The following is a 54,510-nucleotide window of genomic DNA, read 5'->3' as shown; positions in this document are numbered from 1 at the left end:
CCAGCAGCTCTACGTCATCGACCATCGGGTTCAGACTGTGTGGCGTCAGACGTCAAGGCGTAGCTGTCCGCTATGGGTCGGTAGCCGCCGCCCAGCCTGACGACTTATACACCTCGAACTCATGCTGCGGCAGGTTGGTCGGCCTCCCTCCTCGGCTGCCCACGCATGCTGGTTGCATCGCGGAGCGTCTGCTCGGCCGGCTGAGACTTGATGACCAAACTCGCTGCGATGGTGGCTCTGTCAGTCGCCAGGCTCTTCGTATCGACTCCGGCCACCTGAAGGCCCAGAGAAACGGGCCCCAGGGAGAGGAAAGGACGTTCTGGCGGCTTACGCGCACCAGAAAGACAGACTGTCAGCGTGAGAACGCTGCCCCCAGAAATCCGAGAAAGAACGTCATTCCAAACACGTAGATCGCCCCGAGGATAATGAGCGCAGGTATCGAAGCAATACCCCACTTGATCATGAATAAAACCATTGAGCCAAAGCTCATGTTCACATCCATGACAACTACAGGCTGTGCCCCTGGATACTTGCTGACGACGGCTTGCACATTGCGTTGCTGCTGTGTAGCTGTCGGTGCGGTAACTCGGACAGGGGTACTTGCCGCTTGGAGCTTTTCTTCCTCCAGCTGCTGGACTCTCGCCTGAAGAGCCTTGTGGTAGTAGATCCCGCACTCGGGGCAACGAGTAGGATCAACTGGATCGCTTGCAGTTGGTGTATGTCCGCATTCAGGGCATTGCATAGAGGGTTCCCTCCCGTTGAAGAATGGATGGGAATGTACCCAGATTGACATTTCGCGTCACGCTACAGCGGGTTCCTTCTGGATGCGGAAGTACTTCGAAATACCGCTAGCAACCTCAGTGTTGTCTTCCAGCACCCTGGTGGTGACCCGGAAGGCGCCGAAGACCTCTCTGTTGATCCCGTCCATCTGGGCGGCCGGATTTCTCAAGACGTCTCGCTGCGGACGCGGCACATCACGCCGGCTTGAGACCACTGTGCATTCCGGCAGAAAAGCGATTTGCTGGGGCAGCAATCCACGGCCAGACGCAGACATTCAAAGGTCGCTACGAAAAGGCCTCTAAGCAGAACGGCCCTCCGCGACATCGCTCGTCAGCCCTTACGCACTCATACGCATGCGCGTCATAGGGGCAACACCCGTCGTTGTCGTTTTTACCACTGCACACGCACGCCGAGCTTGCCGTCGACGGCGTGGCGCTCGTCGTCGAACGCACGTTCATACCCCACGCTCGCGTAGACAAACACGTTGCGTCTTACCTCGCCTGTTAGACCCAGCTTCGCCTCCCACCAACCGCCGCCAAGATCGCCCTGGAAAGGCACGTAACCATCGGCCGAAGAGAATTTCGTTTCCGGCTCGCCCTGGCTTTCGTGCCAGGCGCTGAGCCGGCCCCACGCGGTGTATTTATGCGGCTCCGGTGCGGCGCTCTCATCCCAGGTCTTGGCTACGCGCACGCCGAGCCGGCTCGCCAGCGAGTCGACCTCGTCAAACTTCACCGTCGCCGCCGCGTCGTGGGTATCGTCGAGACCGACGCGCTGGTACACCACTTGTGCCTGCGGCTCGACTACCCACTGCTCGGGCAGCTGAAACGGATAGCCGCCTTCGAGCGATGCTGCCCAGCCCCAGCCGCTGACGTCCAGCTTGGCCAGATTGTCGGGCTCGGCGCTGATGTCGTAGTAGGTGGCTTGCAGGATGCCGTCGAGATACCAGTCGGTGGGACCGAAGTGTGTCCAGTAGCCGCCAACACTGTAGCCGTCGAGATTGTCCTGACCGACGCCGTGACCGTTGACGTGCGGAGTAGCTTCGGCCCTACCGAATGCGAGGTAGGTGCCGGCCACATCTCTGTGGCCGTCGTCGCGCTGGCGCCGAATCAAATCGGTGCCGACCTGTAGGCCGAGAAACTCATAGTCGTAACTCGGGCTGGTGCCGTAGACGCCGCGCCGACTGTCGCGCTTGCCGTCCATCGTCAGCACGCGGCTCCAGACCGCGCTCGGACCGTCTGCATCCGGCAGATCCTGACGCCCGCGCATGTGCGTCTCCTCGCCGACGCGCTCGTGCAGGGTGTCGAGCAAACTGCGGTTGTAAAGCAGCGCCAGCGGCGCGATGGCGGTATAGAGCGTGACTTGCGGCCGGTAGTTCGGAACCAGCTCGCCGGGCACAAATTCCCGGGAGACTCACCGTGTTCAATCGACAAAACATGATGCTTGCCGTGCATTCCGCTTCATTCAATGACGAGGCTGCCTCTGAACTCATTCGAGAGCTAAGTCGATACGCCCCAAACTCCCAGATCGCCTACCGAGCGTTGGATATCATCCAGCACATGGAGCACGACGCTAAGGCGCTTGAGGATGTTTACCAGGCGCTCGAACAAGGCAACTGCCTCATTCCTGAGGTGAAGGCTAACCGCGACTAGCTGAACTACCGTGCTTGCGTCGATACCGATCGCCAAGCGGTATCGGCGCCTTTAGCCGCCTCTCTATCGGTAGGGAGGCGGCTGTTTTCTGGACGCACTTTGCCAGCCACCGTCCTCATCGCGCTAACCGTACGAGACAGCTATCCAATCCTTGCCCTGGCTTGCGCCAGTGGGGTGCCTCAGCACGATGTATCCACACTCCGTCGGGCCGTGGACGTCTGTGCCAGATGGCGGGCCTGAGATGTCTATACTTCCTCCAGCACGAGCCGGATGAGTTGTGGGCGCGTTCATTTCCATGGAGGAAGTCAGATGAGTGCGCTCCCCCTGGCCTCGAGGCCGACCGTCCTGATCGTCGACGATACCCCTGACAACCTGACGCTCCTGACCGAGCTGCTGAAGCTGCTCTATCGCGTCAAGGCCGCCAGGACCGGCGAGAAAGCGCTGCAGATCGCAAGCTCCGACGAGCCGCCGGATATCATCCTGCTGGATGTAATGATGCCCGGGATGAACGGCTTCGAGGTTTGCCGCCGGCTCCGGGAGCAATCCTGGACACGCCACATCCCGGTGATCTTCATCACCACCCAGGGCGCCGCCGACGATGAGTTCCGCGGCCTGGAACTGGGGGCGGTGGATTACATCACCAAGCCGATCAATCCGCCGACGGTCCTCATGAGGGTGGATAACCAGCTGCGCCTCAAGGCCGCCGCGGATTTCCTGCGAGACCAGAACGAATACCTGGAGCAAGAGGTACAGCGACGTACCCAGGAGGTCATGGCCATCCAGGACGTCACCATCCTGGCCATGGCATCGCTGGCCGAGACCCGCGACAACGAGACGGGCAATCACATCCGGCGAACCCAGCACTACGTGCGCGCGCTGGCGGATCATCTGCGGCATCTCCCACGCTTTGCCGCGGAGCTGGATGACGAGACGCGGCATCTGCTCTTCAAGTCCGCTCCGCTGCATGACATCGGCAAGGTCGGCATTCCTGATCACATTCTTCTCAAGCCGGGGCGGCTCACCCATGAAGAGTTCGAGATCATGAAGATGCACACCACGCTTGGGCTCGATGCCTTGCGCGAAGCCGAGAATCGATTGGGCATGAGTGTTCCGTTCCTGCGCCTGGCCAAGCAGATCGCCTACAGCCATCACGAGAAATGGGATGGTTCGGGCTATCCCGAGGGCCTCGCTGGCGAGGCGATTCCGCTCTCGGCCCGCTTGATGGCCGTTGCCGATGTCTACGATGCGCTGATCAGCCGGCGCATCTACAAGGCGAGCCTGCCCCATGAAGATGCTGTGCAGTACATCCAGTCCCAGCGCGGGCTGCATTTCGACCCGGATGTGGTCGATGCCTTCGTGGTGCTGCAGGACGAATTCCGGGCAATCGCGGACAACTATCACGATGGCGATGCGCCTGCGGCCCAGTAGCCCTCGCCAGACTGCGCGCCTTAAGGGTTTCAGCGCAGGCCGACCCGGCCGGGAGGCGTCGAGATGGTGACTCCGCTCGACTTTCTTCAACGACTCCGAATGCGCAGCCGGTTGCTCGTCGGCTTTGGCGGCATTCTGCTGCTCGCTCTGTTCCTGGGCCTGTACAGCCTGAATGTGCAGCGCCAGCAGAATGAGCAGATAAACCAGATATTCGAGAAGGAGATGCTGGGCCTGTCGCACATCCAGGCCGCGCAGGTTGCCCTGGCCAGCATGGGGCGCAGCGTCAGGCAGACCGTGCTGGCCTCCGACGAGGCCGGACGGTCGCAGGCGCTCAAGCAACTGACCGATGCCAAGGCTTCGTTGCGCGAAGAGATAGAGCTGGCGCGGCCGCTGATCTACCGCGCCGAGGCGCAGCAGGGACTGATCCGTTTCGAAGCGGCGTACGAGGACTACCAGCAACAAGTCGAGCGGGTGCTGGAGCTGAACGACACGCCTTCTCGCTCGGGCGTCTCCAGCGACCAGGCCGCGGTGGCGCTGCTGTCGTCCACGGCGCTGCAACGCCCAGGCGAAGTCGCCAACCTGGCTCTCGCGGAAGTGGCCCAGATCAAGCGGGCGGCGGCGGACCTGGAAGTCCAACGTGCCTCCGCGCGTTTTCACCGTAGCGTCGAACTGACCATCTGGTTGCTCGCTCTGGGCGTTGGCGGCGGCGTGCTCTTCGGCATGCTGATCAGCCTGTCGATCCGTCGCCCGGCCGATCGGCTACGCCAGGCAGTCTCCGCCCTGAGCAGGGGCGAGCTCGAGGTGAGGGTGCCATACCAGGATTACCCGAACGAAGTCGGCGAAATGGCGCGGGCGATCACCGAGCTCCAATCCGAAGCGCAACAGATGGCCAACCAGCGCTGGGTGAAGACACAGGTGGCGGCGCTGAGCGGTGAAATGCAGCAGGTCAACGGCCTGAATGCGCTGGGCGACCGGATCCTCACTGTACTGGCTCCTTCACTGGCCTTGCTGCGCGCCTCCGTGCATCTCTATGACGAGGTCAGCTCGGAGCTGGTATTGCTTGGCAGCTATGCGGCTTGCAACCAACCACAGCGCTTGCAGCTCGGCGAGGGACTCATCGGACAGTGTGCGAAACAGCGCCTGCCTATCCAGCTGATCGCGCCGGAACCCGCACCGGAGTCGGGCCCGGCGGCCGCGGTCATCGAGGTCATCCCGCTCATTCACGGCGAAAGGCTGGTGGGTGTGCTGGCCATGGAATGCCTGCATGGGCTGGGCGTCAGCCAGAGGACGCTGCTCGACGAGTTCGCCCCGCTGCTGGCCATCAATCTGGAAATTCTCGAACGCACTTCGCGCACCGAACAGCTGCTGGCTGAATCGCTGACCCAGGCCGAGCTCATGGAGCGTCAGGCGGCCGACCTGCAGACGCAAACACGGGAGCTGGAGTCGCGGCAGCATGAAGTCCAGGCGACCAAGGCGTGGTACCAGGGCATCCTGGAATCCGCACCCGATGGCATGCTGGTCGTCGACCTGCGTGGGACGATCATCCTCGCCAATCCCAAGCTGGAGACACTGTTCGGCTACTCCCATGGCGAACTGCTCGGCCTGTCCGTCGAGGCGCTGGTGCCCGAGCTCGAGCGCCAGCATCACGTTCTACAGCGCAAGGGTTTCATGGCTGAGCATGGCAGCCGGCAGATGGGGCGCACCATCGCCGACCTGCACGGCCTGCGCAAGGATGGCAGCCACTTCAGTGCCGAAGTGGCGCTGGCGCCACTCCCCGACCTGCTCGGCCATGGCGTTTGCGTGTGCGCCTCCGTGCGTGACATCAGTGAACGCCGCGCCATGGAAAATGCCGTGCAGGAAAGCGAGAGCCGCCTGCAGTACATCCTTGATCGGAGTCCGGTCAGCGTCGCTATCTCCACCCGCGAGCACATCCACCTGGCCAATCCGAAATTCGTCGAGTCCTTCGGGCTGGGTGTCGGGGACGAGACCTCCAGGCTTTACGTCGAACTCTCGGACCGCGAAAAGGTGTGGAATCAGATGCGCACCGGCGAGCCGATTCTGCGGCGCGAGATCCGCATGCTCGATCGCAACGGTTGTGCGCGGGACATCCTGGCGACCTATCTACCCATACAGCACCATGGGGAGTTCGGCGTCCTGGGTTGGCTTTACGACATCACCGAGCGCAATCAGGCGGAGCAGCAGACCCGCCTGGCCAAGGAGTTGGCGGAGGAAGCCACCAGGGCCAAGAGTGAATTCCTGGCCAATATGAGCCACGAAATCCGCACGCCGATGAATGTGATCATCGGCATGAGCAGCCTGGCCCTGAAGACCGAGCTGACTGCCCGCCAGCGCAACTATATCCACAAGGTTCACCGCTCCGCCGAGGGGCTGCTGGGGATCATCAACGACATCCTCGACTTCTCGAAGATCGAGGCCGGGATGATGACCGTGGAGCATGTCGCGTTCCGTCTTGAGGACGTGCTCGATCAGTTTTCCGCCATGGTGGGTTTCCGCGCGGAGGAAAAATCGCTGGAGTTGTTGTTCCAGCTCGACCCTGGCCTGCCGACCGCACTGGTCGGCGATCCGCTGCGCCTGGGGCAGGTGCTGCTCAATCTGGGCAACAACGCCGTGAAGTTCACCGAGCGCGGGGAGATCGTGCTGGGCATGGAAACCCTCTCCGTCAGTGACACCGAGGCAGAGCTGCATTTCCAGGTCCGCGACAGTGGCATCGGCATGACGGCCGAGCAATGTGGGCGGATGTTCCAGTCTTTCATTCAGGCTGACTCTTCGACTTCTCGCCGTTACGGCGGCACAGGGTTGGGGCTGTCGATCTCGAAGAGCCTGGTCGAGTTGATGGGAGGCCGCATCTGGATCGACAGCGAGCCCGGGCGAGGCTCCACGTTTCATTTCACGGCATGCTTTGCGCTCCAGGCCGCGCCTGCCTCCCGACGCATATTGCGCGCGGAATCGCTGTCGGGAATACGCGTGCTGGTGGTCGATGACAACGCGGCGGCCCGGGAAATCCTGTCCAGCATGGCCGCAGGTTTTGGCCTCGAAGTGGAAGTCGCCCGCGGCGGCGCGGAGGCCCTGGAGTACATGGCTGATGCCGCGCGGCGGCAGTTGCCGTATCACGTCGTGCTGGTGGACTGGCAGATGCCTGGCCTGGATGGCATCGACGTCGTGGCACGGGTCAAGTCCGACGATCAGGACTGCACGCCAGCCGTCATCATGGTGACGGCATTTGGCCGCGAGGAAGCACTCGATGCCGCGCAGGAGCGTGGCGTCCAGCTGGACACGGTCCTGGCCAAACCGGTGACTCCGTCCGCGTTGCTCGAGGCGGTGAACATCGCCCTCGGCAACCAGCGCAGTGACGAGCCCTGCCTGCGGGAGCGCGATATCGCGAAGACCGAGGCCTTGTCGGTCGTTGCCGGCAGCCGGGTGCTGCTGGTGGAGGACAACGAGCTGAACCAGGAGCTGGCCGTGGAGCTTCTGGTCGATGCGGGTATCGATGTCGTGCTGGCCTGCAACGGTCAGGAGGCGATCGAACGCCTGGCGGCGGACCATGACTTCGACTGCGTGCTCATGGACTGTCAGATGCCCGTGATGGATGGTTATGCGGCGACGCGTGCGATCCGCCAGCGCCCCGAGCTTGCCCGGCTCCCCGTGATCGCGATGACCGCCAACACCATGGCCGGCGATCGGGATGAGGCACTGCGGGCCGGCATGAACGACCACATTGCAAAACCCATCGAACCGTCCTCGATGTTCCTGACGATGTCCCACTGGATATCACCCTGTCGCCCTTCCAGAAATGACGTGTCTGCCAGCGGCGAGGCCCAGGTCGAAGGCAGCGGACTTCCGGGAATCGACACAGTGGCGGGCCTGGCGACCTGCGCGGGAAAACAGGCGCTTTACGAGCGTTTGCTGAGCCGATTCCGCGGCAGCTACGCCGACTTCGTCGAAAGCTTCATGGCGCTGGACGTGAAGAGCGATCCGGCCGCCGAGCGCAGGGCCGCTCACTCGCTGCGAGGCGCGGCTGCGAACATCGGAGCCCGGAGCCTGGCACGGGCGGCACAGGCGCTGGAGGAAGCGTGCCGCCAGGGAGAGCCGGGCCCGCATATCTCCAGGTTTCTTGCAGATGTCGAGACGGAGTTGAACGTCGTCCAGGCGGGGCTTGCCGCCCATCTCGTTATCCAGGAAGCGCCCCCTCCCACGGATGGACCATCCGGGGATGCGCAAGGCCTGCTGCTACAGCTGGAGCAACTGCTCAAGCGCAGCGACACGAGGTCCGAGGAGATCATTGGCCGGCTACGCCAGTTTGGCTGGGCGAAGGATCAATCCGCCTGTCTGGTGCAGGTCGCTGCCTGCATCGAAAACTTCGAGTACGAGCTGGCCCTCGATCATCTCCTGCAACTTCGGACTGTGCTGTCCTGAATGCAGGCTCGACCATCGGTCATTTACGCCGTGGTGCACCGATGGCGGGCGCAATCAAGGCAGACGGATAACTCAAGGTGAAGTTGCATAGCCGTCCGCTGCTGCCTCCGGTGTCAGGTACACACGGAGTGGCTCCTGGTTTTTACCGGGCCAATGATTGGTCGTTGGGAACCAGTGGCTTTTGGAGCCTCATGGAAGATGAGGCCAAGCTCCCGTTGAAGCGACTCGCCGAGATACCTGAGTTCATCTTCGCTCTCCAGGCACTTTTCACTGATGCCTACGAAGGTAATGGTTTTCTCCGGTACCCGGCCCTGGAACTGGAGTGTGATGCTGCCCGGAGAAGGCCGCATGACGGTGCAGGTGTAATCGAGGAAATAGCTGTCGAAAATCCTCTCGGCGACCACCGGTGAAAGTCGGTTCATGGCACGTGCTCGCTAAGGTTGGTTGATGGCAGGGGCCGTGGACGACTTCTCGTGCACCTGGACTGGATGGCAGTCTCAAGCGGCCTTGCGCTGGAGGCTGGCTTTGAGCTCCTTCTGCCGTGTTTGCATTTGCACGCCCAACTCCTCCAGATGGCGCTTGCCCAGGATGTTGAGGGCATCAGGGAACATTTCCGTTTCCTCTTCCTCGATGTGGTGCTCGATGAGCTCCTTCAGCACCTTCACCCTGCCGGAGAACTCGACTGAGTCGGGCTTGGTCTTCTTCAGGTCGGGTAGCACCATGGAGTCGACCGTGCGGTGTTCCTCCTTCGCCTCGAAGTACATCTTCTCTTCCTGCTTCTTGCCGGCCTGCTTGAACGCCGGATAGAGGATCTCTTCTTCGAGGGCGGTATGGACCGTCAGCTCCATCTCGATCTTGTCGAGCAGCTCGGTGCGTTTCTTCGCGGAGGTGTCGTTCGTGGCACTGATCTGCGCAAGCAGGTGCTTCACGGTTTCGTGGTCTTTCTTGAGCAGGTCGATCGCATTCATTTTTGGGTTACCTATGGAGAAAAGGCGCAGGCGACATCCGGGCGCATCGAGGCCCGGTTGCGGAAGGCGGGACAGCGCGGATGCGCCCTGCGGTACGCAAGGATGGCGCACGCAGGGACGCAACTGGCCGTCAGGATTCCTTGGACTCGGCCTTCTTCACGCCAGGCTTGGTTTCATGTGAGCGTTCCGCCTGGGTCTTGGAGGGAGACTTCTCGTGACTTCCATCATTGGCCTTGGAGGAGCCATTTCCGGAGCTGTGCTTGTTCGTCTTGTTCATGATGACCTCGGTTGAAAGACGGGGATTCGCGAAACTGCGGGGAACCCGAAGTGCGACAATCGCAGGATCGACATACCGCGTCGGTGCGACGTCGCACTTAGTCCCCGATAAAGAACCGGCAAGCGCCGGTTGAATGAGTTCAGGCGGCGCCCGCGCGCGACGGCAATGGCCCTGTGACCGGGCGCCGGCAGGGCCTTCCGCGCAGTGACTCGACCCGCCGCCTGAAAGGTTGAACGACTGTCCGTTCTGTCTCCTCGAACGAGTGAGGCCAATTCCTGGCCTCGTGTGAGGTGATGTATGAACCAGACGCAGAACCAGTACCCGGGGCAGAACCCCGGCCAGGACGAGGACCTTCCAGGCAGCCCCGATCCCGGCGATCCGCAACGGCAGCAGCAACAGCCTGAACATCCGGCAAACGAAGATCGGCCCGATGACTGGAAGGATCCAGGCGACCCGGACTCCGAGCGTCACGAGAGTCCTCGCGAGGATGAGCCTCGCGGCATGCCGGAATAAGTTTCCGTGTTCCACCCTCCGGGACCCGGCTACGTGCCGGGTTTCTGATCCGTCGCCTGATAAGCGCGCTTGCGCACCGACGCCCGGTGCCACGCCTGTCATCGTCTTGTACTGGTCTCCTGGCGCCTTTGTCGGGGGGGCATGTTGTAGAGGTCACCATGAACGGATCACCCGAGCGCGACGCTATCCACAGCGCCGAGACAGAGGATCGGCCAGCCTCACCGGCCAGCCACGACAACGACGCGCGTGACGGCGACCCCAGGCCGGCCGGAGGCAGCTCCCAGGTCAGCCCGCGTCCGCGCAAGGTGTTCGTCAACCCGCCGATGCGGGCCGGCGAGGATCACGCCGATGCCGCCGCCGAGGACGGGAGAAAGCCGTGAAGCTCCCTCGCACAGGCCAGCTGAAAGGCAGATGGATGCAGCGCATCGGGGCCGCCAAATTGGTCTGGGGCGAGTTGACAGAAGACGAGTTGCTGCGCTCCGAGGGACGCAGCGAATGCCTCGCCGGCCTGCTCGAGGAGCGCTACGCCATCAGCTGCGAGGCCGCGGATGCCCAGGTCAGGCGCTTCCTCGAATCCGTGCAGCAGTCCTGGCTTCGCCGGCCGTCAACCGTGCAGGACACGGCTCAGCAGAGGGCACCATGAAAAAACATCGGGAAACCGCTCCGGACACGCCGCCGCCGGCCAGCAGTGAGGTCAAGCCCACGCTTCCGGGCGGCGAATACGGTTCTCGTGCCGAGCGTTATTCGTTCCATGACCGTGACAAGAAGCAGCCGACGCTCCCGCCTTCGGTGAGCCCGGAGGAACCGCCCGCCAAGACTCCCCCGGAGCCGCCGAAGGAGTAACCCGCCGACCGTACGATGGCGCACAGACGTCCCTGTCGCCTTGCCGCAGACTGAAATCGCCGGGTGGAGCAGGGCCACCCTGGGAGACAGCTCATGCTTGAAACCTTCGTCGTTCTCTTGCTCATCCTCTGGGCGCTCGGGTTGTTCACCGCCTACACCCTGGGTGGCTTCATCCACGTGCTATTGATCGCGGCGGTGGCCATCGTGGCTTTTCGGATATTCCGCGAGCGCCAGCCGTCCTGAACGTGCTGCCCGCCGGTTGCCTGGATGTCCGCACCTTGTGAGGCGTCGCCATGTGGTACTCGGGGTATGTTGATGCATCGATCTGGTACCTGGTCATCGCAACGCTGGCGATGACCCATCTCACCCTGCTCGGCGTGACCCTCTACCTGCATCGCCATTGCGCCCATCGCGCCCTGGAACTGCACGGCGCGCTGAAGCATTTCTTCCGCTTCTGGCTCTGGCTCACCACCGGCATGATCACGCGCGAATGGGTCGCCATCCACCGCAAGCACCACGCTACCTGCGAATCCATCGACGATCCGCACAGCCCCCGCCACAAGGGCCTGGCCCGCGTGCTCTGGAGGGGCGCCGAGCTCTATCGTGACGAGGCGAAGAATCCCGACACCCTGCGCGTCTACGGCAAGCACTGCCCCGACGACTGGGTGGAGCGGCACGTCTATTCCAGATATCCCAATGGCGGAGTGGCCGTGATGGCGCTCGTCGACGTCGTGTTGTTCGGCGCGATAGGGCTGACGGTGTGGGCCGTGCAGATGATCTGGGTGGCGTTCTGGGCCGCGGGCGTGGTCAACGGCCTGGGGCATGCCATCGGCTACCGCAATTTCGAATCCCCCGATGCGTCCACCAACCTGCTGCCCTGGGGCCTGCTGGTGGTCGGCGAGGAACTGCACAATAACCATCACACCTATCCCAACTCCGCCAAGCTGTCGGTCAGGGCCTGGGAGTTCGATCCGGGTTGGGCGTGGATCAGGCTGTTCAGGTTCCTCGGGCTCGCCCGTGTGGTGCGCGTCGCGCCGGTGGCGTACCGCGTACCCGGCAAGCGCCGGCTTGACGCGGAAACCTCGATGGCGATCTTCAATGACCGCTTCCAGGTCATGGCGCAGTATCGGCGGCGCGTCATCCTCCCCCTGGCGGTGCAGGAGTCGATTCGGGCGGAAGCATCGGTGCGCCGCCTGATCCGTCGGGCGAAGCGTCTGCTGGTGAGGGAGTCCAGCCGGCTCGACACGCGCCAGCAGGAAACGGTTCGCCTGATCCTGTCGGCAAGCCCGGTGCTGCGTTGCGTCTACGAGCGCCGCCTGACCCTGCAGGCCACCCTGGCGCGAGCGCAGGGGCCTGACACGTCCAGCGCCATCGCGCGCTGGATAGGTGAGTCCGAGACCAGCCAGATCCGCCTGTTGGCGGATTTCGCCGCGCTACTGCGCACGTATTCCTTGCGCTGTGCATAGAGTGGGCTGGCGGCGTGGGGTAGCAATCGGTTCACCACGGCATGGCACTCGTAGAGCACCTTGCCGAGGGGAGGCTGTTGCGGAAACGTCCGGAGCGCGGCATCAGACCAGGCTGATGTCCATATGCGCGCCGACGCCGGGGGACGCTTCGATGATGTCGTGGGCGCGCACGCTCTCGCGGACCGTATGTGTCTCCGCCAGCAGAATGACGTGCTCCGGAGCGAGGGTGTAGCCGAAGGGATGGGCGTTGCGACTGACGTGCGACGATCCTCCCACGAGGGCTCCGACCAGGGCTCCCAGGGCCGTTCCCCATCCCAGCAGCACCAGTGGAGCGCCGCTGAAGAGGCCGGCACCGGTTCTCGTCATGGCGATTGCCACCAGGGCGCTGACCAGTAGGCCGAACAGCATGCCGATGGCGCCTCTCTGCAGCGCATGCTGCAACACGCGCTGCTTCGAGCGCGGCAGCTCCATGGCGGTGAGCGCCGCATGATCGAGAACATGTACCCGCTCTCCGTGCAGGCCCAGCTCCAGCAGGCACTCTCGCGCACTGTCGGCCTGGGACCGGCGGGCAAAGACACCGGAGACGAGGTGATGGTAGGTGGTCATGGACGATCTCCTGAAGGTGGACACGTCGGCGAGCCCGGACCCGGCTTGCGCCTTTCCATCAGGTCGAGAGGCAGACCTTCGTGTCCGTTTCCAGCATCGTCGAAAGCAGGCGTGGCGGTCTGTCTGGTAACGCACGCAGGACGTGATTGGCCTTCCCGTTCCACTTCATGGAGTGCGCTCCCAGGCGAGGCGACTCATCGGGTTCTTTCAGCGAACGGTGGAATCCAGGCTGGCCCGGGGCTGGGCGAAGATCGCTGGGCACCCTGCGTCGGAAGTCAGCGATTTCCGAATCAGGGTGCCGGGCAGGTCGGGCGATGGGGCAACTGATTGCCTGTCTTGCGGATGGAGCCGGGAAGGGCGTCTCGCTCGCGGTCTATTTCACCAGGGCCTTATCGCCACCCTCGCGCACCCAGAACAGCACCGCGCCGGCCACGGCGGCGGGCATCGCGACCAGGTTGACCACCGGGATCAGCAGCGCCAGGTAGGTGATGCCGCCGAAGCCCATGCAGGCCCAGCGCTTGCTGCGCAGCCAGGCGAGCATCTCGTTCCAGCCCAGCTTGTGGTTGTCCGCCGGGTAGTCGATGTACTGCACGGCCATCATCCACACGCCGAAAATCAGCCAGAGCGGTGCGGCGATCAGGTTCAGGCCGGGGATCAGGCTGAGGATGAACAGCGCGATGGCGCGCGGCAGGAAGTAGCCGAGCTTGCGCAGCTCGCGGCCGATGGTCCGCGGCACCATGGCCATCAGCTCGCTCCAGCTGAATTCGGGGAAGTCGTCGGTGCCGCGCACCACCACTTCGACCTTCTCCGCCAGGAAGCCGTTGAAGGGCGCGGCGATGATGTTGGCGATCATGGTGAAGGTGAAGAACACGATCAGCAGCACCAGCGCGACGAACAGCGGCCAGAGGATGAACTGCAGGAAACTCAGCCACTCCGGCAGGCTGGGCATCAGCCAATCGACCCAGTGGCTGAACTGGTTGATGGCGAAGCCGATCAGGCCGACGAACAACAGGATATTGATGCTCAACGGCAGCAGCACGAACAGCCGCAGGCCGGGACGCATCATCAGTTTCAGGCCTTCGCTGAGGTATTGCGGGCCGCTCAGGGTGGACATCGACATCTCCAAGGCATCTTTCAAGGTAAAGCGTTTGCGACCTTAGCAGACCCGGCGAACGGCCGGCGAGCCGTCTGTTTTGCCGGGTGTGTGGTCTTGTTGCTTCCCTCAGGCGGCGCTGTAGCGGTAACAGCGGTTGCGTTCCTGCTTGGCCTGGTACATGGCGATGTCGGCGGCACGGGTAAGCGCGTCGGCATCGCCGGCATCCTGCGGGTAGAACGCGATGCCGATGCTGGGCGTGACGAAATCGATCTGTTGGCCACCCAGGTGATACGCGGCGCCCAGCACGGACAGCAGCCGCATGCCGAGCGCTTCGGCCTGCTCCGGTTCGACATGGCTCAGCAGCACGGCGAACTCGTCGCCGCCCAGGCGGAAGGCCTGGTCCGGCTGGCGCAGGCTGCCACGCATCCGCTCGCCGACGGTGCTGAGCAAGGCATCGCCGACGGCGTGGCCGAAACGGTCGTTGACCTGCTTGAAACGGTCCAGGTCGATGTACAGCAGGGCCACATGGCTGCAACGCGTAACGGAGTGCTGCAGCTGTTCGTTGAACGCCTTGCGGTTGCCCAGGCCGGTCAGGGTGTCGCGGTAGGCGAGGTCGATGAGCTGCTTCTGGTAGGCCACCTGGTCGCTGATATCGCGCAGGATGCCGCGGAATCCCTGGAACTCGCCCTGGGTGTCACGGATCGCCGAGAGACGCGTCTCGCAACTGACCAGGTGGCCGTCGCGGTGCTTGAACGGGGCGGAGAAGGTGGTTTCCTGCTGGTCCTCGCGGACCTTGTCGTACAGGCCCTGGGCGCGATGGTAGTCCTCCTCCTGCAGGAGGATGCTGAAGTGCTGGCCGCTGAGTTCCTCGGCATCGCGGCCGAGCATGCGGCACAGCGCAGGGTTCACGGTGCCGATGCGACCCGCCGTGTCCATCTCGAAGTAGCCGTCGCGAATCGCGTCGAGGATCGCCCGGTCGCGCGCCTCGCTCTGCTCCAGGCGTTCGAGCATGGAGTTCATTTCATTCGTCAACTGGCCCAGCTCGTCGCTCCCTTGGCTGCTCAGCCGGGTTTGGCCGCCGCTCTGGCCGATCACCGCGACTTCGCGATTCATGCTGCCGACGCGGCGAATGACGCGGAAATCCAGCGCCAGGTAGGCCAGCAGGGTCGCGCCGCCGAGCAGGCCGAGAGCCAGGTAGAGGAACAGGCGGATCGCCTGCCGGCCCTGCTGGTAGAGGGGGCGCAGGCTGGTGAGCTCCAGGCGCAGTTGCGGCCGTCCGCGGGAGTCGAGGTAGAGCAGCGACATCTGCTGGCTGTTCTCATCCAGCAGGTGGCGCGGGCTGAGCAGCGTGGCACCACGTCCGGTGGGGATGTTCAGGGCGCGCCAGTCGGTGTTCTGCACCTGGTCATGCACCAGGCGCAGGCTGGCGCCCATCTGCGTCTGCAGGTTGGACAGGCGTGCGCTGTCCAGCAGCACGCCGGCGATGACGGCACCAACCGGCTCCGCGCTGCCCGAGGTGTTGCTGATGGGGTAACTGAGCAGCAACTGCGGGATGCCATCGATCTGCAGCAACTGGTCGAGGCTGTGTTGCGGATCGCCTTCGAGCTTCAGCGCGCCCAGCTCCAGGGCGGTGCTGAGGATGCTGCGACGCAACTGGTCCGCGCTGGGCACTGGCTGGCCGGGGAAGCGCCGCGCGAGTTCGTCGAGCTTCCATTGCTGGGCGATGATGCGCCCCTCGCGGTCGACGTACAGCACATAGTCGAAGCCCAGGATGCCCAGCAGGTCCTTGTCCAGGTTGTCCTCGACGAAGCGCGACTGCGGCACGCGCATGAACTGGTAGCTGGCGTCCCACCAGGCGTAACTGTGGACGATGTCGAGATTGCGCTGTTTCTCGTAGGCGATACGGTTGTGGACGATGCGCACCTCATCGGCGAGGCGCTGGCGGTCGCCACGGTCGAAGCGGTCGAGCAGGATCAGGTCCGATAGCGTCCAGACCCCGGCGAGGCTTGCGCCGAACAGGGGCAGGAACAGCAGGAGCAGACGGGAGCGGAGGTTCATGGAATCACGCGTGATCTCGGATTTGCTTGAGTCTAGCCAGCCCATTGGCGGGCGCCGTCGGGATAGGCGCGGTCTATGGAAGGCATTGAGATTGGACATTTCAGCAGGACGCAGCGACGGCGGTAAGCTGCGCGCCATGTCGTATCGAACGAGTTCGAGGGTCAACCCGCAGCTCCCTGACTTATCTCAAGGCGGCGAGGGTGACTACGGAATTCCCTGACTTATCTCAAGGGATTTCCGAGGTTCTGCAGGACAATGCAAAACGTGACTCCGGTCACACCGCATTGTCCTCAGTCTCCGGACCGTGCGGTCCGCGCTAGAAAACCTTTCAGTGGAGCTGCCGCCCTCCCAACCTTCCCCCTGGTGCTTTGGCAGCTCCCTTTTCTTTTGCCTGGCGTTCGTGGCCCGAACGCAAACAGGAGGCTGCGATGTCCGAAAATCGTCACGCGCGGGTAATCATTCTGGGTTCCGGTCCTGCCGGCTACAGCGCCGCGGTCTATGCCGCCCGCGCCAACCTCAAGCCGCTGCTGATCACCGGCATGCAGGCCGGCGGCCAGCTGACCACCACCACCGAAGTCGACAACTGGCCCGGCGACCCCCATGGCCTCACCGGCCCGGCGTTGATGCAACGCATGCAGGAACACGCCGAGCGTTTCGAGACCGAGATCGTCTTCGACCATATCCATGGCGTAGACCTGGCTGGCAAGCCATTCGTTCTCAAGGGCGACAGCGGCACCTACACCGCCGACGCGCTGATCATCGCCACCGGCGCCAGCGCGCGTTATCTCGGGCTGCCTTCGGAAGAGGCGTTCATGGGCAAGGGCGTGTCCGCCTGTGCCACCTGCGATGGCTTCTTCTACCGCAACCGTGAAGTCGCGGTGGTCGGCGGCGGCAACACCGCCGTGGAAGAAGCGCTGTACCTGGCCAACATCGCCAGCAAGGTGACCCTGGTGCACCGCCGCGACAGCTTCCGTTCCGAGAAGATCCTGCAGGACAAGCTGCGTGCCCGCGTCGCCGAGGGCAAGATCGAGCTGCGCCTGAATGCCCAGGTGGAAGAAGTGCTGGGCGATGCCATGGGCGTCACCGGCTTGCGCCTGCGCCACAACGATGGCGAGGCTTCGGAGCTGAAGGTGGACGGCTTGTTCGTCGCCATCGGCCACACGCCGAACACCTCGTTGTTCGAGGGCCAGCTTGAATTGAAGGATGGCTATCTGGTGGTCAACGGCGGGCGCGAAGGCAATGCCACGGCGACCAACATCCCCGGCGTATTCGCGGCCGGCGACGTAGCCGACCATGTCTACCGCCAGGCGATCACTTCCGCCGGCGCCGGCTGCATGGCTGCACTGGACGTCGAGCGTTACCTGGATTCCCTGTAACGGCCCGAAGAGCCGGCGTGCAGGAAGGGGCCCCGCTTTGCGGGGCCTTTTTCTTGGTCGGGCTCAGAGGCATTCGAACAGCGCCGCCGCCCCCTGCCCGCCGCCAATGCACATGCTGACCACGACGTAGCGTGCCTTGCGCCGACGACCTTCGAGCAGCGCATGGCCGACCAGGCGGGTGCCACTCATGCCGTAGGGATGGCCGAGGGCGATGGCGCCGCCGTTGACGTTCAGCCGCTCCGCCGGGATGCCCAGGGTCTGCGCGCTGTACACAACCTGCGAGGCGAAGGCTTCGTTGATTTCCCACAGGTCGATGTCATCGATGCTCAGCCGGCAACGCTGCAACAGCTTGCGGATCGCCGGGACCGGGCCGATGCCCATTTCGTCGGGCGCGCAGCCTTCCACCACGCAGCTGACCAGGCGCCCCAGCGGTTGCAGATCGTTGCGCTGCAACTGCGCCTCGGACACCACCAGGCAAGCGGCGGAGCCGTCGGACAGCGGGCAGGCATTACCGGCGCTGACCGAGCCTTGGGCAAACACCGGTGACAGTGCCGCCAGGCCTTCCGCGCTGGTGGCGGGGCGCGGGCATTCGTCGCGCGCCACGTCGACTTCGACGAAGGACTGCTCGCCGCTGCTGCGATCTTCGATCCGCTGCACGGTGCGGACCGCGGTGATCTCCGCTTCGAACAGACCTTGGGCTTGCGCCATCGCGGCGCGGCGCTGGCTTTCCAGAGCGTAGGTGTCCTGCGCTTCGCGGCTGACACCGTAGCGCGTGGCGACCACTTCTGCGGTCTCGACCATCGGCATATAGGCGGCGGGCAGGATGTCCAGCAACTGCCGGTCCTGGCGCCGGTAAGTGTTCATGTGCTGGTTCTGCACCAGGCTGATGGATTCCACGCCGCCGGCGAGGATCAGTTCGGCGTCGCCGGCCTGGATGCGCTGGCTGGCGATGGCCACTGACATCAGGCCGGAGGCGCACTGGCGGTCCACGGTCATCCCGGGCGTGCGCACCGGCAGCCGTGCCGCCAGCGCCGCCATGCGGCCAATGTTGTAGTACTGCGAGCCCTCGGGCAGGGCGCAGCCGAGTATCACATCGTCGATGGACTGCGGGTCGAGATCGTGCCGTTGCAGGAGCGCACGCAGGGCGAAGGCGGCCAGCGTCGGGGCGTCGGTGTCGTTGAACGCGCCGCGATAGGCCCGACCGATGGGCGTGCGGGCGTAACCGGCGATGTACGCCGGGGAGGCAGTCGAAGTCATGGTTGGCAGTCCGGGTCAGTGGCGGGCGTCGCGGAAGGGCGCGGTGATCGCTTGCAGTTGGGCCAGGCTCAGGTCGCCGAGGATTTCCCGCAGCAGCAGGCCTTCGTCGTCGATATCGAAGACCGCGTGCTCGGTGATGATTCGCGTCACGCAGCGGCGCGCGGTGAGCGGCAGCTCGCAGCGTTCGACGATCTTGGCGCGGCCGTCCTTGTCGCAGTGCGGCATGGTGACGATCACCTGGCGGGCCTTCTGCGCCAGTTCCGCGCCGCCGCCGATGCCGGCGACGATCTTGCCCGGCACCAGCCAGTTGGCCAGGTCGCCGTGCTGCGAAACCTGCAGGGCGCCGAGGAAGGTGATGTCGAGCAGGCCGCGGCGGATGATGCCGAAGGAGGTGGCGCTGTCGACGATGGCGCCGCCCGGCACCACGGTAACGTAGCCGCCGCCGGCGTCGATCAGCTCAGCGTCGAGGTTGTGTGCGCCAGCCTGCGGGCCGACGCCGACGATGCCGTTTTCCGAGTGGATCCACACCTGGATGTGCTCCGGCACATAGCCGGGGATCAGGGTCGGCAGGCCGATGCCGAGGTTCACCAGCTGGCCGTCGCGGATTTCCCGCGCGGCCCGGCGGGCGATGATGTCCCGCGGGTCAGCGAGGGATGGGCTGGTACTCATGGGAGCTCCTTGTGACGGCGACCAGGTGGTGCACGAAGATGCCGGGGGTGTGGATGCTGTCGGCCGCCAGGGCCTGCTCGCTGAGGTCGTAGACCTCGGCGATCACGCGGTCGGCGGCCATCGCCATCAGCGGGCCGAAGTTGCGGGCGCTGCCGTGGTATTGCAGGTTGCCGGCATGGTCGGCACGGTGCCCGGCGATGAAGGCGTAGTCCGCGCGCAGCGCCGGTTCGACGTATAGCTGACGACCTTCGAAGTTGACTGTCTGGCGCTGCTCGCCCAGTTCCTCGGGAATCTCGATATCGCTGAGGAACGCCGGCAGGCCGACGCCGGCGCAGCGGATGCGCTCGGCGAAGAGGCCCTGGGAAACGAACTCCACTTCCAGCTGCCCGGCGGTGTAGGCCTTGCGCGCGGCGCCGCTTAGGCCGAGGTGGGTGGTGATCATCTTGCGGATCGCGCCGGCCTCGATCAGCCGCGACACGCCGTAGCCGTCCTGGTTGGCGTCATTCTTGATGATGGTCAGGTCACGCTTGCCCTGGCGCGCCAATTCCTCCAGCAGGGAGAACGGCGTGCCGGGTGAGCCGAAACCGCCGACCATGATGCTGCTGCCGTCGACGATGCCGGCGACGGCTTCTTCCAGCGAGCACTGCTTGTTCATCGGCCGGCCTGCTGCGCCTGGAAGGCGTCGAAGGTGGCGCCGAGCAGTTCGACGATTTCGTCGCACTGTTCGCGGGTAGTGATCAGCGGCGGCGAGATCAGCGTGTGGTCGCCCTGTTCGCCCATCAGCGAACGGCGCGGGTAGATGATCAGGCCGCGCTCGCGGGCCAGGCGGGTGATGTTGTCGCTGACGTTGGCGGCCAGCGGGAAGGGCGTCTTGCCGGCGCGGTCGGCGACGTATTCGATGGCCTGCAGGTAGCCGCGGCCACGCACGTCGCCGACGAACTCGTAGCGCGCGCCAAGGGCCTTGAGGCGCTCCAGCAGGTAGGCGCCGTTTTCGGCGACCTTGCTCACCAGGTTCTCATCCTCGATGGCCTGGATCACTGCCAGCGCGGTGGCGCTGGCCAGCGGGTTGCCGGCGTAGGTGTAGCCATGCTGGAAGCCGCCGGAGGAGAGGATCGGGTCGGTCAGTTCGGCGCGGGTCAGCACCGCCGACACCGGGTAGTAGCCGGCGCCCAGGCCCTTGGCGAGGCAGAGGATGTCGGCCTGCACGTCCCAGTGTTCGTAGCCGAACCAGCGGCCGGTGCGGCCGATACCGGTCATCACTTCGTCGAGGATCAGCAGGATGCCGTGGCGCTTGCAGATCGCCTGGATACGCGGGAAGTACGCGTCGTGCGGCACTTCCGCGCCGGTGCTGGCGCCGCCGATGGGTTCGGCGATGAAAGCGGCGACGTTCTCCGCGCCGATTTCCAGGATCGCCGCTTCCAGTTCGTCGGCGCAGGCAATCGCATGGGCCTCGGCGCTCAGGCCGGCGGGCACGCGGTACTGGGTCGGCGAGGCGATCTTCGGATAGTGCTGGAACATCGGCTCGAAGGGCTGGGTCAGCGGCGTGTAGCTGGTCATCGCCAGCGCGCCCATGGTCGAGCCGTGGTAGGCCGGCTTGCGGCTGATGAACACCCGGCGCTGGGGTTCGCCCTTGGCGTACCAGTACTGGCGGGCAATCTTCAGCGCTGACTCCACCGACTCTGAGCCGCCGGAGGAAAAGAACACCCGGTCGAAGCGCTGGCCAGTGAGGTTGACCAGGCGCTCGGCGAGGTCCAGCGCCGGTTGGTTCTCGAACTGGGTGCGGTAGGCAAAGGCCACCTTGTCCAGTTGCGCCAGCATGGCCTCGCGTACTGCCGGATGGCTGTGGCCGAGCTGCGCGACGATGGCCCCGGAGCAGGCGTCCAGGTAGCGCTGGCCATGCTCGTCCCAGGCATAGATGCCCTGGGCGTGCGAGACGGTCGGCAAGCGCACGGCGGATTGGTAGAACAGGTAGTCGGACATGCGAATCCCCATGGTTGATGGCGCCCGCCCTGGCGTGCGCACTTGATTAGGTGTCTCAGCCGATGTCGGCGAGGAACGCGCGGGTGCGTTGCTGTTGCGGCGCGCGGAACACTTCCTGCGGGGTGCCCTGCTCGACGATGTTGCCGTCGGCCATGAACACCACGCGGTCGGCGACCTTCTCGGCGAAGCGCATTTCGTGGGTCACCACCATCATGGTCATGCCGCTGCGGGCCAGGCTCTCCATCACATTGAGCACGCCGCCGACCATTTCCGGGTCGAGCGCCGATGTCGGTTCGTCGAACAGCATCGCGTCGGGTTTGAGCGCCAGGGCGCGGGCAATGGCCACGCGTTGCTTCTGGCCGCCGGAGAGGTTGCCGGGGTAGACGTCGCGCTTGTCCAGCACGCCGACCTTCTCCAGCAACTCCTCGGCCTCGGCGCGCGCCTGGCGCGGGTCGACGCCCTGCAACTGGGTCGGGGCGATGGTGATGTTCTCCAGCACGGTCAGGTGCGGGAACAGGTTGAAGTGCTGGAACACCATGCCGACCTTCATGCGCAGGCCGTTGAGGTACTTTTCCTGCGCGCGGTGGCTGCGCTGGCGGTCATTGATCAGTTGGTCCTGGAAGAAGATCTCGCCGCGCGTGGGCTGTTCGAGCATGTTCACGCAGCGCAGCAGGGTGCTCTTGCCCGAGCCGCTGGGGCCGATCAGCACCATCACCTCGCCCTTGTGGACGTCCAGGTCGATGCCCTTGAGCACCTCCAGGGGGCCGTAGTGCTTGTGGATATCTTTCAGCTGGATTTGTACGTCGGCGCGGCTCATGCCCGTCCTCCCTTGAGCAGCAGGCGCCGCTCGAACAGTTGCAGCAGCAGGCTGGTGATGGTGGTCAGCAGCGCGTAGATCAGCGCGCAGGCGAAATACAGCTCGAACGGCTTGAAGGTGGCGCCGACCAGTTGCTGGGTGCGCATGAACAGCTCGGCCAGGGTGATGGTGGACACCAGCGAGGTGTCCTTGATCAGGATGATCAGGTTGTTGCCCAGCGGCGGCACGATCAGCTTGAACGCCTGCGGCAGGATGATCAGCCGCATGGTCCGCGCGGTGCCGAAGCCCAGCGAGCGCGAGGCTTCGACCTGCCCCAGGGGAATGGCTTGGATGCCGGCGCGGATGGTCTCGGCGTTGTAGGCGCCGACGTTCAGCGCCAGGCCGATCACCCCCGAGGTGAAGGGCGACAGTTCGAAGCCGAACTGCGGCAGGCCGAAGTAGATGATGAACAGCTGGACCAGCAGCGGCGTCGAGCGGATCAGCCAGATGTAGCCGGCGGCGGTCCAGCGCAGGGCGCGGTGCCGGGACAGGCGGGCGAGGGCGGCGAGCAGGCCGATCAGCAGGCCGAAAACGATGGCCAGCAGGGTCAGCTCGACGGTGACGCCGGCTGCCTTGAGCAGCATCGGCAGGTAATGGAGCACGAGGTTGAAGTCGAACATTTTTATTCTCGGGATGGGTGTCGGGAGCCAAACGCGGGGAACGAATGGTGATTCCTACAAATTATTTTAATACCCAGGTGTTCGGTCCAAGACCCCTGTTCTGAAAGGGTTTAGGTTGTTCGAGAACACGCAGCGAGTCTTGCATTGACAAAAAACAGCGTCAATTTATGATCTTTTTTCATCATTTGACCGGCCAGGGTGTTCCCGACCATGCGTACCGAGTTCAGCCTGCGCGACCTGGAAATCTTCCACGCCATCGCCACCACCGGTTCGACGCGCCAGGCGGCGGTGCAGCTGGGGCTTACCCAGTCGGCCGTCAGCCACGCCCTGGCGCGGCTGGAGGAGTCGCTGAAGATTCGTCTGTTCGCCCGTGAGAACCAGCGCCTGCAGATCACTGCCGCCGGGCGCTACATGCTCAACGAGGCGATCCTGCTGATGGGCAACCTGGCGCGCATCGAGGAGGACCTGTTCGTCCTCCAGGACAGCGGCGTGGCGTCGCTGAAACTGGGCTGTGCGCCGGGGCTCGGGCATCGTTTCGGGCCTGCCCTGGTGCAGCGTTACCTGCAGGCGCATCCGGGGATCGCGGTGTCACTGGATGTGGCGGCCAGCGGCCGGCTGATCGCCGACGTGGAGGCCGGGCGGCTGGACATGGCGCTGGTGTCCTATGAGGTGCACGAGCCCAATCTGCTGTTCGCGCCGATGGTGGCGGCACGCATGCGCGTGCTGATGCCGTCGGCGAGCGCGCTGGCGGAAAAGGCCGAGCTGGAACTGGCCGACCTCGACGGGCAGACGCTGATCAAGCCGATCCAGTCGGACCACCTGATCTACCGCGACAACAGCCTGCGCCGCCTGCTGCGCCACGAGTTGCAGTCGAGCCTGTCGAGCATGGGCGCAATGATCGAACTGACGGGCGGGCTGAGCCTGGTCAACGCCATCACCGCCGCGGACCTGTGCGAAAACCCGAAGCTGGTCAGCCGCCCCTTCGCGCTGGAGCAGTGGTTCAACTTCTACCTGGTGTACAAGCAGGAACTGAAGAGCAACCGGCTGATCGGCGATGTGCGCCTGGCGCTGGCGCAGGTGGTCGAGGCCATGCAGCAGCGCGAGGACTGTGCCGCAGCGTTGCGCCTGCCTGCGGCCTGAGGCGAGCGGCCAGGGCCGCCGCCGCTGCTTCACGCAGTGCGCCGGGGCGCCAGGAAGCCGTTGAAGAACTGCTCGGCATTCTCCTGCAGGCTCTCCAGGTGGTAGCCGCCTTCCTGGACGATCAGCGTGGACAGGCCCAGTTCGCCGATGGCCTGGCCGAGGCGGTTGAAGCCCTCGCTGGTCACCGCGACCTGGGACTGCGGATCGAGCTCGTAGATATCGAAGCCCAGTGACAGCACCAGTACCTCGGGCTCGAACCGGCGCAGCGCCGCGATGGCCTCGCGCAGCCGCTCGAAGAACACCGACTCGGCAGAGCCATGGGGCATGCTCAGGTTGACGTTGTAGCCATGGCCGGCGCCGGCGCCACGCTCATCCTCGTAACCGGCGACCACCGGATAGAAGTTGGTCGGGTCGCCATGGATCGACACGTACAGCACGTCGTCGCGTTCGTAGAAGATTTCCTGGATGCCCTGGCCGTGGTGCATGTCGGTATCCAGCACGGCGACGCGCGCATGACCCTTGCGCAATTCCTGGGCGGCGATCGCGGCGTTGTTCAGGTAGCAGAAGCCACCAGCGGCATCGCGGCGCGCGTGGTGTCCCGGCGGACGGCACAGGGCATAGGCCTCGGGCTGGCCGTCGAGCAGGGCGCGTGCGCCGGCCACTGCGCTCTGCGCCGACCAGTAGGCGCCGCGCCAGGTCTGCTCGCCGACCGGGCAACTGCCATCGGCCAGGTAGCGCGCGGCCTTGGCGAGAATCCCGCGCAGTGGGTTGGGCTCGCGGACGAAGACGTTGGAGATCACTTCGTCACCCCAGTCCTGGCCGGTGGCCTTCCACTCGGTGTGGGCTTCTTCGAGGAAGCGCAGGTATTCCGGGCTGTGTACCGCGCTCAGCGGTTGCATGCCGTGGTCATCCGGCTGGCGCAGCTCGAAGCCGAGCCGTTCCACGGCCTGCAGCAGGCGCCGCGGACGTTCGGGAATCTCCTGCGGCACGCGCATCTGTCCACGCGAGAGATAGGTGCGGGGATGGTGGAGATATTGGTCGGGATGGAAGTAAGTCAACATTGCGCGATGTCCTTCAACGGATGTCGGTGCCCAGCCATTTCTCGCTGATGCCCTTGTAGGTGCCGTCCTTGTCGAGATCGGCGAGTGCTGCGTTGATCGCCGCCTTCAGCTCCGGGTTGTCCTTGCGCACGGCGATGCCCATCTTCTCAGGGTAGAGCAGCTCGCCGGCCGGGCGGGCGTTGAGGTTGCGGTCGCGGATGGTCAGCAGGCCGGCGATCTTGTCGGTGACGAAGCCGTCGATGCGCTTGTTCTGCAGGTCGAGGAGGATGTCCGGCAGGCCCTTGTAGGTTTTCAGCGTGACGTTGGGCTTGTGCTCGCGCAGCCAGCTTTCGTATGTCTCGCCCAGGGTGATGCCGATGACCTTGCCGTCCATCTCGTCGATGCTCTGCAGCGGGCTGTCCTTGCGTACGAACAATTGCGCGCCGGAGAGGTAATAGGGCTCGGAGAAGTCGACGGCCTTCAGGCGTTCGTCGGTGATCGCCAGGCTGCCGATGATCGCGTCGTACTTGCCGGCGAGCAGGCCGCCGACGATGCCGTCCCAGGCGGTGGTCACCGGCTTGGCTGTCACGCCCAGGCGCTGGGCGATGCCATCGCCGATGTCGACGTCGAAGCCCTGCAGCTTGCCGTCGATATCGATGAAGCTGAACGGCGGGTATTTGCCGGTAAGTGCGAAGCTGAGTTCGCCTTTCTGCTTGATGCCATCGAGGTCGCCGGCCTGGGCGGCGAACGGGGTGAGACAGGCGGATGCCAGCAGCAGGCAACCGGCCAGGGCGCGCATTGTTCTTGTCATTGGCGGAGCTCCCGGTAGTGGAGTGAAGTCGCCGGGGAGTGTTCCAATCGCCTCTTTTCGCGTCAATCTATGTTGTTTTTCAATCACATGAGTCGTTTGAGTAAGCACCCGCGGCGCGTCTCCGTAGCGCCCGGTGCAGCCGCGTACTAGCCGGCTTCCAGGCTGGTGGCGGCCACTCGCGCGACCTGGGCGTCCTGCTCCGCCTTGACGCCGGACACGCCGATGGCGCCGATCACCTGATCCGCCACCCTCACGGGCACGCCGCCTTCGAGCATGCCGCGCAGCTCCGGCACACAGAGGAATGCGCTGCGCCCCTGGTTGATCATGCTCTCGTAGGCCGCCGAATCGCGGCGGCCCAGCGCAGCGGTCCGGGCCTTCTCGGTGGCGATGTAGGCGGCGATGGGGGCACAGCCGTCGAGGCGCTCGAAGGCCAGCAGGTGGCCGCCGTCGTCGACGATGGCAATCGACACCGGCCACTGGTTGCGTTGCGCTTCCTGACGGGCGGTGCGCAGCAGGTGGTCGGTCTCCTGCTGGGTCAGCTGGGGTTTTTGTTTCACGCGGGAACTCCCGAGGTAGCAGTGCGATTGGCAAGTTGGCGGGTCAACCAGTCCGGGTCCATTTCCGGAACCGATGCCAGCAGGCGGGCGGTGTAATCATGATGGGGCGGGGCGAACACCTCGGCTGCAGGGCCTTGTTCAACGATCCTCCCCTGGTGCATGACCACGATGTGGTCGGCGATGCTGCGCACCGTATCCAGATCGTGGGTGATGAACAGGTAGGACAATCCCAGTTGTCGTTGCAGACGCTTGAGCAGTAGCAGGACGCCCTTGGCCACTACCTGGTCCAGGGCCGAGGTGACCTCGTCGCAGATGATCAGCCGCGGTTCAGCCGCCAGCGCGCGGGCAATGCAGATGCGCTGCTTCTGGCCGCCCGAGAGCTCACCCGGGAAGCGGTCAAGGAATTGCTCAGGTGGCAGTTCGATCTGCTCCAGTAACTCATGCAGTCGGGCTTCCCGGGCCGTCCCGCTCAGCCCCAGGTAGAACGCGAGCGGGCGCCCGAGGATGTCGCGGATACGCTGGCGAGGATTGAGTGCCGTGTCCGGCATCTGGTAGATCATCTGGATGTTCTTCAGGGTCGCAGCCGGGCGTGACTGACAGCGGCGCGCCAGTGCCTCGCCCTGGAAGGTCATCGAGCCCTGGTTCGGTGGCAGAAGCCCGGTCAGCACGCGTGCCAGCGTCGACTTTCCGGAACCGGACTCGCCGACCACCGCGACTGTCGCGCCCGTGGGTATCTCCAGCGAAACATCCTGCAGCACAGGGAGCGGACCATAGCTGGCGCTGAGGTTCGACAGTTGCACCAGAGGCGGCGTTTCGTGCTGCGCACAGGGTTCGTGTTGCAGGGAGCGGACCGACCACAGGGTGCGGGTGTAGGCCTCCTGGGGGCTGTCGAGCATGCTGCGGGTGTCGGCTTCCTCTACCGTCTTGCCGTGACGCAGGACCATGATGCGGTCGGCCATCTGTGCGACCACAGCCAGGTCATGGGTGATGTACAGCGCAGCAGTGTCGAACTGGCAGACCAGGTCGCGAATGGTGGCCAGGACTTCGAGCTGGGTGGTCACGTCCAGGGCAGTGGTGGGTTCGTCGAAGATGATCAGGTCCGGGCGGCAGGCCATCGCCATGGCGGTCATGGCGCGTTGCAGTTGGCCTCCCGATACCTGGTGTGGATAACGCAGGCCGAAGGTTTCCGGCTGCGGCAGGCGCATGCGCCGGAACATCTCGACGGCATCGGCCCTGGCTTGTTGTTCCGGCATCACTCCGTGCTGCAGCGCGGTTTCGACGTACTGGTCGATCAGTCGATGTGCGGGGTTGAACGATGCCGCCGCCGATTGCGCCACATAGGCGATGCGCGATCCCCATAGCTGCCGCCTGCGTGGCTCCGACGCCTTGGCCAGGTCTTCGCCGTCGAAGAGGATGCTACCGGCGCTGATCCGGCAACCGGGGCGTTCATAGCCCATCGCCGACAGGCCCAGTGTGGATTTACCCGCGCCGGACTCGCCGATCAGGCCCAGCACTTCACCGCGCCTGAGCGTGAGGTCGATGCCATCGAGGATGGGGGCGCCATTCAGCGTCTGCACGTGCAGCCCGGAAATCTTCAGCAGCAGGTTGTCGCGGGTTTCATTGGCCATCGTGCAGTCCACTCGTCATGTGCAGGAACCAGTCCACCACGAAGTTCACACCGATGGTGAGGATCGCGATGGCGGCGGCCGGCAGAAGCGGGGTGATTTCCCCGTAGCTGATCAGGGTCGCGTTGTCGCGCACCATCGAGCCCCAGTCGGCGGTGGGCGGCTGGATACCCAGGCCGAGGAAGCTCAAGGCGCTGATGAACAGGAAGGTGAAGCAGAAGCGCAGGCCGAACTCCGCCACCAGCGGCGGCAGGATGTTCGGCAGAACTTCGCGGAACATGATCCACGAGGTGCTTTCCCCGCGCAGCCGCGCGGATTCAACGAAGTCCAGCTGTACCACGTTGGTCGCCACTGCGCGGGTCAGGCGGAACACCCGCGTCGAGTCGAGCACGGCGATGATCGCGATCAGCATCGGCACCGAGGTACCGAACATCGTGAGCAGCAGCAGGGCGAAGATCAGTTGCGGAATGGCCATTAGTACATCGACCAGACGCGACAGCAATTGGTCGGTCCAACCGCCCTTGACCGCTGCCAGCAGCCCTGCGATTCCGCCCAGGAGGAATGCCAGGCAGGTGGCAAGCAACACAATGCCGAGGGTGTTGCGGCCGCCATAGAGCAGGCGCGTGAAAAGGTCGCGGCCTAGGTTGTCGGTGCCCAGCAGGAATTGCCGGCTCCAGGGTTCGAACTCGCTGGCGACTACCTGAGACTCGCCGTAGGGTGCGATCCAGGGAGCGAGCAGTGCCGCCGCCGTGTAGAGCGCGATGATCAGCAGGCCCAGTTGCGCGCTCCACGGCGCATGGCGCACTGCACGGAACAGGCGGCCCAGAGTCGCCGTTGTCTGGTGCATTGACGGGGTGTGTTCCGGCATGGCGTGCTGCGCCGCCAGGGGGAGATTGCTGCCCTGTTCGATCATCGCGGGTGCCTCAGGCGGGGGTTGGTGAGGGTGGCCAGAATGTCGGCGGCGAGGTTGAGCAGGATGTAGGTCGAGGCGAACACCAGGCTGCAGGCCTGCACAACCGGCAGGTCGCGTTTCTTCACCGAATCGACCATCAGTTGCCCCATGCCGGGGTAGACGAACACCGCCTCGACCACGACCACGCCGACCACCAGGTAAGCCAGGTTGATCACGATGACGTTGATGATCGGCGCCCAGGCGTTCGGCAGGGCATGTCGAAGAATGATGCGCCAGCGCGGCAGGCCCTTGAGCTTCGCCATTTCGATGTAGGGGCTGGCCAGCAGGTTGACGATGGCGGCGCGACTCATGCGCATCATGTGCGCGACCACCACCAGTGTCAGGGTCAGCGCCGGCAGCGCCATGTAGTAGAGGCGCTCGCTCAATGGCTGGCTGGCGTCGACGCTGGCCAGGCTTGGCAGCCAGCCGGCTTTCACGGACAGCAACAGGATCAGCAGGTAGGCCAGGAAGAACTCCGGGAAGGAGATACAGCTCAAGGTGAAGACATTGATCAGGCGGTCGAATACACCATTGCGGTAGATCGCCGCCAGGAAGCCCAGCGCCAGTGCCAGCGGGACTGCAACAACGGCGGCGAACAGCGCCAGCATCAGGGTGTTGGGCAGTCGCGTGGCGAGTAATTCGGCGATGGCCCGGCCGTTGGCCAGGGACTCGCCAAAATCACCCTGCAGCATGCCGCCCAGCCAGTGGAAATAGCGCAGGTACAGGGGCTGGTCCAGCCCCAGAGTCTGGCGGAAGGCGGCTACGGCTTCAGGAGTGGCCGACTGGCCGAGGATCTCGGTGGCGATGTCGCCCGGCAGGAATGACACGCCCAGCAGGATGATGATCGAGACCACCCACAGGCTCAGCAAACCCAGCAGCAGGCGTTGGGCGAGCATTTTCAACAACGGATGACGCATGTCGGCGGACCTCCTCGGCAACCGGCGGATTCGGGCGGCTGGCGATCAGGCGAACCACCAGCGTTCGGCGGCGCGCAGGCCGTCCAGGTCCCAGTTGTTGCCGATGCGGCCGTGGCCGATCAGGGTGGAGATGCCATCGACGTAGTTGGCGAACAGCGGGATCAACGCGCCGCCCTGGTCACGCAGCAGGAGCTGCATCTCGCCGTACATCTGCCGGCGCTTGGCGTCGTCCAGTTCGGAGCGGGCACCCACCAGTAGCTCGTTGAAGCGGGCGTTGTCCCAGAACGTTTCGTTCCACGCCGCGCCCTTGCCGTAGACCAGGGAGAATGCCCAGTCCTCGGTGGGTTTGCCGCCCCAGTAATCCATGCTCCAGGCCTTCTTCATCCAGACGTTTTTCCAGTAGCCGTCGTTGGGCTCGCGCACGACGTTGATGTCGATGCCTGCTTTTGCCGCGTGCTCCTTGAACAGCACGGCTGTGTCCACCGAACCCGCAAACGCGGCATCGGCGGCGCTGAGATCGACCTTCAGGCTGTCCAGCCCGGCCTGCTTGAGGTGGAAGCGGGCCTTGTCCGGGTCGTACTGGCGTTGCGGGATGTCACTGGCGAAATAGCGATAACCCGAGTTGATCGGGTGATCGTTGGCAACCTCGCCATGGCCGCGCAGGATGGTCTGCAGCAAGGCCTCGCGGTTGATGGCGTATTTGAGTGCCTCGCGGATGTTGGGATCGGTGAAGGGCGCCTGGGTGACGTTCATCGGCAGGCTGTAGTGCTGCCCTCCCTTGATGGAGGACACCTCCAGCCTGGAGTTTCGCTTGAGCAGGTGTACCGTCTTCAGGTCGCAACCGTTCATGGCGTGGATTTCGCCAGTGTTCAGCGCATTGGTGCGGGCGCCGACGTCGGCGATCACCAGGAACTCCACGGAGTCGAACCAGCCGCGATCGGTCTTCCAGTAATTGGGGTTGCGCTTGACCACTGTCTTCACACCCGGATCGAAGCTCTCGCGGATGTAAGCGCCGCAGCCCACGCCGGAGTTCGCGTCCACCTTGCCATCCTTCGACGGCATGATTGGCAGGTGATAGTCCGAGACCAGGTAGGGGAAGTCGGCGTTGCCGCCGTCCAGGGTAACGATGACGCGGTTCTTGCCGTCCGCGTGGATGTCGCTGATGGGCGCAAGGATGCTGCTGGCGGCGGAGCGGGAATCGGGCCCGCGATGGTGGTTGAGCGAGGCCACGACGTCTTCGGCGCCCAGGGATTTGCCGTTGTGGAACTCCACTCCATTGCGCAAGGTGAAGGTCCAGGTCTTGGCGTCGGCCGAAGGCTCCCAGCTCTGCGCCAGTTCGCCCACCAACTCTCCCGTGTTGCTGATCTCGGTCAGGTAGTTGTGAACCGAATGTCCCACCGACTGCATGTAGTTGTCGCCGTAGGTACCGGGGTCGAAGGAGTCAGTGGTCGAGCCGGTTGCAATGCCTAGCTTGAAGTGGCCTCCGCGCTTGGGGGTGCCGGCCTGCTCGGCGGCGAACACCTGGCCCGCCAGGCCTGAGCTCAGGGCCGCGCCGGCGGCGAACATGCTCTTCACGAAGGTGCGGCGGTCGATCTGCCCAAGGCGCAGGCGGTTTGTGAGGTCGTCGATGTGATTGCCCATGAGTGTTCCTTCTTATTGGATGTCTTGTCAGGAGTCGTCTCGAACGGGGTAATTCAGATGCGGGCGGTGACCGTCTTCACCGCATAGTAGGCGCGTAGCCCCTCCAGTCCTTTCTCACGACCGAAGCCTGAGCGCTTGTTCCCGCCAAAGGGCGTCTCAACCCCGCCTGCGAAGTATTCGTTGATGTAGATCTGCCCGGCGTCCAGGTCCCGAGCCATGCGCATCGCCCGGGAGAAGTCGCGGGTGTATATGCCTGCCGCAAGCCCGAACGGGGTGGCGTTGGCCAGCTCCAGCGCGTGCTCGGCGGAGTCGGCAACCTGCACCGATAGCACCGGCCCGAAGACCTCTTCCTGTACCAGCGGATCGTCGATCCGCAGGTTGTCGAGAAGCGTGGGCTGGAAGAACCAGCCCGCGTCGGATGCTGTGTCGCAGACACGCCGTCCGCCTGCGGCAACCCTGACGCCGCGAGTTCGTGCGCCGTCGACGTAGTCTTCTATCTTCCGCAACTGCTCCGGTGTGGTGATTGCGCCAATGTCGGGGTTGCGCAGTCCGTGCCCAAGGCTCAGTTGCCGCGCGCGTTCCGCCAGCCGCTCGACGAAGCGCTCGTGCACGCTGCGCTCGATGATCAGTCGCGAACCGGCGGAGCAGATCTGCCCGGCGTTGGAGTAGATGGCCCAGAGCACGTCATCCAGTGCCGCATCCAGATCGGCGTCGGCGAGGACGATGGCAGGTGACTTGCCGCCCAGTTCCAGGGTGACGCTGGCGATGTTGCGCGCGGCGGCCTGCATCACATGGATGCCGGTATTGACCGACCCGGTGAAGGTCACATGGCGCACCTTGGGATGGCTTGTCAGGGCACTGCCGACCTTGCTGCCGGTGCCGTTCACCACGTTGCACACGCCCGGCGGCAGACCAGCCTGGTTCAACAGTCCCGCCAGTAACAGGGCGCTGAGCGGAGTCTGCTCGGCTGGCTTGAGCACCGCGGTGCAACCTGCCGCCAGCGCCGGTGCGAGTCCACGGGCGGCGGTGGAAATGGGGTAATTCCAGGGAATGATGTGGGCCGTCACACCCACCGGCTCAAGCTGGGTACAGGAGAAGTGATCAGCGCCCAGGGGTATGGTTTCGCCCTGCAGTTTGTCGGCGATGCCGGCGTAGTATTCGAAGATTCGCGCGGTGTTGCGTACGTCGCTCTGTGCTTCAGCGAGGGTCTTGCCGTTGTCGAGGGTTTCGATCACCGCCAGGCGCTCGGCATTGCTGCGTATCGCCTCGGCGGCGCGCAGCAGGATGCGACTGCGGTCGGCCGGCAGCATCTTGCGCCAGGGGCCCCGTGTGGCGGAGTCAGCGGCACTTACGGCGGCGTCGACGTCTTCCTCATCGCCGGCCGCGACCTGGGTGAAAGCCTTGCCCAGGCCGGGGTCGAACACTTCCAGGGTTTCGCCGCCAGCACTGGCGCGCCAGGTACCGTCGATGAAGTGCGCGTCGGGCAGATAAGCGAGAGTGCCGGTGGCGAAATACTCGTGGATCAGGGCGTCGGTGGTCTGGCTCATCGGCTGGCCTCGCTGATCTGGTAGGTGGATTTTTCCAGCCACTGCGGGGCTATCTCCACGCCCCAGCCGGGCGCGTCGCCGACCGTGACGTGACCTCCTTCCACGCGGAAGGGCGACTCGACGAACAAGCCATCCTGCCAGGGGTAGTAATCCTGCCCTTCGATGGACAGCTCAAGATATTTGCCGGCGTTGGGCAGGGCTTTCAGGAAGTGCATGGTGAACAGCGTCACCAGCGACAGGTTGGCGCTGTGCGGTGTGACCGGCAGCCCCGCTTCGGCGGCCATGCCGGCCACCTGCAGAGAGCGGCAGATGCCGCCAAGATAGAGGATGTCCGGCTGCACGATGTCGACCGCGCGCATCTCGATCATCCGCCGCCAGGTGGGCAGCTCGCAGTCCTGTTCGCCACCCGTCACGTCCAGCGATAGCGCCTGGCGCACTTGGCGGGTTTGCTCAAGCTCCCAGTAAGGACACGGCTCTTCGAAATGGACGATGCCGTGCTGCTCAAGCATGCGACCGACCTCGATGGCGCGGTTGGGCGAATAGCCTGAGTTTCCGTCGACCAGCAGCTCAGCCTGGTCGCCCAGCGCGCGGCGCATTGTCGGCACGATGGCTTCCGTGCGGCCGGGCCACTCGTCGCGGTCGTGGCCGCACTCGCTGCCCACGCGAAATTTGAAGGCATCGAAACCGTAGCGGTCGCGCAGGCGCAGCATGCGCTGGGCTTCCGCATCGGGAGTGATGTCGCGTTTCATCGATGAGGCGTAAGCGCGCAGCTTGCCCGGCTGGCCGCCGAGCAATTCGACCACCGGCTTGCCCTCGACCTTGCCGCGCAGGTCCCACAGGGCCGTATCCAGGCCGGCGATGGCACGGTAGAGGTAGCTGCCGGGAAACTTGTGCTCGCGCTCGGGAATGATGCTGACCAGATTCTCGATGTCTCGAGCGTCGGCGCCGAGCGCCCACGGAGCGATCTGCCGGTGGAAGACTTGCGCGGTGATGTCGGCGTGGTAGGTGGACAGCTGACCCCAGCCCACACTGCCGCATTCGCTGGTGACTCGCACGAAGCCTACGTAGGCGTTGCAGAACGTTTCGAGCTTGCTGATTCGCATCATGCGCTTACCTTTTGTCGTTGGTCGGCCAGGATCAGGTCCGCGGCCTTCTGCGCCACCATGATGGTGGGGGCATTGGTGTTTCCCGAGGTGATGGTGGGGAAGATCGACGCGTCGACCACACGCAGGCCGTCCAACCCATGGACGCGCAGATGACTATCCACCACCGAGTGGCGAGCGTCCGCGCCCATCCTGCAGGTACCGACCGGATGGAAGACCGAACCGCAACGTTCGCGGAAGTCGTCGAGAATCTGTTCGTCGTCCATGCCGTCGAGGTCCGGCGGGATGGCTTCCTGCACCAGCCGGCGCAGCGCTTGCGTCCGCATCAGGCGCTGGATCAACCGGCCGCCGGCGATCACCCCGCGGATGTCCTCTTCCTCGCTCAGGTAGTTGGGGCGGATGAGCGGGGTTTCCCGCGGGTTCGCCGAGCGGATGTCGATGCGTCCCCGGCTCAGCGGGCGGCAGGGCTGGAAGGAAATGATGAAGCCGGGGAAGGGGTCCGGGTTCATCAGCGGCCGCTTGCCTTCGGGGGCCGTCGAATAGGTGACCGGGTTGAAGTACAGCTGCATGTCCGGTGCCTGGCTGCGCTCGTCGGCACGCACGAAGCCGCCCGACTGGTTGACGCTCACGCTCAGCGGTCCGCGACGGGTCAGCAGGTAACGCATCCCGGCCAGTAACTTTCCATGCAGCGGCGCCAACTGATCATTCAGCGTTGGCTCGGTGGAGCGATAGAAGTAGTTGATGCCCAGGTGATCCTGCAATTGTCCGCCCACCATTGGCTGGTCGAGCACCACCGGGATGCCCAGGCGTTGCAACAGATCGGCGGGACCTACGCCGGAAAGCTGCAGCAATTGCGGGGAGTTGATTGCACCGGCGCAGAGGATCACTTCACGCCGGGAGCGTGCGCTGAGTAACTGGCCATGGCGCTCGAACTCGATGCCCGCCGCTCGCCGGCCGTCGAACACTACCCGTCGCGCCAATGCCTGGGTGATCAGTCGGACATGGCTGCGACGCATGGCTGGGCGCAGGAAGGCATCGGCGGCGGAGCAGCGCATGCCGGCACGGGTGTTGATCTGGTAGCTACCCACACCCTCCGGATGCGGCCCGTTGAAATCCGAGGTAAAGGGCAGGCCAAGTTCGCGGGCGGCGGAGAAGAAGTGCTCGCGCAGCGGGTGCAGTTCCGTGCTGACATCCGAGACAAACAGAGCGCCACCGGGCTGGGCATTGCCCTGGGCATCCACACGCCGCTCGGTACGCTCGTAGTAGGGCAGCACGTCGTTCCAACCCCAGCCAACGTTGCCGAGCTGGCGCCAGCCGTCGAAGTCCACTGGCAGGCCTCGGCAGTAGACCATGGCGTTGATCGAGCTGGAGCCGCCAATCACCCGGCCGCGTGGCCAGTAGCTGCGGCGATCCTTGGTGGCGGGGTCCGGCTCGGTACTGTATTTCCAGTTGATCCGCTCGTCGTAGAAGGTCCGGCCGTAGCCGATCGGTACCTTGATCCAGAAGCGCCGGTCGCTGCCGCCCGCCTCGAGCACGAGCACCGATGCCCCTTCGCTGGAAAGCCGTTCGGCGAGTACCGACCCGGCCGATCCGCTGCCAACGATGATGTAGTCGAACTCGCCCACTGACGCCATGCGCCCCTCCCAGCCAAGATGATTCCGTGTGACGGCCCGATTCGCCTTGGATGTCGGGCGCTGTCGTACTGCACTTGCGTTGGGGGGATTGTTTGGGGGAGGCTCACCTTAAGACAAACAAGAAAAAACGCTCCTTTGGGGCAAAAAAATTTAAAGGTGCACGGTGGGCCATCAACTTCCTCATCTTCCCTGGCTGCGCTCCTTCGAAGCGGCGGCGCGCAACCTGAGCTTCTCGGCGGCGGCGAATGAGCTGCACATGACGCCCGCGGCGGTCAGCCTGCAGATTCGCTCCCTGGAGCAGTACCTGGGGTTCCAGTTGTTCGAGCGCTTGCCGCGTGGTGTGCGCCTGACGGACATGGGACTGGCCTACCTGCCTTCGATCCGCAAGGCGTTCGATGAGCTGTCGATGTCGACTGTCGGTCTGTTCGGTAGCCGCGGCGATCGCTCCATTACCGTGCGTTCGACGGCGGCCTTCGCAGTGCTCTGGCTGGCCCCCAGGCTCGGTGAGTTCATGGCGCTCTACCCGAACATCGAGGTGCGGCTGTTCGCCGATATCTGGGCTGATGCGCTGAGTGCGGACCATAGCGCCATCGACATCCGCTTCGGCGATGGGCATTGGGAGGGATTCGATGCCGAACTGATCCAGACCGAGGCGTCCATTCCGGTGTGTAGCCCGGTATGGCGGGCGAGGGCCGGTAGCGACGAGCAGTTGGTAAGCCTGGCGCAGCGCAATCTGATCCACATCATGGGCTGCGAGGATCTGTGGACTCGCTGGTTCCGGGCGGCCGGAGTCGCCGACTTCACCAGCCGCAAGGGTGTGCAAGTGGACACCTCGCTGACGGCGTTGGAGCTGGCCGCTGCCGGTTCGGGTTTTGCGTTGGTGCTGCGCAGCCTGGCTCAGCCTTACCTGGATGCCGGCAGGGTAGTGGCCGCGTTCGATGGCGAACTGCCCATCGACCAGGCCCACTACCTGCTGTTGCCAAAGGGCGGCAAGCGTCCACCGCCGGAGGTGCTGCTGTTCCGCCAGTGGCTGCGGGAACAGGTGCGCGCGCGAGACGAGGGCGAGGGCCGGCAGGTCGGTTGATTGCGGACGGGGCCCGATCCTTCATGGAGCCGCCGCAGCGGATTTCGCGGACAAGGTCCGCTCCTGGAGTTCAGCTTTCTGCGATCGAGCGATTGGCCCCCAAAAAAAGCCCCGCATCCGCGGGGCTTTTTTCATCGAGCGAGTGGCCTCAGCCGCGGCGCGACAGGGGTTGGCGCTCGAAGTTGACCCCGGCGAGGCCGGTGATTTGCAGTGCGCGGATGTTGGCGTGGTCGGTGCCTTCCGGGTGCTCGCGTACGGCGCGGTAGTGCTCGCCGAACGCCAGCAGGCTTTCTTCCTGGCTCAGGCCTTCGAGGATGGCGAAGCCCAGGGTCTTGCAGGAACCTTCGTTCTGTCCGGCGGGGTTTTCCACGGAACCGTTGGTGAAAGCGCTGGGGCTGTAGCTGTAGTGTTCGGCGATGTACGCCAGGGTGTCGGTGAACAGGTGCTGCTCGCTGCGCAGGCGCACGCGAAAATCGGTGAGGGTCATCAAGGCAAACTCTTAGTGTTTCTTCGCGTTATCGAAGGCTGTCTGCTGGGCAGGGGTCGCTTCCGTCTGGTACTTGGCCTTCCATTCGGCGTAAGGCATGCCGTAGATCTCTTCGCGGGCCTGGTCCGGGCTGACGTCCAGGCTCATGTCGTCCGCCGCCGCCTTGTACCACTTGGACAGGCAGTTGCGGCAGAACCCGGCAAGATTCATCAGATCGATGTTCTGCACGTCCTTGCGGGTACGCAGGTGCTGCACCAGGGTACGGAATGCCGCGGCTTCCAGTGCGGTGCGCTGTTCGTCGGTCAGGTTCATCGGCTCGGTCATGGCATGTCTCTCTACAAAGGCGCATCAGAGGCGCATGGCGGGGCTGGCGAGATTCTAAGAGGCGGGCGATCTGCCAGCAACGCCCGTTGGCCGACTGGCACGGGCGTGCAGGTGCTTTGGCGGCCTTCAGCGTTGCGCGGCGAGGGCGATGGATACCGATTCGGCGAAGCGCAGGGCGTGCGGCTTGTCCACTTCCACTTCGGCGTAGTGCACGGCCGGGTTGGCCATGACCAGGTCGAGCAGCTCCTGGGTCAGGCGCTCCAGCAGGGCGAAGCGGTTTTCCTCGACATGGGCGATGATCGCCTTGGTGATGGTGCGGTAGTTCAGCGCGTGGTCGATATCGTTGACCTGCACCGCATCGCCAGCGGGGTAGAGGATGGTGAGGTTGATCAGCACATCCTGCTTGTTGAGGATTTCCTCCTCCTTGATGCCGATGTAGGTGCGCACACGCAGGTCCTTGACCCGGATTCGCGCCATGCCCGGCTGCAGTTGCGTCATTTCACTTGCTCCGTCCGATCAGTTGCAGGAATTCCTGGCGGGTATTGGTCGACTCGCGGAAGGCGCCGAGCATCACCGAGGTGTTCATCACCGAGTTCTGCTTCTCCACCCCGCGCATCATCATGCACATGTGCTGCGCCTCGATCACCACCGCCACGCCGGCGGCGCTGGTGACCTGCTGGACTGCCTCGGCGATCTGCCGGGTGAGGCTTTCCTGGATCTGCAGGCGACGGGCGAACATATCGACGATGCGCGCCACTTTCGACAGGCCCAGCACCTTGCCGGTGGGAATGTACGCCACATGGGCCTTGCCGATGAAGGGCAGCAGGTGATGTTCGCACAGCGAGTAGAGCTCGATGTCCTTGACGATGACCATTTCGTCATTGTCCGAGGCGAACAGTGCGCCGTTGACGATCTCGTCCAGCGTCTGTGCGTAGCCGTGGCAGAGGTACTGCATGGCCTTGGCCGCGCGCTTGGGGGTGTCCAGCAGGCCCTCGCGGGTCGGGTCTTCGCCGAGCCCGAGGAGAATCTCACGGTAGTGGTGAGACAGGTCTTCGATCATGGTGGGAGTTCCTCGTGCCCGCACCGGGCGGGTCATTTGAGGTGCCGGCCGCCGTTGACGGTCAGGGTGGTGCCGGTCACGTAGGGGCTGTCGAGCAGGTAGCGCACGCTCTGGTAGATCACGTCCGGGCCGGGCTCGATGCCCATGGCGGATTTCGCCAGGGTGCGGGCGCGGTACTCGGCGTCGTCGCCGGGATTGAACATGATCAGTGCCGGCGCGATGCCGTTGACCTTGATGCGCGGTGCGAGGCTGGCGGCGAAGGACAGCGTGAGGTTGTCCAGCCCGGCCTTGCTGGCGCAGTAGGCGATGCGGTTGGCGCTGCCCTTGCGGGCGACGTCGTCGGAGAGGTGGATGATGTCCGCCGGGGCGCCGCGTTCGCTGGCGTCGCGTTCGAGCAGTTCGCTGCAGCGCAGGTTGATCAGGTAGGGCGCCAGCATGTGCACGCGGAACAGCGTTTCGAAGGCCCGCGCATCGCCACCCGGCTGTTCGGCGATCCACGCCGAGGCGTTGTGGATGATCGCGCGCAGGCGGTCGGTGTGATCGTTCAGGTCGGCGATGAAGGCGAGGATGCCGGCTTCATCGGCCAGTTCGGCGTGCAGGCAGGTGGCGCCCAGTTCGCGCAGCTCGGCGATGCCGGGTTTTTCCTGGCGATAGGTCGCGATGACCGGCTGGCCGTCTTGCAGCAGGCGTTTCGCGCAATGCAGGCCGATGCGCTGGCTGGCGCCGGTGATCAGGATGGGGGCTGGGGTCTGGCCCATGCACGCCTCGCGGAATCGGGGGAAGCGCCGCGCGGGACAATGTCCTAGCGGCCGGGTAGGGCAAAACTATACCAGCCCCGGCGCGGCGCGACACGGATGGGGCATAATGGGCGGCCTTGTCTTGCCTTGTGGGAGTGAACATGAAAGTCGCCATCCTGTCCGGATCGGTCTATGGCACCGCCGAAGAAGTCGCGCGTCACGCCAAGCGCCTACTCGAAGCCGCCGGCTTTGAAGCCTGGTTCGACCCGCGGGCCACCCTGGACGCGATGATCGATTTCGCTCCCGAAGCCTTCCTGGTGGTGACCTCCACCACCGGCATGGGCGACCTGCCCGACAGCTTCCAGCCGCTGTTCCACGCCATCCGCGACCGCCTGCCGGCCGAATGGCGCGGTCGTCCTGGCGGCGTGCTGGCGCTGGGCGATTCCAGCTATGGCGACACCTACTGCGGCGGTGGCGAGCAGGTGCGCGAGCTGTTCGCCGAACTGGGCGTACAGGAAGTGGTGCCGATGCTGCGCCTGGACGGCAGCGAGACCGTGGACCAGGAAACCGACTCCGAGCCGTGGCTGGCCGAGTTCATTGCCGCGCTGAAGGCCTGATGCATCCCCGCGCCCGCCAGCTGATCGACACCCTGAATCTCGCCCCGCATCCCGAGGGCGGATTCTACCGGCGTGTGTTCGAATCCGATCTGAAGGGCGCCGATGGCCGGCCGCAGTCGTCTGCCATCCTCTTTCTTTTGCCCGCCGGCACCGTCAGCCGCTGGCACCGCGTGGACGCCGACGAGCTCTGGCACTTCCATGAAGGTTCGCCTCTGGAGTTGCTGATCGCGGACGCCCCGGAGTCCGCCGTGCGCGTCGAAACCCTCGGCCCGGTGGGCGAGGGCAGCCTGCCGCAACGCGCTGTGCCCGCTCACGCCTGGCAGGCTGCACGCTGCCTGGGGGATTACGTGCTGGTGGGTTGTACCGTGTCGCCGGCTTTCGAGTTCGCTGGGTTCCAGTTGCTGGCGGACGATGAGCAGGCGCAGCGGGAGTGGCCGGCGCTGGCCGCGGACTTCCCCGAGCTGCTCTGAACCCGCTTCACTGCGGATGCAACGGCATCTCGATCATCAGTGCCAACCACGCCTTCGCTGCATTCGACAGATAGGCATCGCGCCGCCAGATGAAGCTGATATCCCAGCGCAGATCCGGCTGGCTTAACAGCACCCGCACCAGTCCCGGCCGCTCCAGGTCCTTCGCCACCACGCGGGGCAGCAGCACTGCGCCCTGGCCGGCGGCGACCAGCGCGCCGAGGAAGTCTGCCTGGCCGCTGCGGCCGCCTTCCTTCGGCTCGAAGCCGGCCTCGCGGCAGGCACGCAGCAGGCGGTCATTGAGGGTGAAGCTCTGCTGGTAGAGCAGGAAGGGCGTCTCGGACAGCTCCACCAGTTCCAGGCTTTCCCGCGCTGCCAGCGGATGATCGGCGGGCAACAGCACATCCAGCGGCTCGTTGCAGAAGGGCTGCCAGTCGAAGCCGGGGTCGTCCGGGGTGAGACCGCCGCCCAGCTCCAGTTCGCCGCTGTAGACCATTTCTTCCATGGTCTTGCTGCCACCCTCGATCAGGTGCACGTCGATGTTCGGGTAGCGCCGCCGATACTCGGCGAAGCGCCCGGCGAACAACGCGTCGGCGCCCAGCAGCGGCAGGCCCAGGCGCAGCTCGCCGCGGTGCAGGTGGGTGAGGTCGTCCAGTTCGGTATGCAGTTCGCGGCGCAGGCGCAGCATGTCCTCGGCGCGACGCAACACCACTTCACCGGCGGCGGTCAGGCGGATGTGCGGGCCGCTGCGCTCCAGCAGTTGCACGCGCAGGCTCTGTTCCAGCTGGGCAACCTGCTTGCTCACCGCCGACTGGCTGGCGTTCAGGTGTACCGCCGCCTGGGTGAAACTACCGTGGCGCACGACTTCGGCGAAGGTGCGCAGCTGCTTGAATTCCATTCTGGAATGGCTCCGATTCGATCTATTCGCTTTGGGGATGATAGGCGCGGGCGTAGGCTTTGCGCCATTCCCAACCGATTTCTTCAGCCGCTCAACGCATCGAGATCGCCGCCATGTTCCGCCGCGCCGCCCGCCTCATTTTCGAACTCGCTGTCCTGGTCGCCTTCTGGTGGCTCGGCGGCTGGATCGCCACGCTTACCGGCCTGCCGCTGCCGGGCGGGGTGATCGGGCTGGCGCTGCTGCTGGTGCTGTTCGCCTGCGGGGCGATCCGTCCGGCCCTGTTGCAGGGCGGTGCCGGCCTGCTGCTGGCGGAGATGCTGCTGTTCTTCATCCCCGCGCTGATGAGCCTGCTGGACTATGGCCCGCTGCTGCGCAGCGAGGGCTGGAAGATTCTGCTGGTGATCACCGCCAGCACCGTGATGGTGATGCTCTCCACCGCCCTGGCGGTGGAATGGATGTGCAACAGGAGTTCGCGCCATGAGCCTCGATAAGCAAGCCCTGTTCTGGTTGGCCGTGACCCTGGGCGGTTACCTGCTCAGCCGTACCCTCTACCGCCGCTTCCAGCAGTACTGGCTGTCGCCCATCGTCTTCGTGCCGGTGCTGCTGTTCGCCCTGGCGATCCCGCTGCAGGCCCGCTACGCCGATTACGCCCGTGACACCAGTTGGCTGGTGGCGCTGCTCGGCCCGGCCACCGTGGCCTTCGCCATTCCCATCTGGCAACAGCGCGCCTTGCTCGCCCGCCATTGGCCGGCACTGCTGACCGGCATGCTCGCCGGCTCGACCATGGCCATCGGCAGCTCCTGGGCGCTGGCCCACGCGCTGGCGCTGGACGGCCAGGTGACCCTGTCGCTGATTCCGCGTTCGATCACCACGCCGTTCGCCATGGAAATGTCCCACGACCTGGGCGGCGTGCCGGCGCTGACTGCGGCCTTCGTGATGATCACCGGGGTATTCGGGGCGCTGATCGGCGGTGTTCTGATGAAGATGCTGCGCCTGCGCTCCGCCCTGGCTCGTGGCGCGTTGCTGGGCGTCGGCGCCCACGGTGCGGGCACCAGCCGGGCTTATGAGTTCGGCGGTGAAGAAGGCTCGGCGGCGGGCCTGCTGATGGTCCTGACCGGACTGTTCAACCTGCTGCTGGCGCCGGTCCTGGTCTGGTGCCTCTGACGGTTCGGGCTAGCTCAGCTCGTAGGCGTCGAGCATGCGCGAGACGTCGGCGGGGGAGTTGAACATCATCACGTCGATGATCGACAAGCCCGCCTCGAAGGCCGGGCGTTTCTGCTCATAAGGCACCAGTTTCGGTTCCTGGAAGCGCAGGGTCAGCCCGGCCGCGTCGTACTTGCTGCGGTCGAAGAAGCTCTGCCCTCCCGGCGGATTCCAGTATTCCTCCACGCCCCCCAGCGCCTTGCAGATATTCAGTGCCCATTCGTCCGGGGCCCGCGGGTGCTCCATCTCCAGCGCCATGCGGGATAGCACCGGCATCTTCCGGGGGAATCCCAGGTAGGCGCAGGTCGCTTCCAGGGTGGACTTGTTCAGCGAGACGATATCTTCGAATGGATGGTCCAGCGATGCGGCGATCATTTCCCGTACGTCGCGGTAGTAGGGCGCCACCTTGCGGTAGACGTCCAGCTGCGAGAACAGGCTGCGGCGCCAGTCCTGGCTGTTATCCACGCGTACGTCCTTGATCAGCGTTTCGCGGTGGTGCTTCACCCGCGGTACGCGGATGTACAGCCAGCCGTCCTGCTGCTTGAGGATGCGGTTGCGCTCGATCCAGCCGTGATGGATGTACTGCACGGTATCGAACAGGACGAACAGGTCGGTGTGCTTGATCAGGCTGAAGTAGCCCAGATAAGGAAAGAAGTACGGCTGCATGATGGCGGTCTTTTTCACAGCGATAGCCTCGTTGACCGGCATGGAGTCTCCCCCCGACTCCCGGGTACTGCGAAAGATATTGCGAAATGTTTCTAAGGGGCTTCGGACGCCCTGCAGAGTCGCCGGCAGGCAAAGAGGATTGGACACGCTTCCGCCAGCCCGAGCGTGCGATCTGCCTGTCGCACTGCTCAAACACTGCTGTTGCGGAGGGTTTGCCCCTGCGCCGGGCTCCGCCGGGCCATCTGGGCTACCTCGCCCCACTATAGGCGCGCTTGACGCTCGCGCAAGCCGGCCCCACGACCGGGCTTATGGGAAGACATTCGCCAGACGCTGCCACAGGCAACTGTCAGTTCCGTGACAGTCGCTCGCTCGTCACCCTGACTAGACTGCGCCATCGAACAACAACAACGAAGAGGCTACCGACCATGCACGCCGCTCATCCGCTGCCCACCGTGAACGTCAAGGACCAGGTCTCCGCCGCCGAATGGCAGACCCGCGTCGACCTGGCCGCCTGTTACCGCCTGATCGCCCTGCAGGGTTGGGACGATCTGATCTTCACCCACATCTCCGCCAAGGTCCCCGGCACCGAGGACTTCCTGATCAACCCCTACGGCATGATGTTCCATGAGATCACCGCGTCGAGCCTGGTGAAAGTGGATGCCACGGGCAAGAAGCTGATGGACAGCCCGTACGACATCAATCCGGCCGGCTACACCATCCACAGCGCCATCCATGATGTCCGCCACGACGTCGCCTGCGTCCTGCACACCCACACCGCTGCCGGTATCGCCGTGTCCGCGCAGAAGCAGGGCCTGCTGCCGATCTCCCAGCAGTCGCTGTTCGTGCTTTCCAGCCTGGCCTACCACGGCTACGAGGGCGTGGCGCTGAACCATGACGAGAAGGCGCGCCTGCAGGCGGACCTGGGCGAAGCCAACTTCATGATCCTGCCCAACCATGGCCTGCTGACCTGCTCCGCGACCATCGCCGATACCTTCCTGATGATGTTCACCCTGCAGCGCGCCTGCGAAATCCAGGTGCTGGCCCAGGGCGGCGGCGCCGAGCTGATCATGATCCCGCAGCAGATCCTCGATGGCGCCCGCGCCATGGCCGCGGCCGTCACCAAGAGCAAGCAGGGCATGGGCGGCGCGCTGGCGTGGCCGGCGCTGCTGCGCAAACTGGACCTGCAGAACCCCGGCTATCGCGACTGATGGCGCTGGCCGGCATCGCCCTGCGCGACTGGCGCGCGCAGGGCCGTGACTTCACCTTCCGTGGACACACCATCCGCTACTGGAGCGCCGGCAACGGCGCGCCACTCCTGCTGATCCACGGTTTCCCCACCGCCTCCTGGGACTGGCACTACCTCTGGCAGCCGCTGGCCGAGCGTTATCGCGTGATCGCCTGCGACATGCTCGGTTTCGGCGATTCCGCCAAGCCGCAGCAGCATGACTATCGCATCCTCGAACAGGCCGACCTGCAGCAGGCGCTGCTGGAACACCTGGGCGTGCGCGAACCGGTGCATCTGCTGGTGCACGACTACGGCAACAGCGTCGGCCAGGAGTTGCTGGCGAGGCATGAGGAGGGCGGCTTCGCCATGCTGTCCTGCGTGTTCCTCAATGGCGGCCTGTTCCCCGAAACCCATCGCGCGGTGCTTTCGCAGAAGTTGCTGCTCAGCCCGCTGGGCGGTTTCTTCGGCAAGCTGTTCGACCGGAAGCGCCTGGCACAGAACTTCGCCAAGGTGTTCGGCCCGGCGACACAAGCGAGCGAGGCCGAGCTGGACAACTTCTGGGAGCTGATCCGCCACAACGACGGGCAAAAGGTCATGCACCGGCTGATCCACTACATCCTCGACCGTCGCCAGCACCGCGAGCGCTGGGTTGGCGCGATGCAGCGCACGGCGGTGCCGCTACGGCTGATCGATGGCCCGGAAGACCCGATCTCCGGCGCGCACATGGTGGAGCGCTACCGAGAGCTGATCCCACGGCCCGATACCGTGATGCTCGACGGCATCGGCCACTACCCGCAGGTCGAGGCGCCGGAGCCGGTGCTGGCCAACTACCTCGCCTTTCGCCAGAAGCGGACGGAGTAGATTCGGATCAGTCGGCGAAAGGATTCAGAACCGACTGATAGCGCACGGCGGCATGGCGGCTTTAGCTTCCCCGGTTTTCCGCAGGAGGCGCCGCCATGCCACTCAGAGCCGTCATTCCCGTCCGCCAGCCGCAAGGCTCGCTGCACTATCGGGTATTGCTCCACATGCGCCGGGATTTCGCCTGGCTCGCCGTGCCGCTGCTGCTCCTGCTGCTGGGTGGTTGCGCTGCCGGGTGTTATTTCGCCTGGGTAATGCAACACTGGGCCCCGGCCGTCGCGGGTGCATTGTCACTGCTGGCGGCAATCGGGCTGGTGATGTTCTGGAGCGAATACGACTGGTGGCTTTTCAAGCTCGGCCCGCGTGGGAATCTCAACCTGCCGATGCGCTGACGGATCATCCCCTGGCCTTATCGGGCACCATTCAGCCACGGTCGTCTTGGTTGTGACCGGATCGTGACTGCCGGACACTCCGGGAAAAACCATCCTGCCTGGAGCCCCAATCATGAGTGATGCCCTGCGTTTCGACGGAAAAGTCGTGATCGTTACCGGAGCCGGCGGCGGTATTGGCCGCGCCCACGCCCTGCTGTTCGCCAAGCACGGCGCCAAGGTAGTGGTGAACGACCTGGGCGGCAGCACCCACGGTGAGGGCGCCAACGCTTCCGCCGCCGACCGCGTGGTCGCTGAAATCCGCGAAGCTGGCGGCACCGCCATCGCCAACCATGATTCCGTCACCGACGGCGAGAAGATCGTCCGCCAGGCCGTGGAAGAGTTCGGCCGTATCGACGTCGTGGTGAACAACGCCGGCATCCTGCGCGACAAGACCTTCCACAAGATGGAAGACGCCGACTGGGACCTGGTCTACAAGGTCCATGTCGAAGGCTCCTACAAGGTGACCCGCGCTGCCTGGCCGTTCATGCGCGAGCAGGGCTATGGCCGGGTGATCTTCACCTCGTCCACCTCCGGCATCTACGGCAACTTCGGCCAGAGCAACTACGGCATGGCCAAGCTGGGCCTCTACGGCCTGACCCGCAACCTGGCCATCGAAGGTCGCAAGAACAACATCTTCGTCAACGCCATCGCCCCCACCGGCGGCACCCGCATGACCGAAGGCCTGATCCCGCCTCAGGTATTCGAGCAGCTCAAGCCCGAGCTGGTCAGCCCGCTGGTGGTGTACCTGGGCAGCGAAGCCTGCCAGGAAACCTCCGGCCTGTTCGAAGTGGGCGGCGGCTGGATCGGCAAGGTGCGCTGGGAGCGCAGCCTGGGCGTGGGCTTCGACCCGCGCAAAGGCTTCAGCGTCGAGGACGTGGCGGCCAACTTCGCGCAGATCTGCGACTTCGAGAATGCCGCGCATCCCAAGGACAACGTCGAAGCGCTGCGCGAGATGATGGCGAACCTGCAGAAATACGTCAGCTGATCCGGTCAGCCTGACCGACGGAATGGCCAGCGGGGCTGTTCCTCGGAGGCGGACGCAGTAAGGTGAAAGGGCCGGCTCAATGCCGGCCCTTTGCTTTTCTGCTTCGGTGCCTGAGGAGTTCGCCATGAGCGTGATAATCCAGAAGAACGGCCCGGTGACCACCCTGGTCATCGCCCGCCCTGCGGTGCGCAACGCCGTGGACCAGCCGACCGCCCAGGCGCTGGCCGATGCCCTGCGCGAATTCGAGCAGGATGAGGAGGCACGCGTTGCCGTCCTGACGGGGGCGGGCGGCACCTTCTGCGCAGGGGCGGACCTGGCGGCGGTGGCCGAAGGGGGCGAGCGGCGCAATCGCCTGGAAATGGAAGGCGACGGGCCGATGGGGCCGAGCCGCATGCAACTGTCCAAACCGCTGATCGCCGCCATCGAAGGTTATGCCGTGGCCGGGGGATTGGAGCTGGCGCTGCTGGCGGACCTGCGGGTGATGGCCGAGGACGCGGTGTGCGGGGTGTTCTGCCGGCGCTTCGGCGTGCCGCTGATCGACGGCGGCACCGTGCGGCTGCCGCGCATTGTCGGCCAGGGCCGGGCACTGGACCTGATCCTCACCGGGCGCCCGGTCGGTGCCCAGGAAGCGTTCGCCATGGGCCTGGCCAATCGCGTGGTGCCCAGCGGAACGGCATTGGAGGCGGCAGAGGAGTTGGCACGGGAGATCGCCGAGTTTCCCCAGCGCTGCATGCTGGCGGACCGGGCAAGCGCGTTCGCGCAGTGGGAGTTGTCGTTCGATGTTGCGCTGGCCAACGAATTCCAGGGCGGGATGGCGGTGATCGAAAGCGGCGAAACGGTGGACGGAGCGAAGCGGTTTACCGGCGGGGAAGGGCGGCACGGGGAGTTCTGACGAGCTTGGGGTGCGCCGGATAGTGCCCTCTCCCCAGCCCTCTCCCTGAAGGGAGAGGGGGCCGCTCGGAGTTGCCGGCCCGTTCGAGGTTTTGCTTGAAGCTTATTAGTCCCTCTCCCTTCAGGGCGAGGGGGCCGCTCGGAGTTGGCGGCCCGTTCGGGTTTTTGCTTGAAGCTTATTAGTCCCTCTCCCTTCAGGGCGAGGGGGCCGCTCGGAGTTGCCGGCCCGTTCGGGGTTTTGCTTGAAGCCTATTAGTCCCCTCTCCCTTCAGGGAGAGGGGCCGCTCGGAGTTGCCGGCCCGTCCGGGGTTTCGCTTGAAGCTTATTAGTCCCCTCTCCCTTCAGGGAGAGGGTTAGGGAGAGGGACATGCCCGCGCGCCGGACCCTCCCATTGCACCAACAGGCTGATCAATCGCGCTCGATGATCACATAGGTCTTGCGCGTGGTTTCCTGGATGTCCCAGATACCCAGGCTGTTCTGCGGCAGCAGGAAGGCGTCGCCGGCCTGGAAGGCAATCGGCTCGCCGCCGTCCGGGGTGAAGGTGCCGCGGCCGGAGATGAAGTGGCAGAACTCCTGCTCGACGATCTGGCGGCGCCAGCGGCCGGGGGTGCATTCCCAGATGCCGGTTTCCACGCCGTCCGGACGCTCAATGGACTCCACGCGGGTCTCGGAAATCGGCTCGCCCAGGGGCACGGCGACCGGGTTGGCCTCACCGAGTTGAGCGTGCAGGGTGTCTTTCAGGTGGGTCAGTTTCATACGGGGCTCCAGTGGGGGCTTTCTATCCAGGGGCGGGCCGGCGGTTCAGCCGACCTTCCAGGTCATCAGGTTTTCCATGCTGGCGGCGACTTTCTCCGCCAGCCGGCGACGCCAGGGCGCGCTATGGGGGTTGGCCAGCACATCGTCCTCGTGCACGAAGCTGCGGATGATGGCGTTGTAGCCCAGCCAGCGGCACGGCTCCGGCTCCCAGCCGCGCAGGCCTTGCTGCACGCTGCGGTCGTTGATGACCCAGGGCTGGCGGGTGAGAGGAGTGTCCTGGCCGAGGATCAGGTCGGCCAAGGTGCGGCCGCCCAGGTTGGTGGCGCCGACACCTTCGCCGCCGTAGCCGCCGGCGAGGGCGATGCCGTTGCGACGATCGATCAGCATGTGCGGATGGAAGCGTCGCGACATGCCGAGGTTGCCACCCCAGGTGTGGGTGATGCGCACATCCTTGAGTTGCGGGAACAGCTCGCTGAACAGGTAGCGGCGCAGCTCCACTTCATCGTTGGTCAGGCTGAAGTCGGTGCGCAGCTTGCCGCCAAACCGATAGCCGCCGCGGGCGCCGAAGGCCAGGCGATTGTCCGGGGTACGCTGGCCGTAGGTGACCTGGCGGCTGAATTCGCTGAAGGCCTGGCCCTTGTCCAGGCCGATCTCCGCCCACACCGATTCGGGTAGCGGCTCGGTGGCCACCAGCAGGCTCTGTACCGGCAACTGGTAATTGCCCAGCGGCGGCAGGTCGGCGGCGTAGCCTTCGATGGCCGGCACTATCCATTGCGCTTTCAGTTCGCCCTGGTCAGTACGCAGCAGGCCCGGCGCCCAGTGGGTGACGCGGCTCTTTTCGAAGATCGGCGTGCCCTGGCGCTCGACGGCGCGGGCCAGGCCACGGACCAGCTTGGCCGGATCGATGGTGGCGCAGTGCGGGGTGTGGATGGCGCCCAGCGAGCTGGGAATGCGTAACTGCTCGTCCAGCTCGCTCTTGCTCAGCCAGCGGTAGTCGTCCTCGGTCAGGCCTTCGGCGTGCAGGTGGGCGAGATACTCGCGCAGGCGGGTTTCCTGCTCCGGGTAGCGCGCGGCGGTGTAGAGCACGCCGGCCTTGCGGTAGTCGCAGTCGATGCCTTCGCGCTCGAGCACGCGGGCCACTTCGTCGGGGATGTCGTGCAGCAGGTCGTAGGACGCGCGGCGTTGCTCGGGCGATAGCCCGGCGAGCAGGCGGTCTTCGCCGAGCATGTTGCCCATCAGCCAGCCGCCATTGCGACCGGAGGCGCCGAAGCCGGCGGTTTCCGCCTCGACGATGGCGATCTTCAGCTGCGGCGCGCGCAACTTCAGGTAGTAGGCGGTCCACAGGCCGGTGTAACCGGCGCCGGCGATGGCCACATCGACGTCCAGGGTGCCCTGCAGGGATGGCCGCGGGACGAGATCATCGTCCAGTTGGTTCATCCACAGACTGATATGACGCCATGCCGACATAGACGACTCCAAAAGGAAGAAGGGGGAATGTCGGCAAGCCTAGAAGTGGCGCGGTGTTCTGTCGTGTGCGCGGGTACGCGAGGATTGCTCGCGTACCCGCCGGCAGAGGCGAATCAGGCGTTTTCCTGCTCTTCGCGCAGGCGCTTCAGGTACTCGCGGGGGGATTGGCCGGTCTGCTGGCGGAAGCAGCGGTAGAAGGCCGAGAGCGAGTTGAAGCCGGCGGAAAAGGCCAGCTCGTCGATGCGCGAGGGCAGCGGCGGGCGCAACTGGTCGATCAGGTGCTTGAGGCGCGTCTGGTTGACGTACTGGTAGAAGCTCAGGCCCATCACCTGGTTGAGCAGGTAGGAAATCTGGTTGCGCGTGTAGCCAGTGGCGGTGGCCACCTGGGTCAGGTCGAGGTCCGGCGCGAGGTAAGGCTGGCTCTTGCTGAAGTAGTCCTCCAGGTCGCTGGCCAACTGGCTGAGCTGGCGCGGCGATAGACCCAGGCGGCTGGTGGCCGGGCGCGGATCGACGGACTGGGCACGGCTTTCGCTGCCTTCGCGAACCACCGAGGCGTACTCGTTGATGCGCCAGATTAGGCCGTCGCGCACGGTGATGGCTTCGCTGGAATGGAAGGTCGCCAGCCGGCCGCTCAGCGTGACCGCGATGCGGTACTGGATGAAGGCGGTGTCGCCGTCCACGCGGATGCGGTCGATGTGGTCGAGGAACTCTTCCGGGCGGCTGGGCATGGTGCCCTGCACGTAGTCGCGCAGGTCGGCATGACGCAGGGTGCGGTTCTGGAAGAAGTCGTTGTACTGCACCTGGGAATGATAGAGCGCGAGCACCGCGTCGAGGTCGCGGTGCTTCCAGCATTCGTGGTAGCGCAGCACCACCTCGCGGGTCTGCTCGGTGAGGTGGCTGTCGGTGGGGCGTTGGTTGATGGCGTGCATAGGCTGCAAAGAATGCCCCAGAGCGCGCCGCTCGGGTAGTACCAATCCGATTCGGGTTGCACCGGCACTATCCACGATCTCGATGATCCGTTATCGCCTGCACCAATATCGCTCGCCAGGGCCCGCGCCAGAGGGGGGATTCACTCTTTCGGGCGACACGCCAAATACCACCTTGGAGCGCTTACTCCCCGTCAGGTCGCTCAGTAGGGTAAGGCCACCTAGACACCGTCAGGAGAGCCGCATGACAACAAAAACAAGGCGCGGATTCTTCCAACCGCAACTACTCGCCACTGCTGTCGCCCTGGGATGCGCCACCCAGGCTCAGGCAATCAACTTCAACATCGGGGAAATCGAGGGTCAGTTCGACTCCAGCCTGTCCGTGGGGGCCAGCTGGAGCACCCAGAGTCCGAAGGAGGACCTCATTGGTTCCGCCAACGGCGGCCACGGGATGACCCAGACCAACGACGATGGCCGGCAGAACTTCCGCAAGGGCCATACCTTCTCGAAGATCTTCAAGGGCATCCACGACCTTGAACTGAAGTATGGGGACTTCGGCGTCTTCACCCGGGGCAAATACTGGTACGACTTCCGCCTGAAGGACGAGAGCGTGGAGTTCAAGCCGATCTCCGACGATGGCCGCAAGGAAGGCGCCAAGTCTTCCGGCGCTCAGTTGCTCGACGCCTTCGGCTACTACAACTATTCCATCGCCGAACTGCCCGGCACCGTGCGCCTGGGCAAGCAGGTGGTGAGCTGGGGTGAAAGCACCTTCATCGGCAACAGCATCAACGCCATCAACCCCATCGACGTATCCGCCTTCCGCCGCCCTGGTTCTGAGATCAAGGAAGGCCTGATCCCGGTGAACATGCTCTATCTGTCCCAGAGCCTCACCGACAGCCTGTCCGTCGAAGGTTTCTACCAGCTGGAGTGGGACCAGACGGTGCTCGACAACTGCGGCACCTTCTTCTCCACCACCGACGTGGCCGCCGATGGTTGCAAGAACAACTACAACATCCTCGACAAGAACACCGTTACCGCGCTGAACGCCCCGGCGACCAAGGCCCTGCTCAATTCGCTGGGCGTCACGGTCACCCAGGAAGGCCTGATGGTGCCGCGTGGCGCCGACCGCGATGCGCGCGATTCCGGCCAGTGGGGCCTGGCCCTGCGCTGGCTGGGCGAGGATGTCGAGTACGGCGCCTACGCCATGAACTACCACAGCCGCACGCCCATCGTGAGCATGCAGAACGCCAGCGCCGCCGACATCGGCAATGCCCTGCGCGCCATCGGTGCCGGCGCGTCGGCACTGGCACAGCCGATCCTCCTGGGTCGCGGCCATTACTTCCTTGAATACCCCGAGGACATCCGCCTGTACGGCCTGAGCTTCTCCACCACGCTGCCCACCGGCACCGCGTGGAACGGTGAAATCAGCTACCGACCGAACATGCCGCTGCAGACCAACACCACCGACCTGACCCCGCTGCTGGCCACGACGGTCGCCAACGGCTTCGCCACCGGCGGTGTGGCCGGCGCCCTGGGCGAAGCCAACCACGTCAGCCACGGCTACATCCGCAAGGAAGTGACCCAGGCGCAGACCACCTTCACCCATTTCTTCGACCAGGCCATGGGCGCCGACCGCGTCACCCTGGTGGGCGAAGTGGGCGTGACCTACGTGGGCGGCATGACCAACAAGGTCGGCGAGCGCTACGGCCGCGACTCGGTCTACGGTGTGCCGGAAAACGCGGCGGCCGATGCGGAGTACGGCAGCGGCGGCTTCTACACCTCGTCTTCCTGGGGTTACCGCGCCCGCGCCATCTGGGACTACAACAACGTCTTCGCCGGGGTGAACCTCAAGCCGAACATCGCCTGGTCCCACGACGTGAACGGCTACGGCCCGGTCTTCAACGAAGGCAGCAAGGCCGCCAGCGTCGGCATCGATGCGGAGTACCAGAACACCTACACCGCGAGCCTGAACTACACGAACTTCTTCGGCGGCGACTACAACACCATCGTCGACCGGGACTTCCTTTCGCTCAGCTTCGGCGTGAACTTCTGACCTGCCTGCTCAAGGAATCGACCATGAGAACGACAAGAATCCTCCAATGCGGCGCGCTGGCCCTGAGCCTGCTGTCCTGCGGCGTGATGGCAGCAGTGCCTGCCGATGAAGTGGCCAAGCTGGGCACCAGCCTGACGCCCATGGGCTCGCAGAAGGAAGGCAACGCCGACGGCAGCATCCCGGCCTGGACTGGCGGCATCTCGCGTACCGCCGGCAAGCTGGACGCCAAGGGCTTCCTCTCCAACCCCTTCGCCGACGAGAAGCCGCTGTTCACCATCACCGCGCAGAACGTCGACCAGTACAAGGACAAGCTTTCGGCCGGCCAACTGGCGATGTTCAAGCGTTACCCGGATACCTACAAGATTCCGGTGTACAAGACCCACCGTACCTTCGCGCTGCCGGATGACATCTACGCCGCCATGAAGCGCAGCGCCGAATTCGTCCAGCCGATCAACGATGGCAACGGCCTGGAGAACTTCGAGAAAAGCCGCTACTACGCCTTCCCGCTGCCCAAGAACGGCGTGCAGGCGCTGTGGAACCACCTGACCCGTTACCACGGCGGCAACATCTCCCGCTCGGTGGTGCAGGTCGTGCCGCAGACCAATGGCAGCTACACGCCGATCCGCTTTGAGGAATCCATCGCGGTGCCGCAGAACATGGGTGACCAGGATGTCAGCAAGACCGGCAACATCCTCACCTACTTCAAGCAGCAGGTAACGGCTCCGGCGCGTCTGGCCGGTAACGTCCTGCTGGTGCACGAGACCCTGGACCAGGTGAAGGAGCCGCGCCTGGCGTGGATCTACAACGCCGGCCAGCGCCGCGTGCGCCGCGCCCCGCAGGTGGCGTACGACGGTCCGGGCACTGCTTCGGACGGCCTGCGTACCTCGGACAACTACGACATGTTCTCCGGCGCCCCGGACCGTTACGACTGGAAACTGGTGGGCAAGCGCGAGATGTACATCCCGTACAACAGCTACCGCCTGAACTCGCCGGAGCTCAAGTACGACGACATCGTCAAACCGGGCCACATCAACCAGGACCTGACCCGTTACGAACTGCACCGTGTGTGGGAAGTGGTGGGCACCCTGAAGTCCGGTGAGCGCAACATCTACGGTCAGCGCCACTTCTACCTCGACGAGGACAGCTGGCAGATCGCCGTGTCCGAGCTGTACGACGGTCGCGGCCAACTGTGGCGCGTCGGCGAAGGCCACGAGATGACCTTCTATACCGAGCTCGCTACCGGCTACGCCGCCGAGTCGCTGTACGACATCCTTGCCGGCCGCTACGTGACCTTCGGCCTGAACAACGAGGAGAAGCGCGGCTACCAGTTCGGCCAGAAGGCCAGCATGGCCGACTTCACTCCGGCGGCACTGCGTAATACCGGCGTTCGCTGAAGTAACACTCCGCTCCTTGGCCCCGGCATCCCTCGTGGATGCCGGGTTTCTTTTTTGTGCTGCCTGCAAGGCGGCGCAGCCTCTACTTCGGGCCTGAGGGCGGCCTGCGCTATACCGCCCCATGAATCTGGCTGATGG

At 64.7% G+C, this 54,510-nt stretch carries 57 protein-coding genes; 23 read left to right on the top strand and 34 right to left on the bottom strand.

Annotated features, from left to right (window positions below; genetic code table 11):
* Positions 1-352 precede the first annotated feature (352 nt).
* Both JVX91_RS27985 and JVX91_RS27980 read right to left on the bottom strand, forming a co-directional pair.
* The gene (locus tag JVX91_RS27985) at positions 353-742 is read right to left on the bottom strand and encodes a hypothetical protein (protein ID WP_205337268.1); all 390 of its coding nucleotides are present in this window, start codon (positions 740-742) and stop codon (positions 353-355) included.
* Between the two features lie 428 nt (positions 743-1,170).
* Positions 1,171-2,175 (bottom strand): autotransporter outer membrane beta-barrel domain-containing protein, encoded by a 1,005-nt coding sequence (locus JVX91_RS27980; RefSeq protein WP_205337267.1) that lies wholly within the window; start codon positions 2,173-2,175, stop codon positions 1,171-1,173.
* A 20-nt stretch (positions 2,176-2,195) separates the two neighbouring features.
* On the opposite strand from JVX91_RS27980, the gene JVX91_RS27975 reads away from it, so the two are divergent.
* The 3 genes from JVX91_RS27975 to JVX91_RS27965 all read left to right on the top strand — a co-directional run bounded on the left by JVX91_RS27975 (position 2,196) and on the right by JVX91_RS27965 (position 8,291).
* A complete protein-coding gene (locus JVX91_RS27975) occupies positions 2,196-2,429 on the top strand; it encodes a hypothetical protein (protein WP_205337266.1) in 234 nt (77 codons plus the stop codon).
* A gap of 309 nt (positions 2,430-2,738) precedes the next feature.
* Entirely contained in the window at positions 2,739-3,857 is a 1,119-nt protein-coding gene (locus JVX91_RS27970; protein ID WP_205337265.1) for a two-component system response regulator, read from the top strand.
* A 63-nt stretch (positions 3,858-3,920) separates the two neighbouring features.
* On the top strand, positions 3,921-8,291 hold the full coding sequence (locus JVX91_RS27965) for a response regulator (protein ID WP_205337264.1): 4,371 nt from the start codon (positions 3,921-3,923) through the stop codon (positions 8,289-8,291).
* 113 nt (positions 8,292-8,404) lie between these two features.
* On the opposite strand, the gene JVX91_RS27960 is transcribed toward JVX91_RS27965, so the two are convergent.
* The 3 genes from JVX91_RS27960 to JVX91_RS27950 all read right to left on the bottom strand — a co-directional run bounded on the left by JVX91_RS27960 (position 8,405) and on the right by JVX91_RS27950 (position 9,536).
* Positions 8,405-8,713: a hypothetical protein gene (locus JVX91_RS27960; protein WP_205337263.1), complete on the bottom strand. Its 309-nt coding sequence runs from the start codon at positions 8,711-8,713 to the stop codon at positions 8,405-8,407.
* A gap of 75 nt (positions 8,714-8,788) precedes the next feature.
* Positions 8,789-9,259, bottom strand: coding sequence for a hemerythrin domain-containing protein (locus JVX91_RS27955; RefSeq protein ID WP_205337262.1), 471 nt, complete (start codon positions 9,257-9,259; stop codon positions 8,789-8,791).
* A gap of 130 nt (positions 9,260-9,389) precedes the next feature.
* Positions 9,390-9,536, bottom strand: a complete 147-nt coding sequence (locus JVX91_RS27950; RefSeq protein ID WP_205337261.1) for a hypothetical protein — start codon at positions 9,534-9,536, stop codon at positions 9,390-9,392.
* 297 nt (positions 9,537-9,833) lie between these two features.
* Here JVX91_RS27950 and JVX91_RS27945 point away from each other — a divergent pair, with 297 nt between their 5' ends.
* The 6 genes from JVX91_RS27945 (at position 9,834) to JVX91_RS27920 (ending at position 12,358) form a co-directional block, all read left to right on the top strand.
* Entirely contained in the window at positions 9,834-10,049 is a 216-nt protein-coding gene (locus JVX91_RS27945) for a hypothetical protein (RefSeq protein ID WP_205337260.1), read from the top strand.
* Positions 10,050-10,207: 158 nt separating this feature from the next.
* Positions 10,208-10,429, top strand: coding sequence for a hypothetical protein (locus JVX91_RS27940; protein WP_205337259.1), 222 nt, complete (start codon positions 10,208-10,210; stop codon positions 10,427-10,429).
* Between the two features lie 35 nt (positions 10,430-10,464).
* Entirely contained in the window at positions 10,465-10,692 is a 228-nt protein-coding gene (locus tag JVX91_RS27935) for a CsbD family protein (protein WP_205337258.1), read from the top strand.
* Positions 10,689-10,892, top strand: coding sequence for a hypothetical protein (locus JVX91_RS27930; RefSeq protein ID WP_205337257.1), 204 nt, complete (start codon positions 10,689-10,691; stop codon positions 10,890-10,892). Before JVX91_RS27935 ends, JVX91_RS27930 begins: the two co-directional genes overlap by 4 nt.
* 93 nt (positions 10,893-10,985) lie before the next feature.
* The gene (locus tag JVX91_RS27925) at positions 10,986-11,135 is read left to right on the top strand and encodes a lmo0937 family membrane protein (protein WP_205337256.1); all 150 of its coding nucleotides are present in this window, start codon (positions 10,986-10,988) and stop codon (positions 11,133-11,135) included.
* Positions 11,136-11,185: 50 nt separating this feature from the next.
* Entirely contained in the window at positions 11,186-12,358 is a 1,173-nt protein-coding gene (locus tag JVX91_RS27920) for a fatty acid desaturase (RefSeq protein ID WP_205337255.1), read from the top strand.
* Positions 12,359-12,460: 102 nt separating this feature from the next.
* Here the strand turns inward: JVX91_RS27920 and JVX91_RS27915 are convergent, their stop codons facing one another.
* The 3 genes from JVX91_RS27915 to JVX91_RS27905 form a co-directional block, all read right to left on the bottom strand.
* On the bottom strand, positions 12,461-12,964 hold the full coding sequence (locus tag JVX91_RS27915; RefSeq protein WP_205337254.1) for a hypothetical protein: 504 nt from the start codon (positions 12,962-12,964) through the stop codon (positions 12,461-12,463).
* 373 nt (positions 12,965-13,337) lie between these two features.
* Positions 13,338-14,078 carry a sulfate transporter CysZ gene (cysZ, locus tag JVX91_RS27910; RefSeq protein ID WP_205337253.1) on the bottom strand — a complete coding sequence of 247 codons (741 nt, stop codon included), beginning with the start codon at positions 14,076-14,078 and terminating at the stop codon, positions 13,338-13,340.
* A 108-nt stretch (positions 14,079-14,186) separates the two neighbouring features.
* Positions 14,187-16,118 (bottom strand): diguanylate cyclase, encoded by a 1,932-nt coding sequence (locus tag JVX91_RS27905; RefSeq protein WP_205337252.1) that lies wholly within the window; start codon positions 16,116-16,118, stop codon positions 14,187-14,189.
* A 428-nt stretch (positions 16,119-16,546) separates the two neighbouring features.
* On the opposite strand from JVX91_RS27905, the gene trxB reads away from it, so the two are divergent.
* The gene (gene trxB, locus JVX91_RS27900) at positions 16,547-17,494 is read left to right on the top strand and encodes a thioredoxin-disulfide reductase (RefSeq protein ID WP_205337251.1); all 948 of its coding nucleotides are present in this window, start codon (positions 16,547-16,549) and stop codon (positions 17,492-17,494) included.
* 63 nt (positions 17,495-17,557) lie between these two features.
* Here trxB and JVX91_RS27895 read toward each other — a convergent pair whose 3' ends face one another.
* Genes JVX91_RS27895 through JVX91_RS27870 form a run of 6 tightly spaced genes read right to left on the bottom strand, consistent with a single transcriptional unit; the run spans position 17,558 to position 22,876 of the window.
* Positions 17,558-18,751, bottom strand: a complete 1,194-nt coding sequence (locus JVX91_RS27895) for a thiolase family protein (protein WP_205337250.1) — start codon at positions 18,749-18,751, stop codon at positions 17,558-17,560.
* 15 nt (positions 18,752-18,766) lie between these two features.
* Positions 18,767-19,420 (bottom strand): 3-oxoacid CoA-transferase subunit B, encoded by a 654-nt coding sequence (locus tag JVX91_RS27890; RefSeq protein ID WP_205337249.1) that lies wholly within the window; start codon positions 19,418-19,420, stop codon positions 18,767-18,769.
* The gene (locus JVX91_RS27885; RefSeq protein WP_205337248.1) at positions 19,395-20,075 is read right to left on the bottom strand and encodes a CoA transferase subunit A; all 681 of its coding nucleotides are present in this window, start codon (positions 20,073-20,075) and stop codon (positions 19,395-19,397) included. Before JVX91_RS27885 ends, JVX91_RS27890 begins: the two co-directional genes overlap by 26 nt.
* Positions 20,072-21,400, bottom strand: a complete 1,329-nt coding sequence (locus JVX91_RS27880) for an aspartate aminotransferase family protein (RefSeq protein ID WP_205337247.1) — start codon at positions 21,398-21,400, stop codon at positions 20,072-20,074. Before JVX91_RS27880 ends, JVX91_RS27885 begins: the two co-directional genes overlap by 4 nt.
* Before the next feature lie 55 nt (positions 21,401-21,455).
* Positions 21,456-22,217 (bottom strand): amino acid ABC transporter ATP-binding protein, encoded by a 762-nt coding sequence (locus JVX91_RS27875; protein ID WP_205337246.1) that lies wholly within the window; start codon positions 22,215-22,217, stop codon positions 21,456-21,458.
* Positions 22,214-22,876: an amino acid ABC transporter permease gene (locus tag JVX91_RS27870; protein WP_054908678.1), complete on the bottom strand. Its 663-nt coding sequence runs from the start codon at positions 22,874-22,876 to the stop codon at positions 22,214-22,216. Before JVX91_RS27870 ends, JVX91_RS27875 begins: the two co-directional genes overlap by 4 nt.
* Positions 22,877-23,086: 210 nt before the next feature.
* Between JVX91_RS27870 and JVX91_RS27865 the strand changes: the two genes are divergently transcribed.
* Positions 23,087-24,016, top strand: coding sequence for a LysR family transcriptional regulator (locus tag JVX91_RS27865; RefSeq protein WP_205337245.1), 930 nt, complete (start codon positions 23,087-23,089; stop codon positions 24,014-24,016).
* A gap of 29 nt (positions 24,017-24,045) precedes the next feature.
* On the opposite strand, the gene JVX91_RS27860 is transcribed toward JVX91_RS27865, so the two are convergent.
* The 10 genes from JVX91_RS27860 to JVX91_RS27815 form a co-directional block, all read right to left on the bottom strand.
* Positions 24,046-25,077 carry a histone deacetylase family protein gene (locus JVX91_RS27860; RefSeq protein WP_205337244.1) on the bottom strand — a complete coding sequence of 344 codons (1,032 nt, stop codon included), beginning with the start codon at positions 25,075-25,077 and terminating at the stop codon, positions 24,046-24,048.
* Positions 25,078-25,090: 13 nt separating this feature from the next.
* Positions 25,091-25,867, bottom strand: a complete 777-nt coding sequence (locus JVX91_RS27855) for an ABC transporter substrate-binding protein (protein WP_205337243.1) — start codon at positions 25,865-25,867, stop codon at positions 25,091-25,093.
* A gap of 146 nt (positions 25,868-26,013) precedes the next feature.
* Positions 26,014-26,424 carry a heme-binding protein gene (locus JVX91_RS27850; RefSeq protein WP_205337242.1) on the bottom strand — a complete coding sequence of 137 codons (411 nt, stop codon included), beginning with the start codon at positions 26,422-26,424 and terminating at the stop codon, positions 26,014-26,016.
* Complete coding sequence (locus JVX91_RS27845) at positions 26,421-28,052, bottom strand: ABC transporter ATP-binding protein (RefSeq protein WP_205337241.1); 1,632 nt, start codon at positions 28,050-28,052, stop codon at positions 26,421-26,423. Before JVX91_RS27845 ends, JVX91_RS27850 begins: the two co-directional genes overlap by 4 nt.
* Entirely contained in the window at positions 28,042-28,896 is an 855-nt protein-coding gene (locus tag JVX91_RS27840; protein WP_205340123.1) for an ABC transporter permease, read from the bottom strand. The genes JVX91_RS27845 and JVX91_RS27840 overlap by 11 nt, the downstream gene beginning before the upstream one ends.
* 62 nt (positions 28,897-28,958) lie before the next feature.
* Positions 28,959-29,918 (bottom strand): ABC transporter permease, encoded by a 960-nt coding sequence (locus JVX91_RS27835; RefSeq protein WP_205337240.1) that lies wholly within the window; start codon positions 29,916-29,918, stop codon positions 28,959-28,961.
* A gap of 45 nt (positions 29,919-29,963) precedes the next feature.
* A complete protein-coding gene (locus JVX91_RS27830; RefSeq protein ID WP_205337239.1) occupies positions 29,964-31,559 on the bottom strand; it encodes an ABC transporter substrate-binding protein in 1,596 nt (531 codons plus the stop codon).
* A 53-nt stretch (positions 31,560-31,612) separates the two neighbouring features.
* Positions 31,613-33,106 carry an aldehyde dehydrogenase family protein gene (locus JVX91_RS27825; RefSeq protein ID WP_205337238.1) on the bottom strand — a complete coding sequence of 498 codons (1,494 nt, stop codon included), beginning with the start codon at positions 33,104-33,106 and terminating at the stop codon, positions 31,613-31,615.
* A complete protein-coding gene (locus tag JVX91_RS27820) occupies positions 33,103-34,212 on the bottom strand; it encodes a mandelate racemase/muconate lactonizing enzyme family protein (protein ID WP_205337237.1) in 1,110 nt (369 codons plus the stop codon). Before JVX91_RS27820 ends, JVX91_RS27825 begins: the two co-directional genes overlap by 4 nt.
* On the bottom strand, positions 34,209-35,843 hold the full coding sequence (locus tag JVX91_RS27815; protein ID WP_205337236.1) for a GMC family oxidoreductase N-terminal domain-containing protein: 1,635 nt from the start codon (positions 35,841-35,843) through the stop codon (positions 34,209-34,211). The genes JVX91_RS27820 and JVX91_RS27815 overlap by 4 nt, the downstream gene beginning before the upstream one ends.
* Before the next feature lie 163 nt (positions 35,844-36,006).
* Between JVX91_RS27815 and JVX91_RS27810 the strand changes: the two genes are divergently transcribed.
* A complete protein-coding gene (locus tag JVX91_RS27810) occupies positions 36,007-36,927 on the top strand; it encodes a LysR substrate-binding domain-containing protein (RefSeq protein WP_205337235.1) in 921 nt (306 codons plus the stop codon).
* A 148-nt stretch (positions 36,928-37,075) separates the two neighbouring features.
* Here the strand turns inward: JVX91_RS27810 and JVX91_RS27805 are convergent, their stop codons facing one another.
* From JVX91_RS27805 to folM, 5 genes are all read right to left on the bottom strand, one after another.
* Positions 37,076-37,414, bottom strand: coding sequence for a HopJ type III effector protein (locus JVX91_RS27805; RefSeq protein ID WP_205337234.1), 339 nt, complete (start codon positions 37,412-37,414; stop codon positions 37,076-37,078).
* 12 nt (positions 37,415-37,426) lie between these two features.
* Positions 37,427-37,738: a DUF1244 domain-containing protein gene (locus JVX91_RS27800; RefSeq protein WP_240201674.1), complete on the bottom strand. Its 312-nt coding sequence runs from the start codon at positions 37,736-37,738 to the stop codon at positions 37,427-37,429.
* Between the two features lie 126 nt (positions 37,739-37,864).
* Positions 37,865-38,236: a dihydroneopterin triphosphate 2'-epimerase gene (gene folX, locus JVX91_RS27795; protein ID WP_081516251.1), complete on the bottom strand. Its 372-nt coding sequence runs from the start codon at positions 38,234-38,236 to the stop codon at positions 37,865-37,867.
* Between the two features lies 1 nt (position 38,237).
* Positions 38,238-38,798 (bottom strand): GTP cyclohydrolase I FolE, encoded by a 561-nt coding sequence (gene folE, locus JVX91_RS27790; RefSeq protein ID WP_054908683.1) that lies wholly within the window; start codon positions 38,796-38,798, stop codon positions 38,238-38,240.
* Between the two features lie 32 nt (positions 38,799-38,830).
* Positions 38,831-39,556, bottom strand: coding sequence for a dihydromonapterin reductase (gene folM, locus JVX91_RS27785; protein WP_205337233.1), 726 nt, complete (start codon positions 39,554-39,556; stop codon positions 38,831-38,833).
* Positions 39,557-39,696: 140 nt separating this feature from the next.
* On the opposite strand from folM, the gene JVX91_RS27780 reads away from it, so the two are divergent.
* Positions 39,697-40,152, top strand: a complete 456-nt coding sequence (locus JVX91_RS27780; RefSeq protein ID WP_205337232.1) for a flavodoxin — start codon at positions 39,697-39,699, stop codon at positions 40,150-40,152.
* Positions 40,152-40,622, top strand: coding sequence for a cupin domain-containing protein (locus tag JVX91_RS27775; RefSeq protein WP_205337231.1), 471 nt, complete (start codon positions 40,152-40,154; stop codon positions 40,620-40,622). Before JVX91_RS27780 ends, JVX91_RS27775 begins: the two co-directional genes overlap by 1 nt.
* A 7-nt stretch (positions 40,623-40,629) precedes the next feature.
* Here JVX91_RS27775 and JVX91_RS27770 read toward each other — a convergent pair whose 3' ends face one another.
* Positions 40,630-41,517 carry a LysR family transcriptional regulator gene (locus JVX91_RS27770; protein WP_205337230.1) on the bottom strand — a complete coding sequence of 296 codons (888 nt, stop codon included), beginning with the start codon at positions 41,515-41,517 and terminating at the stop codon, positions 40,630-40,632.
* A gap of 113 nt (positions 41,518-41,630) precedes the next feature.
* Between JVX91_RS27770 and JVX91_RS27765 the strand changes: the two genes are divergently transcribed.
* Together JVX91_RS27765 and JVX91_RS27760 are read left to right on the top strand one after the other, a co-directional pair.
* Positions 41,631-42,008 (top strand): CidA/LrgA family protein, encoded by a 378-nt coding sequence (locus tag JVX91_RS27765; protein ID WP_205337229.1) that lies wholly within the window; start codon positions 41,631-41,633, stop codon positions 42,006-42,008.
* Positions 41,995-42,681 (top strand): LrgB family protein, encoded by a 687-nt coding sequence (locus JVX91_RS27760; protein WP_205337228.1) that lies wholly within the window; start codon positions 41,995-41,997, stop codon positions 42,679-42,681. The genes JVX91_RS27765 and JVX91_RS27760 overlap by 14 nt, the downstream gene beginning before the upstream one ends.
* 9 nt (positions 42,682-42,690) lie before the next feature.
* Here the strand turns inward: JVX91_RS27760 and JVX91_RS27755 are convergent, their stop codons facing one another.
* Positions 42,691-43,428: a WbqC family protein gene (locus tag JVX91_RS27755; RefSeq protein ID WP_240201673.1), complete on the bottom strand. Its 738-nt coding sequence runs from the start codon at positions 43,426-43,428 to the stop codon at positions 42,691-42,693.
* Between the two features lie 383 nt (positions 43,429-43,811).
* Here JVX91_RS27755 and JVX91_RS27750 point away from each other — a divergent pair, with 383 nt between their 5' ends.
* The 5 genes from JVX91_RS27750 (at position 43,812) to JVX91_RS27730 (ending at position 47,777) form a co-directional block, all read left to right on the top strand.
* Positions 43,812-44,594, top strand: a complete 783-nt coding sequence (locus tag JVX91_RS27750) for a class II aldolase/adducin family protein (protein WP_205337227.1) — start codon at positions 43,812-43,814, stop codon at positions 44,592-44,594.
* Positions 44,594-45,472 (top strand): alpha/beta hydrolase, encoded by an 879-nt coding sequence (locus JVX91_RS27745; RefSeq protein WP_205337226.1) that lies wholly within the window; start codon positions 44,594-44,596, stop codon positions 45,470-45,472. Before JVX91_RS27750 ends, JVX91_RS27745 begins: the two co-directional genes overlap by 1 nt.
* A gap of 95 nt (positions 45,473-45,567) precedes the next feature.
* Complete coding sequence (locus tag JVX91_RS27740; protein ID WP_205337225.1) at positions 45,568-45,861, top strand: hypothetical protein; 294 nt, start codon at positions 45,568-45,570, stop codon at positions 45,859-45,861.
* Between the two features lie 112 nt (positions 45,862-45,973).
* Entirely contained in the window at positions 45,974-46,885 is a 912-nt protein-coding gene (locus JVX91_RS27735; RefSeq protein ID WP_205337224.1) for an SDR family oxidoreductase, read from the top strand.
* A gap of 124 nt (positions 46,886-47,009) precedes the next feature.
* Positions 47,010-47,777, top strand: coding sequence for a crotonase/enoyl-CoA hydratase family protein (locus JVX91_RS27730; RefSeq protein ID WP_205337223.1), 768 nt, complete (start codon positions 47,010-47,012; stop codon positions 47,775-47,777).
* Positions 47,778-48,184: 407 nt separating this feature from the next.
* Here the strand turns inward: JVX91_RS27730 and JVX91_RS27725 are convergent, their stop codons facing one another.
* The 3 genes from JVX91_RS27725 to JVX91_RS27715 all read right to left on the bottom strand — a co-directional run bounded on the left by JVX91_RS27725 (position 48,185) and on the right by JVX91_RS27715 (position 50,928).
* Positions 48,185-48,532 (bottom strand): cupin domain-containing protein, encoded by a 348-nt coding sequence (locus tag JVX91_RS27725; RefSeq protein ID WP_045210828.1) that lies wholly within the window; start codon positions 48,530-48,532, stop codon positions 48,185-48,187.
* Positions 48,533-48,577: 45 nt separating this feature from the next.
* Positions 48,578-49,999 carry an FAD-binding oxidoreductase gene (locus JVX91_RS27720; RefSeq protein WP_205337222.1) on the bottom strand — a complete coding sequence of 474 codons (1,422 nt, stop codon included), beginning with the start codon at positions 49,997-49,999 and terminating at the stop codon, positions 48,578-48,580.
* 113 nt (positions 50,000-50,112) lie between these two features.
* Positions 50,113-50,928, bottom strand: coding sequence for a nuclear transport factor 2 family protein (locus JVX91_RS27715; protein ID WP_205337221.1), 816 nt, complete (start codon positions 50,926-50,928; stop codon positions 50,113-50,115).
* 241 nt (positions 50,929-51,169) lie between these two features.
* Here JVX91_RS27715 and JVX91_RS27710 point away from each other — a divergent pair, with 241 nt between their 5' ends.
* Positions 51,170-52,978, top strand: a complete 1,809-nt coding sequence (locus JVX91_RS27710) for a DUF1302 domain-containing protein (RefSeq protein ID WP_205337220.1) — start codon at positions 51,170-51,172, stop codon at positions 52,976-52,978.
* A 23-nt stretch (positions 52,979-53,001) separates the two neighbouring features.
* Positions 53,002-54,372, top strand: coding sequence for a DUF1329 domain-containing protein (locus JVX91_RS27705; RefSeq protein ID WP_205337219.1), 1,371 nt, complete (start codon positions 53,002-53,004; stop codon positions 54,370-54,372).
* Positions 54,373-54,510 lie beyond the last annotated feature (138 nt).

The sequence above is a fragment of the Pseudomonas sp. PDNC002 genome (assembly GCF_016919445.1).
GTDB lineage: Bacteria > Pseudomonadota > Gammaproteobacteria > Pseudomonadales > Pseudomonadaceae > Pseudomonas.
The sequence above is the reverse complement of the archived record's forward strand: the minus strand, read 5'-3'. Positions and strand labels throughout refer to the sequence as shown.

Coding starts and splice junctions, on each gene's coding strand:
- JVX91_RS27750 (WP_205337227.1), top strand. CDS start 43,812: ATGCACGCCGCTCATCCGCTGCCCACCGTGAACGTCAAGGACCAGGTC.
- JVX91_RS27770 (WP_205337230.1), bottom strand. CDS start 41,517: ATGGAATTCAAGCAGCTGCGCACCTTCGCCGAAGTCGTGCGCCACGGT.
- JVX91_RS27945 (WP_205337260.1), top strand. CDS start 9,834: ATGAACCAGACGCAGAACCAGTACCCGGGGCAGAACCCCGGCCAGGAC.
- JVX91_RS27840 (WP_205340123.1), bottom strand. CDS start 28,896: ATGCACCAGACAACGGCGACTCTGGGCCGCCTGTTCCGTGCAGTGCGC.
- JVX91_RS27930 (WP_205337257.1), top strand. CDS start 10,689: ATGAAAAAACATCGGGAAACCGCTCCGGACACGCCGCCGCCGGCCAGC.
- JVX91_RS27805 (WP_205337234.1), bottom strand. CDS start 37,414: ATGACCCTCACCGATTTTCGCGTGCGCCTGCGCAGCGAGCAGCACCTG.
- JVX91_RS27865 (WP_205337245.1), top strand. CDS start 23,087: ATGCGTACCGAGTTCAGCCTGCGCGACCTGGAAATCTTCCACGCCATC.
- JVX91_RS27760 (WP_205337228.1), top strand. CDS start 41,995: ATGAGCCTCGATAAGCAAGCCCTGTTCTGGTTGGCCGTGACCCTGGGC.
- JVX91_RS27890 (WP_205337249.1), bottom strand. CDS start 19,420: ATGAGTACCAGCCCATCCCTCGCTGACCCGCGGGACATCATCGCCCGC.
- JVX91_RS27800 (WP_240201674.1), bottom strand. CDS start 37,738: ATGACCGAGCCGATGAACCTGACCGACGAACAGCGCACCGCACTGGAA.
- JVX91_RS27875 (WP_205337246.1), bottom strand. CDS start 22,217: ATGAGCCGCGCCGACGTACAAATCCAGCTGAAAGATATCCACAAGCAC.
- JVX91_RS27870 (WP_054908678.1), bottom strand. CDS start 22,876: ATGTTCGACTTCAACCTCGTGCTCCATTACCTGCCGATGCTGCTCAAG.
- JVX91_RS27745 (WP_205337226.1), top strand. CDS start 44,594: ATGGCGCTGGCCGGCATCGCCCTGCGCGACTGGCGCGCGCAGGGCCGT.
- JVX91_RS27915 (WP_205337254.1), bottom strand. CDS start 12,964: ATGACCACCTACCATCACCTCGTCTCCGGTGTCTTTGCCCGCCGGTCC.
- trxB (WP_205337251.1), top strand. CDS start 16,547: ATGTCCGAAAATCGTCACGCGCGGGTAATCATTCTGGGTTCCGGTCCT.
- JVX91_RS27820 (WP_205337237.1), bottom strand. CDS start 34,212: ATGATGCGAATCAGCAAGCTCGAAACGTTCTGCAACGCCTACGTAGGC.
- JVX91_RS27765 (WP_205337229.1), top strand. CDS start 41,631: ATGTTCCGCCGCGCCGCCCGCCTCATTTTCGAACTCGCTGTCCTGGTC.
- JVX91_RS27825 (WP_205337238.1), bottom strand. CDS start 33,106: ATGAGCCAGACCACCGACGCCCTGATCCACGAGTATTTCGCCACCGGC.
- JVX91_RS27940 (WP_205337259.1), top strand. CDS start 10,208: ATGAACGGATCACCCGAGCGCGACGCTATCCACAGCGCCGAGACAGAG.
- JVX91_RS27925 (WP_205337256.1), top strand. CDS start 10,986: ATGCTTGAAACCTTCGTCGTTCTCTTGCTCATCCTCTGGGCGCTCGGG.
- JVX91_RS27985 (WP_205337268.1), bottom strand. CDS start 742: ATGCAATGCCCTGAATGCGGACATACACCAACTGCAAGCGATCCAGTT.
- JVX91_RS27885 (WP_205337248.1), bottom strand. CDS start 20,075: ATGAACAAGCAGTGCTCGCTGGAAGAAGCCGTCGCCGGCATCGTCGAC.
- JVX91_RS27955 (WP_205337262.1), bottom strand. CDS start 9,259: ATGAATGCGATCGACCTGCTCAAGAAAGACCACGAAACCGTGAAGCAC.
- JVX91_RS27835 (WP_205337240.1), bottom strand. CDS start 29,918: ATGCGTCATCCGTTGTTGAAAATGCTCGCCCAACGCCTGCTGCTGGGT.
- JVX91_RS27740 (WP_205337225.1), top strand. CDS start 45,568: ATGCCACTCAGAGCCGTCATTCCCGTCCGCCAGCCGCAAGGCTCGCTG.
- JVX91_RS27920 (WP_205337255.1), top strand. CDS start 11,186: ATGTGGTACTCGGGGTATGTTGATGCATCGATCTGGTACCTGGTCATC.
- JVX91_RS27730 (WP_205337223.1), top strand. CDS start 47,010: ATGAGCGTGATAATCCAGAAGAACGGCCCGGTGACCACCCTGGTCATC.
- JVX91_RS27960 (WP_205337263.1), bottom strand. CDS start 8,713: ATGAACCGACTTTCACCGGTGGTCGCCGAGAGGATTTTCGACAGCTAT.
- JVX91_RS27815 (WP_205337236.1), bottom strand. CDS start 35,843: ATGGCGTCAGTGGGCGAGTTCGACTACATCATCGTTGGCAGCGGATCG.
- JVX91_RS27965 (WP_205337264.1), top strand. CDS start 3,921: ATGGTGACTCCGCTCGACTTTCTTCAACGACTCCGAATGCGCAGCCGG.
- JVX91_RS27735 (WP_205337224.1), top strand. CDS start 45,974: ATGAGTGATGCCCTGCGTTTCGACGGAAAAGTCGTGATCGTTACCGGA.
- JVX91_RS27780 (WP_205337232.1), top strand. CDS start 39,697: ATGAAAGTCGCCATCCTGTCCGGATCGGTCTATGGCACCGCCGAAGAA.
- JVX91_RS27710 (WP_205337220.1), top strand. CDS start 51,170: ATGACAACAAAAACAAGGCGCGGATTCTTCCAACCGCAACTACTCGCC.
- JVX91_RS27725 (WP_045210828.1), bottom strand. CDS start 48,532: ATGAAACTGACCCACCTGAAAGACACCCTGCACGCTCAACTCGGTGAG.
- JVX91_RS27775 (WP_205337231.1), top strand. CDS start 40,152: ATGCATCCCCGCGCCCGCCAGCTGATCGACACCCTGAATCTCGCCCCG.
- folE (WP_054908683.1), bottom strand. CDS start 38,798: ATGATCGAAGACCTGTCTCACCACTACCGTGAGATTCTCCTCGGGCTC.
- JVX91_RS27755 (WP_240201673.1), bottom strand. CDS start 43,428: ATGCCGGTCAACGAGGCTATCGCTGTGAAAAAGACCGCCATCATGCAG.
- JVX91_RS27895 (WP_205337250.1), bottom strand. CDS start 18,751: ATGACTTCGACTGCCTCCCCGGCGTACATCGCCGGTTACGCCCGCACG.
- JVX91_RS27845 (WP_205337241.1), bottom strand. CDS start 28,052: ATGGCCAATGAAACCCGCGACAACCTGCTGCTGAAGATTTCCGGGCTG.
- JVX91_RS27880 (WP_205337247.1), bottom strand. CDS start 21,400: ATGTCCGACTACCTGTTCTACCAATCCGCCGTGCGCTTGCCGACCGTC.
- JVX91_RS27905 (WP_205337252.1), bottom strand. CDS start 16,118: ATGAACCTCCGCTCCCGTCTGCTCCTGCTGTTCCTGCCCCTGTTCGGC.
- JVX91_RS27715 (WP_205337221.1), bottom strand. CDS start 50,928: ATGCACGCCATCAACCAACGCCCCACCGACAGCCACCTCACCGAGCAG.
- JVX91_RS27855 (WP_205337243.1), bottom strand. CDS start 25,867: ATGACAAGAACAATGCGCGCCCTGGCCGGTTGCCTGCTGCTGGCATCC.
- JVX91_RS27830 (WP_205337239.1), bottom strand. CDS start 31,559: ATGGGCAATCACATCGACGACCTCACAAACCGCCTGCGCCTTGGGCAG.
- JVX91_RS27935 (WP_205337258.1), top strand. CDS start 10,465: ATGCAGCGCATCGGGGCCGCCAAATTGGTCTGGGGCGAGTTGACAGAA.
- JVX91_RS27970 (WP_205337265.1), top strand. CDS start 2,739: ATGAGTGCGCTCCCCCTGGCCTCGAGGCCGACCGTCCTGATCGTCGAC.
- folX (WP_081516251.1), bottom strand. CDS start 38,236: ATGACGCAACTGCAGCCGGGCATGGCGCGAATCCGGGTCAAGGACCTG.
- JVX91_RS27860 (WP_205337244.1), bottom strand. CDS start 25,077: ATGTTGACTTACTTCCATCCCGACCAATATCTCCACCATCCCCGCACC.
- cysZ (WP_205337253.1), bottom strand. CDS start 14,078: ATGTCCACCCTGAGCGGCCCGCAATACCTCAGCGAAGGCCTGAAACTG.
- JVX91_RS27950 (WP_205337261.1), bottom strand. CDS start 9,536: ATGAACAAGACGAACAAGCACAGCTCCGGAAATGGCTCCTCCAAGGCC.
- folM (WP_205337233.1), bottom strand. CDS start 39,556: ATGGGCCAGACCCCAGCCCCCATCCTGATCACCGGCGCCAGCCAGCGC.
- JVX91_RS27720 (WP_205337222.1), bottom strand. CDS start 49,999: ATGTCGGCATGGCGTCATATCAGTCTGTGGATGAACCAACTGGACGAT.
- JVX91_RS27705 (WP_205337219.1), top strand. CDS start 53,002: ATGAGAACGACAAGAATCCTCCAATGCGGCGCGCTGGCCCTGAGCCTG.